This is a genomic window from Bosea sp. BIWAKO-01 (genome assembly GCF_001748145.1).
Lineage (GTDB): Bacteria > Pseudomonadota > Alphaproteobacteria > Rhizobiales > Beijerinckiaceae > Allobosea.
The window spans coordinates 3,626,255-3,680,373 of the sequence record NZ_BCQA01000001.1 but is presented as its reverse complement, the minus strand read 5'-3'; the positions used below and the strand labels follow the sequence as shown (position 1 = coordinate 3,680,373).

The following is a 54,119-nucleotide window of genomic DNA, read 5'->3' as shown; positions in this document are numbered from 1 at the left end:
AGCTCCTCGACGACGCCGGAAAGCCGGCGAACGATCGTCTTGCCGAGCTGCCCGGCCTCGCCGCCCTTGACGCCGAAGGGGCGCACACGGCGATGCGAGGCGAGGATGGCGCAGTCCATCCTCTCGCGGAACCGGATGGTACGGCAGGTACCGTCACCGGCATTCCACTCGCCCTTGCCGCCGGAGGCGGGACGAATATGGAAATCCTCAAGCACGACGGGGAAACGCGTCTCCAGGATTTCCGGATCGGTCAGGCGCGAATTGGTCATGTGGACATGCACGCCGGAGGTTCCGTTGAAGCCCGGCCCCGCCGGCGACCCGGAGCAGATCGTCTCGTAGTACTGATACTGATCATTGCCGAAGGTCAGGTTGTTCATCGTCCCCTGCGAGGCCGACATCGCCTCGAGCGCACCAAACAGCGTATTGGTGACAGCCTGGCTGACCTCGACATTGCCGGCAACGACAGCTGCCGGATAATGCGGCGCCAGCATCGAGCCTTCCGGCACGACGATCCTGATCGGCCGCAGGCAGCCCGCATTCATCGGGATGGCGTCATCGACCATGACGCGGAAGACATAGAGCACCGCCGCACGGGTCACGGGCGCCGGCGCGTTGAAATTGTCCTCGCGCTGCGGCGAGGTGCCGGTGAAATCGACCGTCGCCTCGCGTCTCTCACGATCGATCGTGATCTTCACCTTGATCGCGCAGCCCTGATCCATCGGATAGGTGAACTCGCAATCATGCAGCTTGGCGAGCAGCCGCGCGACGCTCTCGGCGGCGTTGTCCTGGACATGGCCCATATAGGCCTGGACCACGTCGAGCCCGAAGGAGCGGATCATCTTCTTCAGCTCCGCCACGCCCTTCTCATTGGCGGCGATCTGCGCCTTGAGGTCGTTGACGTTCTGCACGACGTTGCGGACGGGATAGCGCGCGCCGGTGAGCAGCTTGACCAGCTCCTCCTCGCAGAAGCGGCCCTGATCGACGATCTTGAAATTGTCGATATAGACGCCCTCTTCCTCGATATGCGTCGCCAGCGGCGACATCGAGCCGGGCGCCACGCCACCGACATCGGCATGGTGGCCGCGGCTTGCCACCCAGAACAGGATGTTCCTGTCCTCGGCATCGAAGACCGGCGTGCAGACCGTGATGTCGGGCAGATGCGTACCGCCATTATAGGGCGCATTGAGGCAATAGACGTCGCCCGGCCGGATCACGGGATTGTTCCGGATCACCGTCTCGACCGATTTGTCCATTGAGCCGAGATGCACCGGCATATGCGGCGCGTTGGCGACGAGGCTCGCAGTCGAGTCGAAGACCGCGCAGGAGAAATCGAGCCGCTCCTTGATGTTCACGGAATAGGCGGTGTTCTGCAATGTCACGCCCATCTGCTCGGCGATCGACATGAACAGGTTGTTGAAGATCTCGAGCATGACGGGATCGGCCTTGGTGCCGATCGCGGCATTCTGCACCAGCGCCTTGCTGCGGTGCAGGACGAGATGGTCCTTGGCCGTCAGCTTCGCACTCCAGCCATCCTCGACGACGACGGTCTGGTTCGGTTCGATGATGATGGCAGGCCCCGCGACGCTCTGCCCGCGAGCCATCGCCTCGCGCCGCACGATCGCGGCCTCGTGCCACTGCCCCTTCGAGAACAGGCGTGTGCGTTCCGCGACCGCCGGTTCGCCGGCCTGCTCGCCCGCCGCCGCCTCCTCGAACCTGGCGCCCCCGCCAACGGCCTCGACCTCGACCGCCTCGACAACCAGCGCCTTGGTCTCATCCATGAAGCCGAAGCGCGCCTTATGTGCGACCTGGAAGGCCTCCTGCATCTCCGCCCGGCCGCCGGACGCAATCGCGATCGCCGTATCGGTGCCGGCATAGCGGATATGGGCTCGGATATGGATGGCGATCTCGCCATCCGGCACACCTTGCCCGATCAGTTCGGCGCGCGTCTCGGCGCCCAGCCGCCCGGCCACCTCCGCAATTGCGGCCCGGACCTCGGCATCGAGCGGCACGTCCAGCGCAGCCGTCCGCGTCGAGCGGATTTCCGCGAGCCCCATGCCATAGGCAGAGAGCAGGCCGGAGAACGGGTGCAGCAGCACGGTCTTGATGCCGAGCGCATCGGCAACGAGGCAGGCATGCTGCCCGCCCGCACCACCAAAGGAGTTCAAGGCATAGCGGGTGATGTCATAGCCGCGCTGCACCGAGATCTTCTTGATTGCCTCGGCCATGTTGGCGACAGCAATCTGGATGAAGCCGTCGGCGACCTCTTCGGCACTGCGGCCATCGCCGACCTCAGCTGCAAGCATGGCGAATTTGGCGCGCACCGCCTCTACATCCAGCGGCTGGTCATGCATCTCGCCAAAGATCGCAGGGAAATAGGCCGGGATCAGCTTGCCGACCATGACGTTCGCGTCGGTGACCGCGAGCGGGCCGCCGCGCCGATAGGCGGCCGGCCCCGGATTGGCGCCAGCGGAGTCCGGACCGACGCGGAAGCGAGCGCCGTCGAAATGCAGGATCGAGCCACCACCGGCCGCAACCGTATGGATCAGCATCATCGGCGCGCGCATCCGCACGCCGGCGACCTCGGTCTCGAAAGCGCGCTCATATTCGCCGTCGAAATGCGCGACATCGGTGGAGGTTCCGCCCATGTCGAAGCCGATCACCTTGTCGAACCCGGCCGAACGCCCGGTCTCGGCCAGGCCGACGACGCCCCCGGCGGGGCCTGACAGGATCGCATCCTTGCCCTGGAACAGCTCGGCGGCGGTGAGGCCGCCGGACGACATCATGAACATCAGACGGGCGCCTGTGCGCCCGATGTCGAGCTCTTCGGAAACCTGCGCGACATAGCGCCCGAGGATCGGCGAGAGATAGGCGTCGACCACGGTCGTATCGCCACGCCCGACCAGCTTGATCAGCGGCGAGACCTCATGGCTGACCGACACCTGCGGAAATCCGATCTCCCGGGCGACACGCGCTGCGAGCTGCTCATGTTGCGGGTAGCGATAGGCGTGCATGAAGGCGATCGCCACGGCGCGGAAACCGGCATCATACTGTGCCTGCAACGCCGTGCGGATCGCGGCCTCGTCCGGAGCCTGTTCGACCACGCCATCGGCCAGCACGCGTTCCGCGATCTCGACCACCGCCTCGTAGAGCTGCTCGGGCTTGATGATCTCCTTGGCGAAGATGTCCGGCCGCGCCTGGTAGCCGATGCGGAGCGCATCGTGGAAGCCCTTCGTGGTCACGAGCAGCGTACGGTCACCCTTGCGCTCAAGCAGGGCGTTCGTCGCAACCGTGGTGCCCATGCGCACTTCGCCGATATGCCCGGCGGGAATGAGCTCGCCGACCTTGAGGCCAAGATGGTCGCGGATGCCCTGAACGGCGGCGTCGCGATAGGCGCCCGGATTCTCCGAGAGCAGCTTCCTGGCGTGAAGCTTGCCTGCCGGATCGCGGCCGATCACGTCGGTGAAGGTGCCGCCGCGGTCGATCCAGAAATCCCAATGGCTCGCCGTCATGACACTCTCCCCAGCGTGGCGCGAAGTCGTTTGAACAATTCATCGATAAATCGTCGATGAAATATTGACAAGGCGAATTCGGCGGCTACGATCGCAATTGTGACCGGAACATGGCTGAGGGGCCGGGCCGGTCGAGGGAGGATGCGATGACAGGATCGACCCTGGCAATCGGGCTCGGCATGCGCCGTCAGCCCCGCACGGCAAAGCTGCTATCCGGCCGTGCGCGGCGGAGCGCCAGATGATCCGCGCAGTCCTCGACAAGCTCTATCTCTTCGCCGGCTATGCCGCCGGTTTCTTCCTCGTCGCCATCTTCGTCCTGATGATGGGCCTCTCCATCGGACGTGAAATCGGCTTCAACATTCCCGCGGGCGATGATTTCGCGTCATGGAGCATGGCAGCACTCGCTTTTCTCGGCCTCGCCCATACATTCAAATCTGGCGAGATGATCCGGGTCGGCTTGCTGATCGATCGTTTCAAGGGCCGCACGCGCTGGGCCTTCGAGGCCTTCTCGCTGGTGCTCGGCCTCGGCTTCACCGGCTTCTTCGCCTGGCACGCTGTGGTGATGACCTGGCAATCCTATGAATTCAACGACGTTGCCGGCGGTGTCGTGCCGATGCCGCTCTGGATTCCGCAACTCGGCTTCTCCGGCGGATTGGTCATCCTCTTCATCGCATTCCTCGACGAGTTCGTTCATGTCGTCCTGCGCGGCAATGAACCTCGCTATGAGAAGCCGCCCCCGCAGAGCGACGACGAAGTCGTCGAGCGCGCCATGCAGAGCGGGGTCTGAACCATGGCGATGATCGAAATCTCCGGACTGCTGCTCATCCTGCTGGCCGTCTTCCTCGCCGGCGGCGTCTGGATCGCCATCTCGCTGATGGCCTGCGGCTGGGTCGCGATGCAATTCGTCGGCGGCGGCATCCCTGCCGGGTCGGTGCTGGCAACGACGATCTGGGGCAACAGCGCCTCCTGGACGCTAGCCGCCTTGCCGCTCTTCATTTGGATGGGCGAGATCCTCTACCGCACGAAACTCTCGGAGGAGATGTTCCGCGGCCTCGCCCCCTGGCTCAACTGGCTCCCCGGCCGGCTGATGCATGTCAACGTGCTGGCCTGCGGCATCTTCGGCTCGGTCTCCGGCTCCTCGGCTGCGACCTGCGCCACCGTGGCCAAGATCGCCCTGCCGGAGTTGAAGAAGCGCGGCTATGACGAGACGGTCAGCCTCGGCTCTCTCGCCGGTGCCGGCACGCTGGGCATCCTGATTCCGCCCTCGATCACCATGGTCGTCTACGCCGTCGCGGCCAATGTCTCGATCATCCAGGTCTTCCTCGCCGGCTTCCTGCCGGGCCTGCTCGTGATGGCGCTGTACTCCGGCTACATCATCGTCTGGCACATGCTGAACCCGGACAAGGCGCCGCCGCCGGAGCCGAGCATGCCGCTGCGCGAGAAGCTGCGGGAATCCGCCAATCTCATCCCCTGCATGCTGCTGATCGCGCTCGTCTTCGTCTCGCTGTTGATGGGTTGGGCGACAGCGACCGAATGTGCGGCCTGGGGCGTTCTCGGCTCCTTCGGCGTCGCCTGGTGGTCGGGCTCCCTGACCCGCGAAGCCTTCTGGGCCAGCGTGATGGGCACCACCCGGATCACCTGCATGATCATGCTGATCCTGGCCGGCGCCTCCTTCATGTCGACCTCGATGGCCTATACCGGCATCCCCGCCGCCCTCGCGGAATGGGTCGACAGCCTGCACCTCTCGCCCTACGCGCTGATCGCAGCGTTGACGGTGATGTATATCGTGCTTGGCGCGGCGCTCGACGGCATCTCGATGATCGTCCTGACCACGGCCATCGTCATCCCGATGATCAAGCAGGCCGGTTTCGACCTGGTCTGGTTCGGCATCTTCCTCGTGCTGATCGTCGAGATGGCGGAGGTCTCGCCTCCGGTCGGCTTTAACCTCTTCGTGCTCCAGACCATGTCGGGCAAGGATTCCAATACGGTGGCGCTCGCCGCCCTACCCTTCTTTTTTCTACTGGTCGTGGCGGTCGCGATCATTACGATCTTCCCGCAAATCGTGATGATCCTGCCGCAACTGGCCTTTCCGGGATGATGCAGCGTCAACAATAAGGGAACGGAGACACCATCATGAAACGCAGCGACTTCATTAAGGGCTTTCTTGCGGTCAGCGTTGCGGCCGGCGCGCTGGCGCTAGGCGCGACAGCGGTCTCGGCACAGACCAAATGGAACCTCCCGAACGCCTACCCGACAGACAACCCGCACACCGAAAATCTCGTCGCCTTCGCCAAGGATGTCGAGACAGCGACCGGCGGCAAGCTCACGATCACGGTTCATGCCAATGCCGCGCTGTTCAAGGCGCCCGAGATCAAACGCGCCGTCCAGACCGGCCAGGCCCAGATGGGCGAAGTGCTGATGTCGATCCACGAGAACGAGGATCCGATCTTCGGCATCGACGTCGTACCGTTCCTGGCGACCAGCTTCCCAGAGTCGAAAAAGCTCTATGCCGCATCGAAACCGGCAATCGAGAAGAAGCTCGCGAGCCAGGGCATCAAGCTGCTCTTCATGGTCCCTTGGGCGCCGCAGGGCGTCTACGCCAAGAAGGACCTGAACTCGACCGACGACATGAAGGGGCTGAAATGGCGCTCCTACAATGTCGGTACGGCGCGTCTGGGCGAAATGCTCGGCATGCAGTCAGTGACGATCCAGGCGGCGGAACTGCCGCAGGCGCTGGCCACCGGCGTGGTCAACTCCTTCATGTCGTCGGGCGGCACGGGCTTCGACTCCAAGGTCTGGGAATCGCTAACGCATTTCTATGATGTGCAGGCCTGGATCCCGAAGGATGCGACCTTCGTCAACAAGGCGGCCTTCGACGCCCTCGACAAGCCGACGCAGGATGCGTTGCTCAAGGCCTCTGCTGCAGCCGAGGAGCGCGGCTGGAAGGCCTGGGAGGCCAAGACCGGCTGGTATCTTGACCAGCTCAAGACCAAAGGCATGAAGGTGCAGGCGCCGAGCACGGAACTCGCTTCAGGCTTCAAGAAGGCCGGCGAAACCCTGACCGCCGACTGGCTGAAGAAAGCCGGTGCCGACGGCCAGGCCGTGATCGACGCCTACAAGAAGATGTAAGCCTGACCGGCCCGATCCCTCACGAACGGCCGCTTCGTGCGGCCGTTCGCACGTCCGGCGCCACGACGGCTGCCTTGCATGAGAGCGCCAGAGACGATGTCCACATCAGCTCCCCCGCCCCCGAAACCACCGGCCGAACTCGCTGAACTGCTCGGCCCGATCGTCTCGTCAGGCCATCTTGCCTCGGGCGCGATGCCCGCACTCTCCGAGTTCGAATTCGCGCTCAGCATGACGGTTCACGCCTTCCAGCGCTGGATGCTCCGCGCCATGACCTCGGCCGGCATTCCGGACCTCACGCCGGTGGACGTGCTGGTGCTGCACAACGTCAATCACCGCGGCAAACCGAAGCGCCTCGCCGATATCTGCCTCGTCCTCAATATCGAGGACACCTATGTGGTGAACTACGCGCTCAAGAAACTCGAACGGCTGAAGCTGATCAAGAGCGGCCGCAAGGGTAAGGAAAAGACCGTCGCAATTACCTCGGCGGGCGAGGATGCCTGCCGCCGCTACGCTCAGATCCGCGAGCAGCTCCTGGTCAAATCCGTGCTGGCGCTCGGCATGGATCCGGCACGGCTCTCGGAAATCGCGGCGACCATGCGCTCGCTCTCAGGTCATTACGACCAGGCCGCGCGGGCCGCGGCGAGCTTGTAAGGGCGCGCACGCCGGGAAACAGCCGCCAGCGCTGGGCTGGAATCCATCGCTAGGCGGCGGCTTGCTGCGCCGTCCTGGCCGCGAAGCGGTGCCGGTAGTCGCCGGGCGACAGTCCGACGATACGATGGAACAGCTTACGAAAGGCGGCAGCGTCCTCATACCCGACCGCCCAGGCGATCTGATCGATCGAGCGCCTGGTGAATTCGAGCAGTTCGCGCGCCTTGCCGACACGCAGATGCTGCGCATATTCGATCGGCTTCAACCCCGTCGCGGCCTTGAAGCGGCGCAGGAACGTCCGCTCCTCCATCGCGCTGACCTTCGCCATCTCCGATACGCTCACCGCGCGCGCCTCGCGGGCCTGCAGCCAGTGCTGCACCTTGAGGATTGCTTCGTCGCCATGGGTGAGGCGCGGCGAGAAACTTGAGTAATGCCGCTGCTCGCGGCCCGCGGGGTCGATTAGCAGAAAGCGCCCTGTCTCGATCATGACCGTCGGTCCGAACAGCCGGTCGACAAGGCGCAGGCCGAGATCGGTCCAGGCCATCAGCCCTCCCGCCGTGATGATGTCGCCATCCTCGATCACGATCTTGTCCGGATCCAGCCGGACATCGGGAAAGCGATCGCGGAAGGCATTGGCGAACAGCCAATGCGTCGTCGCGGGCCGGCCGGCGAGCAGGCCTGTTGCCGCCAGCACGAAGGCGCCGCCACAATTTGAGGCAAGCGTCGCGCCGTCGGCGTGCCGGTCGAGCAGCCAGCGTGCATAGGGCGTCGCCTCCTCCGCTTCCATCGGCCCCGACAGGCGGCCGGGAATGAGCAGGATTGCCGGCGTGTTCCTGGTGCCAAGCTCGGGATGCGTATCGAAGCAGCGCGCGAAGCCGCCATCGTCCTGCAGCCGCCAATGGCTGACCCGCGCAACCGGGCCGCCATGCTTGCCGGAGAACGTGCCGGCGATATCGAGCAGGTCCGTCATGCCATGGACCATAGCCATCTGGCAGCCGGAGTAGAGCATCAGGCCCACCTCGGCCTTTGGTGCCTGCGTCGCTCTCTGGTCCATGACAGCGCCTCTTTGTCGGTTTCAACCCGGTTAATGTCAGATCCGCCAATCCCGCTCATTCCGCAAGCGGGCTAATCCTTCAACCACGGGGCGCGGACGCCCCGCACACATTCGAGACACCGCTCGCACCCGTTGAAGGAATAGGAAAATGGCCACGATCACCACCACGGATGGCACTCGCATTTTCTACAAGGACTGGGGCACCAAGGACGCGCAGCCGATCGTTTTCTCGCATGGCTGGCCGCTTTCGGCCGATGCCTGGGACGCTCAGATGGTCTTCTTTGCCAGCAAGGGCTTTCGCGTCATCGCCCATGATCGGCGCAGCCACGGCCGCTCGGACCAGGTCTGGGACAACAACACCATGGATCAGTATGCCGACGATCTCGCCGAACTGATCGAAGCACTCGATCTGCGCGGAGCGATCTTGGTCGGCCATTCGACCGGCGGCGGCGAGGTGACCCGTTATGTCGGCCGGCACGGCACGGCGCGGATAGCCAAGGTCGCACTGATCGGCGCGGTCCCGCCGCTGATGCTCAAGACCGAGGCCAACCCCGGCGGGCTGCCGATCGATGTGTTCGACGGCATCCGCAAGGGCACCTATGATAACCGCTCGCAGTTCTTCAAGGATCTGGTGGTGCCGTTCTACGGCTATAACCGGCCGGGCAAGGTACTCTCGGACGGCATCCGCGACAGCTTCTGGCTGCAAGGCATGATGGGCGGCCTCAAGGGCCAACTCGACAGCATCCGTGCCTTCTCGGAAAGCGACTTCAACGCGGACCTCAGGAAGTTCGACAAGCCGACGCTCGTCCTCCACGGCGACGACGATCAGATCGTGCCGATCGACGCCTCGGCGCACTCGACCGTGAAGATCGTCAAGCATGCCGTCCTGAAAGTCTATGAAGGCGCCGATCACGGTCTGACACAGACCCATCAGGATCGCTTCAACGCCGACCTCCTCGACTTCATCAAGGGCTGATCGGAGCAGGCGGGGCGACACCCCGCCACCCTCCGTCCTATCCTCTCGGGAGACATGACATGACCAAGGGAACCATTCTCGTCACCGGCGCATCGAACGGCATCGGCGCCGTCTATGCCGACCGGCTTGCAAAGCGCGGCCACGACCTGATCCTGGTCGCCCGCAGCGGCGACAAGCTCCAGGCACTGGCCGAGCGTCTTCGCAAACAGGCAGGCGTCGCGGTCGAGGTGCTTGCCGCCGATCTCGGGGACTCCGCCGATCTCGCCAAAGTCGAGGCCCGGCTGCGCGACGACAGCGCAATCACCGGCCTCGTCAACAATGCTGGTATCGCCGGCGAGGGGACGATCGTCGGCGCCGACCCGGCTTATCTCAGCAGCATGATCAACCTGAATATCGTCGCGGTGACGCGGCTTGCCGCCGCCATTGCGCCGCGCCTCGCCGCTCGCGGCGAGGGCACGATCATCAACATGACCTCGGTCACTGCCCTGATGCCGGACGGTTTCACCGCCGTCTATCCGGCGACCAAGGCCTTCGTACTCGCCTTCTCCGAGGCGCTGCAGGCGGAACTCGGGTCGAAGGGCGTGCGCGTTCAGGCCGTGCTGCCCGGCATCACCCGCACAGCGATCTGGGAGGAGGAGCGGATTGCTCAGATCCCGTCAGAAATGGTGATGGACGTCCATGACATGGTCGATGCGGCCCTTGCCGGGTTTGATCTCGGGGAGACGATCACGATCCCATCATTGCCCGACCCGGCCGATCTCGAGGTCTTCCTCACTGCGCGCGCTTCGCTGCGCCCCAACCTGTCCCACCGCAAGCCCGCCGCGCGCTATACCGCGTGACGCTGCGCAGACAGGGATCGGCCGGCGAGCCATTAGTCGGCCGGAAAGCGAACGGTCCTAGCCTCTGGAAACATGCATAATCGGTACTTCTCGCGATGCTGGTCAGGCCGGCATCGCGGGGAGCTACTGCTTGCTGGAGGCAAGCACCTGCAGCGCCAGAACCAATGACCGCCTGTTCATGCGAAGGCCCTCCGTTGATGAGAGCCAAAATTCGCAGGGAATCACGGCGACGGCGTGAGCTGATGTCCTGGTGCGAGGTTTCTCGATATTCGCCGCACGTGCAGGCGGCAGACGCGGGGCTAAAGCGGAAGAACCGAAGGCACCGCGTCCTCAGATGGTTTGGGTTCCCAGAGGGACGCTCAGGTTCCACGGCGGTGCGTGATGCCCGTCATGCGGCCACCTGCCGCGAGGAAGGCCGGTGGGCCTTGAAAAGAGTGCGACCGATTGCCCGCGCCGTCTCCAGATGTTCAGCCGGAGCGTCCTGCCCGGAACCGAGCAGGAGCTCGGACGTCACGACAGGGGCGCCGCAATAATCGAAGATTCCGTGGTCGATCTGCGTCTTCATCGCCCCGAAATAGCCGTGTCGGGCATAGGTTCGCAGGCTGGCGCCACCGATGGCGACCAGATGGACCGGGAGATGGCCGAGCTTCTTTAGCATCGGTGTATCCGGGCCTTCGTCATAGGCCCATCCATTGGCGAAGACGCGATCGATCCAGCCCTTGAGAAGCGCCGGCATCGACCACCAATAAACGGGATAGACCAGGACAAGGGCATCGGCGCGATCGATCCGCACCTGTTCGGCGGCAATGTCGGCCGGCGGCAGCACCTCGCGACGGTGAACTGCGAGATCGGCCTCGGTAAAGCGTGGGTCGAAACCTTCGGCCGCGAGATCAGCTATTTCGAAGGAATTGCCCGGCCCGGACAGGGACACTCCCTCCCCGACATGCGCAGCGACGCCATGACTGAGCGACGCGCGATCAGGATGGGCGACGACAATGAGCGCGTGCATTTAAAGAACTCCGGCTGAGTGATTGCGGGGGGGACTTGAGTGATATATACTTTTAGTAAGTTACTTTTGGTATATAAACATGTCAAGTGCCGGACCGAACGATCACCCACCAGCTCTGCCGCCGCGTCGGCGACTGGCGAGGGAAGACCGCTATCGCCAGCTTCTGGATGTCGCGTGGCGACTGATCCGGGAGGAGGGAACCGAAGCGCTCACGCTGGGTCGGCTAGCCGAGCGGTCAGGGGTGACAAAACCCGTCGTCTACGACCATTTCGGCACACGCAGCGGGCTGCTGGCAGCGCTTTACCAGGAGTTCGACGCGCGCCAGACGGCACTCATGGATGCCGCGCTCGACGCCAGCGAGCCGACCCTGGCAGGCAGGGCAGCGGTCATCGCGTCATCCTATGTCGACTGCGTACTCCTCCAGGGCCGTGAGATCCCTGGCGTGATCGCGGCACTTGCCGGCGCGCCCGAGCTCGCAAAGCTCAAGCGTGATTACGAAGCGATCTTCATGGAGAAGTGCCGAGCCGCGCTCGCGCCCTTCGCCGGCTCCAGTACGATTGCTCCAGCGGGCCTCTGGGCGCTGCTCGGTTCAGCCGAGGCCCTGTCTTCTGCCGCCGCGGCGGGAGACATCACGGCCGCGCAGGCTCAGGACGAGCTCTTCGAGACGATCGTCGCAATCGTTGCCAGAAGCGCGCGCGGCGGTTCTCCGTCGGGCGCCGGAGGCATGTGAAACCACACGACGATCCCCCGCTGCGTCTCAGAAACTCAGCCTGAGCTGGAGCTGGCCGCCAAGGCGGTTTTTTGGAGGGAGATAGGCTGAGATTGCCGGCAATCGTCGATCTGACTGGCATCGTCGAGCGGCAGGCAGCCCCCCTTTGCGACGAGTACCGTCGCTCGATCAAGCTCGCAATGTACGCCGACACACGCCGCAAAGCGGATCGGGCGCGGCCAGCGTCCTTGCCTGACGCGGGCCGCGCCGCCTCGAGAGCGGCCCGTGCCCGGCACGCGGGCGGCATGAGGCCCCGCCCTACTCGGGCAGGTTCGCAAAGAGTGCGGCGTACTCACTCTCGAGCTTCGCCTGCCGGGACCAGAAACCACGCGGCGTCTGCCCCGCAAGCTGGTCCTCGAGCAGGCCGAGATGCATGTGCCAACCGCCGGAGACATTCGTCATCGCAGCCTTGTCGGCGAGCTTGCGATGGGTCAGCACCAGCAGCACCTTGCCATCCCTTGGACTGAGCTCGAAGGTCACCTCCGAGAGGGGATTGCCGTCCCCGTCCCAGGTGAAGGCAAGCGCATGTGGCGGCTCGCAGCGGGTGATCGTCCCGGTCGCGAGAAATCCTTTGTCATTCACCTCGCGATAGCGCTCGGGCGGCGGCTCATCGGTGATCTCCGAATGCTTGAACAGAAGCTTCGTCTCACCGCCGACGCGCAAGTCGAAATCACCAGAGGCCAGCCAGGTGCCGCGCTTGCCGGACTCCGCCAGGTAGGCCCAGACGCGTTCGACTGGCCCCGGCAGGAGCCGCTCGAACCGCACCGCGCCACTTTCAAGAACAGTGCCGTACTCACTCATCCGTCTCTCCCTCATGCATCCTTCTCTCCCTCATGACTGTCGGCTTGCGCCAGTTTCTGCCCCAATATGTCGAGGCGCGAGCCCCAGAAGCCGCGGACCTTTTTCACCCAGAGATCGAATGCATCGAGCCCGTCAGGATCGAGCCGGTAGATGCGACGCTGGCCGCTGACTTCGACCCTGACGAGACCAGCCTCCTTCAGCACCTTCAGATGTTGGGAGATCGCCGGTGCGCTGATGCTGAACCGCGCCGTGATCTCACCGGCGGCCAGGGCACCTTCACCGAGCATCTCGATGATGCGGCGGCGCGTCGGGTCAGCGAGAGCGATGAAGCGGTCCATGGATCATTGATTAGCCGATCGCTTAATTAAGTCAATGATTAAATAAAATTCCCCCTGCCCTGGGCGCACAACCCCTGCGCGCGGCACCGCTTGCCTCGCAGAGCGCGAAAGGCGACAGGAGACGCCCACGCGATAGGTATTCCTGCAGACCACCATGCCCACGAAAAGCGCCACCCTGACCGGCATCACCATGATGCTGCTCGGCATCCTGCTGTTCTCCGTGAATGACGTGCTGGGGAAATGGCTGGTCGCAACCTATACGGTCGGCCAGGTGGTGCTGCTGCGGAGCGTCGCAGCGCTGATCGTGATCGCCCCGTTCGTGGTGAAGCAGGGCATTGGTCGCACATTGCGCCCGGAGCGGCCGTGGCTGCAGGTGCTGCGCGTGACGCTTGGCTCCTGCGAAGTTGCGCTGTTCTACTGGGCGGTATCCTACCTGCCTTTGGCCGACACCATGACGCTCTGGCTCGCCGCTCCGGTCTGGGCGGTGATCCTGGCTGCGCTGCTGCTCGGAGAACGCGTCGATGCCGGGCGCTGGCTGGCCGTCGTCGTCGGCTTCATCGGCGTCGCCGTTGCGCTGAATCCGTCCGGCCAGAGCCTGACCCTTCCCGCCATCATCGCTCTTGTCGGCAGCGTCTCCTTCGCGGCCATGATGATCATGGCCCGCCAATTGCGCGGCACGCCGGATGTGACGCTCGTCGCCTGGCAAACGCTGGGCGCCTTTGTCATGGGGCTGATCCTGCTGCCCTTCGGCTGGACGACGCCGAGCCTCGCCCATATCGGCCTGCTCGGCCTGCTCGGCATCGTCGCCATGGCCGCGCATCTCTGCGTCACACGTTCGCTCAAGCTGGCGGAGGCCTCTGTCGTCGTGCCCTATCAGTATACGCTGATCGTCTGGGCCCTGATCTTCGGCTGGTTCATCTTTGGCGACTGGCCGTCGCTCTCGATGCTGATCGGCTCAGGCCTTATCGTTGTTGCCGGCCTCGCCCTGCTCGTACTTGAGCGGCGGGCGGGAAAGACCACCGAGATGCTCGACCCGCCCTGAGGCGCGACGCGCTCCCGCCGACGAGGCAGGTCCCGGAAATTCTCATGCATTCGCCTCGCCCTCCCCGCGCGGACGCGGCAGTCGACGCCCGTCGGTGGCCATGCCACACCAAGGGTTCATCTCAATGAGGCCGAGCCGCTAGACGAGACGAGGCCACCCCGTGAGGACGCCCATGGCCCTGATCACCTATCTCACCACGACCCGGTTCGGCTTCGGCGAGGTCGCCGGCATCGATGCCGATCTCACCGCGCTGGGTATGCGCAAGCCGCTGATCATTGCGGACAGGGGCGTCGTCGCTGTCGGTCTCGTCGGCACGCTTCGGGCGCATTCTCCAGCCTTGCAGGCCGCCCCGATCTTCGATGCCACGCCGACCAACCCGACAGAGGAGGCTGTGCTCGCAGCACTGGCGCTCTATCGCGAAGGCCGATGCGACGGGCTTGTCGCCATTGGCGGCGGCTCGCCAATCGATCTGGCCAAGGGCGTGGCGCTGCTCGCAGGTCATGATGGACCACTCGAAACCTATGCGGCGATCCTCGGCGGCATTCCGAAAGTGACCGCGGCCGTCGCGCCGGTGATCGCGATCCCCACCACCTCGGGCACCGGCAGCGAAGTCGGGCGCGCCGCGCTGATCACCCTGAAGGATGGACGCAAGCTCGGCTTCATCTCGCCACATCTGATTCCAAGGCTCGCGATCTGCGACCCCGAGCTCACGCTTGCCCTGCCTGCCTGGCTTACCGCCGCAACCGGCATGGATGCGATCACCCATTGCATCGAGACCTATCTCAGCCCGCGCGAGAACCCGCCCGCCGAGGCGATCGCACTCGACGGGCTGAAGCGCGCAGTCGCACATATCGAGCGTGCCGTGACGGATGGATCCGATCGCGAAGCCCGCAAGGAGATGATGATGGCGGCACTTCAGGGCGGCCTGACCTTCCAGAAGGGCCTCGGCGCAGTGCATGCGCTCTCCCACCCGCTTGGCGGCCTCAAGGACATTTCGCTTCACCACGGCACGCTGAACGCCGTATTGCTGCCGGCGGTGCTGCGCTTCAACGAGCCGGAATGCGGCCTGAAATACATGGAGATCCGCCGCGCGCTCGATCTCGCCCCCGACACTGACCTCGCCAACTGGATCGCCGACGTGAGCCAGCGCCTCGGCATGCCGGCCTCGCTCACGCAAATGGGCGTCCCGCGCAGCGTCGTCCCGGCCATCGCCGAAGCTGCGGTCAAGGATCACTCGACGGCAAGCAACCCGCGCGCGGCGGCTGCCACCGATTATGTCGCGATGCTGGAGGCCTCCTTCTGAGCAGCGGATCACCCGCCGCAGCCGGATCGAAAATGACACAGTCTCGGTCCGGCTGCCCTTCACTGGCGCCAATCACCTTGACCCTCCCCCGTCCGAACGTCATCGTGCGGCATCAGATTCACCCAGCCTGCACGAGGCTTGCCCCATGCGCCGCGCCCTGCTGAAGATCACCCTCGTTGCAGCGACTTGCCTTGCTGCGACCATCAGCGTCGAGGCCACGAGCCGTCGCTATGTCGACCCGGCAGATCGGGCGGAGGCACGGATCATTCCGATGTACGGCAACCTGCCAGCCTGTGAGGACCCCGCCGTCCTCAGCGAGATCACAAGCTGGTTCAACTCGCGTGAGGCCAAATTCTGGGGGCCGCTGCAGGCGGTCGCCTATGATCGCATCCGGCCCATCGGCTTCCGGCCTTGGGGCGACGATTTCATCCCGCGCCGCTTCTGCACTGGGCGGATCGCGTTGAATGACGGCTCTCTGCACCGCATCGACTATTCCGTCCGCGAGAACCTGGGCCTCTTCGGCTACACCTGGAACGTCAATTGGTGCGTCAATGGCCTCGATCGGGGCCTTTCCTACGCGCCCAATTGCCAGATGGCCCGGCCCGGCCCCGAAAGGTAGCATCGAGCCGTGAGACTCGTGCGCGCCTGGCTCTCGATGCTGGCGCTGTTAGGCCTTATGGCTCCGGGCGCACAAGCGCAGGGGCAATATGGCCGTGGCGGCGTTCCCGGTGATTTCGACTTCTACGTTCTCGCCCTGTCATGGTCGCCAGGCTTCTGCGAACTGGACGGCGGACGCGGGCGCGCCCGCGAGCAATGCGAGAGCGGCTCCAATCTCGGCTTCGTCGTGCATGGCCTCTGGCCGCAGAACGAGCGCGGCTACCCCACCGATTGCGGACCGACCGGCCGCACGCCTTCTCGCATCGCTCTCGACCAGGCCGACGGCCTGTTCCCGTCCGAGGGGCTTGCCCGCTACGAATGGCGCAAGCACGGCACCTGTTCGGGCTCGAGCCCGAACGACTATTTTTCGGATGTCCGGCGCGCCCGCCAGAAGGTGACGATCCCCCCGCCGCTGCAGAAGGCGGATCGCGATCAGAACTGGAGCGCGATCGACCTCGAGCGCGCCTTCGCCGCCGCGAATCCAGGCCTGCGCAGCGACATGATGTCGATCGCCTGCAAACGCGGCGTGCTGCAGGAGGTGAGGATCTGCTTCAGCAAGGACCTGCGCAATTTCCGCACCTGCCAGGAGGTCGACCGCTCCGGCTGCCGCACGCGCGACATCACCGTGAAGGCTCAACGCTGACAGAGCGCTGCGAGGCGGCTAAGACCGCTTCATGAATTACCATCACAGCTTCCACGCCGGAAATTTCGCCGACATCCTCAAGCATGTCGTGCTGATGCGCATCCTGACCCATCTCGGCGCCAAGGATACGCCCTATCGCGTCATCGACACTCATGCCGGTGCCGGCCGTTACGATCTCGGCTCGGAGGAAGCGCTGCGCACACATGAATGGAAGGACGGCGTCGCCCGGCTCGACCAGTCGCCGCTCGCCTCCAGCGTGGAGACGTTGCTGGCACCGTGGCGCGAAGCTGTCGCGACCGCCCGGGAACGCCATGGCACCGGCAGCTATCCCGGCTCGCCCTGGCTCTGTCGACACGCCATGCGGGCGGAGGATCGGCTTATCGCCGCCGAACTCCATCCAACCACTTACAAGAAGCTCACTGCCGCGCTCGGTCGCGATTCGCGTTGCAAGACGCTTGCGATCGATGGCTGGACGGCGCTGCGCGCCAATGTCCCGCCGAAGGAACGGCGCGGGCTTGTGCTGATCGACCCGCCCTTCGAGGAGAAGGACGAATTCACGACGATGGCGACCGAGTTCATCGCCGCGCACCGGAAATGGCCGACTGGCATCTATGCGCTCTGGTATCCGGTCAAGGAGCGCCGGGCCGCCGACGGCCTCGTGAATTCGATCGAGGATGCCGGCATCGGCCGCCTGCTCAGGCTCGAGATCGATGTCGATCGCCCCGAAGCTGCAGGCGGCCTCGGAGCCACCGGCCTGCTTGTGGTCAATCCGCCCTGGAAACTGGCAGAGGAGGCCCTCCTCCTGTTGCCGGCATTATGCGAACGCCTCGCGCAAGGCCCGCGGCCGCGCTACCTTTGCGAGCCGATCCGCCCGGACGGCTGAGATCTCCAGAACTGACCGGAATATGACCGATGCTGACCTTGCGCACCTCCCCCGCCTCTCCCTTCGGCCGCAAGGTCAAAATCGCGGCCTGTGAACTCGATCTCTTGGATCGCATCGAGATCGTTGCCGCGGACACGACCGATCCCAAGGACACGTTGCGCGCCCAGAACCCGCTCGGAAAGATTCCGGCGCTGGTGCTCGAGGACGGATCGACACTCTTCGATTCCCGCGTCATTGCCGAGTACCTCGATCATCTCGCCGGTGGCGGCCTGATCCCGCCAGGTGAAGCGCGCTTTGCGCAGTTGCGCCTGCAGGCGCTGGCGGACGGTATCTGCGATGCGGCGCTGCTTCAGGTCTATGAGGGCCGGTTCAGGACGCCCGAGATGCGGAATGCGGCCTGGGTTGAGAATCAGGCCGGCAAGGTCGCGCGGGCGCTCGCCACACTTGAGGCAGCGCCGCCAGCCTGGTCTGGCAAACCCCGCATCGGTGAAATCGCACTGGCCTGTGCGCTAGGCTATCTCGATCTGCGCTTCGACGGAACGTGGCGGGCGGCTCACCCCAAGCTGGTCGCCTGGCTCGACGATTTCGCGGCGAGGGTACCCTCCTTCGAAACCACCCGCTTCAAGGGCTGACCGGCTCCGAGCTTGTCTCGCACAACAAAAAACCCGGTGGCCGAAGCCACCGGGTTCATTCTGAGCCCCGCGAGGGGATCGGACTAGAACTTGTAGTTCAGGCCAGCGCGGACGACCGAGAACTTGGTCTCAACCTTCGAGGTGAAGGTGCCGCCGGGAACGTTGAACGACTCCTTGTCGAGGTCGACGTAGAGATACTCGAGCTTCGCCGTCAGGTTGTTGGTGAAGGCGTACTCAAGACCACCACCGACGGTCCAGCCGTACTGGGTGTTGTCGTTGCTGCCAGCGAACACGCCGTTGGAGATCTGGTTCTTCACGTTGCCGTAAGCGAAACCGCCGGTGAGGTACGGCAGGAACCGGTCGAAGGAGTAACCGACGCGGGCACGAACGGTGCCGAACCAGTTGATCTCGCTCGAGGCGCGGAGGTTGTTGACCGTGTTGAAGGAGGTCGACTTCAGATCAGCGCCCTGGAAATCGGCTTCAGCGCCGAGGACCCACTGGCCGATCTGATAGTTGTAGCCGATCTGCGCGCCACCGGTGAAACCATCGGGATCGCTGAAGTTGCCGAGGTTGTTGACGAAAGCGCCCGTGGTCGAGTCGATCTGACCCCAAGCATAACCGGCGTTGGCACCGACGTAGAAGCCGGTCCAGGTGAACACCGGCGGCAGATAGATCGGGGCGGCAACCGGACCCTTGCGGGACGGCAGGTCGGCAGCGGAGGCGGCGCCGGCAACGACGAGGCCGAGGGCCGCGACGCTCGTAAGCAGGTACTTCTTCATTTTTGACTCCTTTAGTCGTCGCTGGTGCCGGCGTGGCCCGGCGGTGATGTCGATGACGCCTTTATAGCCCGCAATGGCGTCGATGTCTGTTGCGGCTAAAGCACAGGTACATTGCAGACCGCGGCAAAAATGCGGCACGAATGGGGATGACTAAGACCAATTGTTCAACGCGCGTTAATTATTATTAAGCCACTGTGAATGGTAAACCGAATACTAACAACGTGTTGACCATATAGTGGAAGCAAGCAGGGAACGCGCGACTTATCCTAAGGTTCCAGACAAAATGCGGCCACAATCTGGCACTGCCCTTCGCTTGCTCGTTCTGAGCTTGCGTGCTTAAGCCTTGCAGCCCAATCACGGAATGGACCAGATCGGTGCCGCCGCTTTCTATATTCATAATTGCTCGGGATGAAGCCGACAGAATCGGTCGTACCATCGCGGCCGTGCGAGAGCTGAGCGATGACATCGTCGTGATCGATTCAGGGTCGACCGATGGTACGCAGACAATCGCCGAGCAATGCGGCGCCCGCGTGATCTTCAATGCCTGGCCGGGTTACGGTCAGCAAAAGCGCTTCGGGGAAGACCAGTGCCGCTATACTTGGCTTCTGAACCTGGACGCGGACGAAGTCGTGCCCAGGGAGATGGCCGTCGAGATTGCAGCGCTCTTTGCTCATGGCGATCCACCGGCGGATGCCTACCGGACCCGCATCGCCGAGATTTTCCCTGGCGAGCGCGCGCCGCATCGTTTCACCTATGCCTTGTCGCCGGTACGGCTCTACCGGAAGGATAAGGGACGCTACTCGCCGTCGCCGGTCCACGACCGCGTCGATCTCTCCCCGGATGCCCGCATCGGCAGGCTGAAGGGCACGGTGCATCATTACTCCGTGCGTTCGCTTGGCGAGCAGATGGCGAAATTGAATAACTACAGCGACGCTCAGGCCGACGATCTCGACAAGCGCGGCGAGACCCTTTCGGTATTCCGGCTGGTCGCCGAGTTCCCGGCCAATTTCGTCAAGGCCTATATCGGCCGGCGTCACGCCCTGCGCGGTGTCTATGGCTTCATGACAGCGATGAACTACGCATTCTACCGCTACTTGCGCGCAGCGAAACATTGGGAACGGCGCCTCAAGCGTCACTCCGATAGAGATGCACGCAATGGCTGAGGTCGCGCTCGTCACCGGTGGAGCCCGCCGGATTGGACGCGCCATCGTCGAGCACCTTGCGGATGCGGGCTACGCGGTTGCGATCCACTACCGCACATCGCAGGTCGAGGCCGAAGCGCTCGCAGCGGACGTGCGCGGTCGGGGCGGTCAGGCAATCGCCATCGCTGCCGACCTGGCCGATCCCGCGGCCGTCGACACCATCATTCCGGCGGCCGAAGCAGCACTTGGCCCGGTGACCCTGCTGGTCAACAGCGCCTCCAGTTTTCTGGTCGACGACATCCGCACGATCGACGTGCCGACCTGGAACCGGCAGTTCTCGACCAATCTGCGCGCGCCCTCGGTGCTCGCCGGCGCGATGGCCAACCATCTTCCGGCGGATCGCGAAGGCTGCATCGTCAACATCATCGACCAGCGGGTCTGGAAGCCGACGCCGCAATATTACTCCTATACCTTGACCAAGTCGGCGCTTCTCACGGCAACGACCACCATGGCGCAGGCGCTGGCGCCGCGGATTCGCGTGAACGCCGTCGGACCAGGGCCGACCTTTCCGAATCCGCAGGACGGCGAGGCCTTGCTCGCGCGCGAGGCCGCGGGATCGCTGCTGCAAAGGAAGGTCGACGCGGCAGATATCGCCGGGGCGGTGCTCTATCTCGCCCGCGCCCGATCGGTCACGGGGCAAATGATCGCCGTCGACAACGGCCAGCACCTGGCCTGGCGAACCCCTGATATCGTGACCTGACGCACCACCCACGTCATCTGCAAGACGATGAGCGGAAAGGCGGCCCCGCTCGTTGAACCGGCAAGCTGCCGACGCCGCGCGAGCTGCGCGACGTCGGCACTGTGAAACTCAGGCTGCGGCCTTGTTCTTGATCGCGCCGATGATGGCGGTCAGAATCGCGCCGCCGGCGCCGCCGGCGATCAGGTTCGACAGAATACCGCCTACGCTGAGATTACCGCCCGCCGCGGCCGCCGTGATGGCTGGCAACACGATGGGTACCAACTGGCCGAGAACGCCGCCGCCGACCAGACCGGCGATGGTGTTTCCGAGAGTTCCGAGATCGAAGCTGGACGAGGCTTTACCCGCAGCATTGCCACCCAGCGCGCCTGCGACGAGGTTGATCAGAAGCTGTTCCATGAGACCCCCAAAGCCATGATGCATGGCTTTGGGAGGATGACTCCGGCCGTTTCTCGAAGCAACTTGAGATTGAACCGGCCGAAAGCCGGCCTATTTCGGTCGCGTCAACGTGATCGCCGAGATCAATCGACCGTAGTCCGGCTCCTGCCGATGCGTCGTCCGGCGATAGCTGAAGAAGCGCCGCTCATCGCCATAGGTGCACAGATCGAGGTCGATAAAGCGGCCGATGCCGGCCTCCTGTGCCTTGAAAGCGATAAAGGCAGGCAGATCGAACATGGCGCGTGCAGGATGCTCTGAGGCATGGAAGAAGCGCGCATAGGTCGCATTCTCCGACTTGAAGCGCTCGATGAATTCCGGCCCAACCTCATAGGCCTTGGCGCTGATCGTTGGCCCAAGCACCGCCAGGATGCGTTCGCGACGCGCGCCCAGCTTCTCCATCGCGGTCACAGTCGCGCCGACAATCCCCGTGAATGCCCCCTTCCAGCCAGAATGGGCGGCGCCGATGACGCCCGCCTCGCTATCGGCGAAGAGGATGGGGCCACAATCAGCGGTGGAGACGCCAAGCGCCACGCCGTGGGCCGTGGTCACCATGGCATCGGCCCTCGGCTTCTCCCCAAGCCACGGGCCGGTGACGACCGCAGCATCTGCCGAATGGACCTGGTGCACGCTGACGAGATGCGTGGGCTCGACCTTGAGGTGAGCCGCCATGCGCGCCCGGTTCTCCGTGACCAGCGCCTTGTCGTCGTCCGAACCGAGGCCGCCATTGAGCGAGGCGTAGATGCCCGAGGATACACCGCCCTCGCGGGTGAAGAAGGCATGCGCAATGCCGTGTTCGGCGGAAAGATCAGGCGAAGTGATGAACATGGCGGGTTCCGGCTCAGGCGTCAGCCCTGCTCTGGCATCTGATGAAGGTCAAATCCGGGCAGCAATGGCAGTCGTGAATCCGATAATGCCAGAACCTTGAACAATTCACCCATCTCGGTCGCGCCGATGGCGGTGAGCCGTGCGAAAGCCGCTTGGATCGCCTCCGCCTGCTCCGGTCGCGCTCTGCCGCAGAGCGCCTGCGCACGTTCCGCCAGCCCCAGCGCCAACAGGAAATCACGCTGCATCGCCGGTCCATGCGCCGCAGCCCCGGCCCGCCGCGCAGCCTGCGCCATCCGTTCGAAATCGACATGAACTGTGAGGTCGCCCTCACCGGGATCGGCAAGCGGATCAACCATTCGATGCCGATGGACCGCCTGAAGCGTATCTCCGAAGCCCGAACGCCCGGAACCGTAGTCGATGAACAGCGCAGCGCCGCCCTGCTCGGTGAGATGGCCGCTCACCGTCGTCACGACATCAAGCGCTGCGGTCGGCTGTTCGAAGATGCTTCCCTCCGGAGCGGCAACGCCAAGTGCAGACTCCGGCGCATGGGAGAGCCCGAATGCCAGATCGCTTGCGGCATTGATTCCGACCAGACGTTCGCGCCAGCCATCTCCGGCGCGCACGAATTGATCGAGCGGCAACGCGTCGAGGAACTCGTTGGCGAGGAGGATCGTCGGCCCGTCCAGCGCAGTCCCGATGCTGTCGTGCCAGACCGGCTCGGCCGCGGAGGTCAAGGTCCGAGCCTGGACTTGCCGCAGCACGGGGCTCATCTCGACGAGATGCACGGAGACCGCCTCCCGAAAACCCGGAACGATCCGCGCGGCCCGCAACACATCGGCCATCAACGTGCCACGGCCCGGCCCAAGCTCGACGAGGCGCAGGCTCGCAGGCTCGCCCATCATCCGCCAGACCGCACCCGCCCACAGCCCGATCAGCTCCCCGAACATCTGACTGATCTCGGGCGCCGTCGTGAAGTCTCCCTCGGCACCGAAAGGGTCGCGGGTCATGTAGTAGCCGTGACGGGGATGGCCGAGGCAAAGCGCCATATAGCGCGATATGCTGAGCGGGCCCTCGTCCTGGATCAGGCGGATGATCTCCGCCTTGAGCGCATTCACGCGCCAGCCCGTCTGGCGCGCAGCGCCAGATAGAGCCCGGCGAGGAATAGCGGCACGGACAGCAGCATGCCCATGGTGATGCCCCCGCTCAGCGCATCGACACTTCCGCCGAACAGGAAGCCGAGCTGCGGATCCGGCTCGCGGAAAAACTCGCAGACGATGCGCGCGACCGCATAACCCATGCCGAAGACACCCGCGACGAGGCCGGGTCGCTTGAAGCCGCCGGCCCGGACGACGAGCGCGAGCAGGATGAAGAGCAGGATGCCCTCGCCCAGCGCCTCATAGAGCTGGCTCGGATGGCGCGGCAGCGGCCCGGCATTGGGGAAAACCATGGCGAAGGGCAATCCCGGTGCCGGCCGCCCCCAGAGCTCGGCATTGATGAAATTGGCGATGCGCCCGAGGAAAAGCCCGATCGGAACGACGGCGGCGGCGAGGTCGAAGACGCTCAGCGCCGGGTGCCCGCGCCGGCGCGCAAACAGGAACAGCGCCGTCGCCGCCCCCAGTAACCCGCCATGGAAGGACATGCCGCCCTGCCAGACCGCGATGATATCCTGCGGCCGGGCGAGATAGCGCTCAAGGTCGTAGAACAGCACGAAGCCGATGCGCCCGCCGAGCACCACGCCAAGCGCGACCCAGAGCAGCATGTCATCGAGTTCTTCTGCCGCGGGGTGCTTCGAGCCCCCCCACAGCGCCGGCGTCGAGACCAGCCGGCGCGCATACCACCAGCCACCAATCAGCCCCACGACATAGGCGAGGCCATACCATTTGACCGACAGCGGTCCGAGTTGCAGCGCGACCGGGTCGATCACCGGGAAAGGGATGGCGAATACGGGCATGGGCAAGGGTCCGGTGGCGGAAGTCGCGGTCTCGCTCGGGCGGTGGCGCACCGCCCGTCACACGTCATCCCGGGCGACCCAAGGGACGGCCGGGATGACTGCACGATGGAAAACCTGCCGCGACATGGCCGGGGGGAGGCAGAGTGGTCAAGCAAAAAGGGCGCTCGCGTACCCGCCTGCCCCGCTCAGACCTTGATGATGAGCTTGCCGAAATTCTTCCCGTCGAGCAGGCCGATGAACGCCTCAGGCGCCTGGGCGAGGCCCTCCACGATGTCCTCCTTGTATTTCAGGGCGCCTCCGGCGATCCAGCCGGACGCCTCCCGTTCAAAGGCCGGGCGCTGCGCGACGAACTCACGCTGGATGAAGCCCCGGATCGTCAGGCTCTTGGTCAGGACCTGGCGCATGACGATGGGCAGCCGGTCCGGGCCTTCGAAATCACCCGTGCTGTTATACTGCGCAATCAGGCCGCAAACCGGAATGCGGGCAAAGCCGTTCAGCAGCGGAAACACCGCGTCCCAGACCTTGCCGCCGACATTCTCGAAATAGACGTCAATGCCATTCGGACAGGCCGCTGCCAGTTGGTCGGCGAAATCGGGAGCGCTGTGATCGACGACGGCATCGAATTCGAAGGTCTCACGGATGAAGGCGCATTTCGTCTCGCCACCGGCGATCCCGACGGCGCGGGCGCCCTTGATCCGCGCGATCTGCCCCACGGCCGATCCCACAGGCCCGCTGGCGGCGGCCACGACCACGGTCTCTCCCGCCTTGGGCTGGCCGATCGTCAACAGACCAGCATAGGCAGTGAACCCCGGCATTCCGAGCACGCCCAGCGCCGTCGTGATCGGCGCGGCGGCCGGATCGATCTTGCGCAGATTAGCGCCGTCGGCCACCGCGTAGGACTGCCAGCCGGAATGCGAAAGCACGATATCGCCCGATTTGAAGTCGGGGTGGCGGCTCTCCAGAACCTCCGCCACGGTCCCGCCTTCCATCACCTGGCCGATCGCCACCGGAGCGGCATAGGATTTCTCATCGCTCATGCGCCCGCGCATATAGGGGTCGAGTGAGAGATAGAGGATGCGCAGAACCACCTGGCCGTCGGAAGCCTCGGGAACAGCTGCGTGCTCGAGCCTGAAATCGCTGGGGCGTGGCCGGCCGACCGGGCGAGCGGCCAGAACGATCCGGAGATTATCCTGTTGGGGCATGGGGTTTCGTCCTCCCTGGGGCGCGTCATTTGGATTGGTCAGTTCATATGGGAGCAACGCTGCTCCGGGAGCACCACCTCACCCGTGCATTTTGCGACATCGTGGAGCACGCTCCTGACATGACGAAACGCCTCGGGCATCTTACATCGGGCTCATGAATCGCCAGCGCACCGACGACCTGCCGGAAGACGAGATCGAGGACGAGGAGGATGGCCTCCCGCTCCCTGACGCAACCATCGATGCCGGCGAGACACCCCCCTCCGAACTGAAGCACGGCATCGAGGTCATCGCCGGCTTCGCCAAGCACCTGCCGAACAAGCCCGGTGTCTACCGTATGTTCGATCGGGCCGGCGAGGTGCTCTATGTCGGCAAGGCCAAGAGCCTGAAGAACCGCGTCACGGCCTATGCGCGTGGGCTAGCCCATACCAACGCCGTTGCCCGGATGATCTCCGAGACGGCGAACATGGAATTCGTCACCACGGGAACGGAAACCGAGGCGCTGCTGCTCGAATCCAACCTGATCAAGCAGCTCCGGCCGCGCTACAATGTCCTGCTCCGCGACGACAAGTCCTTTCCCTACATCCTGCTGACGGGCGATCACCCTGCCCCGCAGATCGCCAAGCATCGCGGCTCACGGCACCGTAAGGGCGATTATTTCGGGCCGTTTGCTTCGGCCCAGGCGGTGAAACGCACGATCGACGCACTGCAGAAGGCATTCCTGCTGCGCTCCTGCTCCGACAGCTATTACGAGAACCGCACGCGGCCCTGCCTGCTCTTCCAGATCAAGCGCTGTGCCGCGCCTTGCACGGGCGAAATCTCGCACGCCGATTATCAGGCACTGGCTGATCAGGCGCGCGATTTCCTGTCAGGCCGCTCCTCGACCGTGAAGCGCACGCTGTCGGAGCGCATGCAGGCGGCGGCCGAGGCGCTCGAATTCGAGCAGGCCGCGCGTTACCGCGACCGGCTGGCGGCACTCTCGGCGGTCCAGGCCGGCCAGGATATCAACACCCAGGGCGTCGAAGAGGCGGATGTCTTCGCCATCGATGAACAGGCCGGGCATTTCTGCGTCGAGATCTTCTTCTTCCGCAACCACCAGAACTGGGGCAACCGCGCCCTCTTCCCCCGTGCCGACAAGAGCCTCACGCCCGCCGAGGTGCTGGCCTCGGTCGTCACGCAGTTCTACGACGACAAGCCGCCGCCACGCCTCGTCCTGCTCTCGCATGAGGTCGAGGAGATCGAACTGATCGGCGAAGCACTCTCGGCTCGCGCCGGCCGCAAGGTCGAGATCGCGGCGCCCAAACGTGGCGAGAAATTCGATCTCGTCGCCCACGCCGGGAAGAATGCGCATGAGGCGCTCTCCCGCAAGCTCGCCGACAACGCCGGGCAGCAGAGTCTGCTTGCCGCGCTCGGCGAAGCCTTCGGGCTGCCAAAGCCGCCGCGCCGCGTCGAAGTCTACGACAACTCCCACATCATGGGGACGAATGCGGTCGGCGGCATGATCGTCGCCGGTCCCGACGGTTTCATGAAGAGCCATTACCGCACCTTCAACATCTCCTCCGACACCATTGCCGGCGACGATTTCGGCATGATGCGAGAGGTGCTGAAACGGCGGTTCTCGCGATTGGCGAAGGAGAGCGCCGCAGCGGAGGGCGGCGACGCTGCCGATATCGCTGTCGCTGAATCTCCTGCTTCTCCCCCCGAAGCTCAGGACGAAACCGCCTTTCCCTCGCGCCCCGATCTCGTCATCGTCGATGGCGGCAAGGGCCAGTTCGAGGCCGCGCGCCTGATCATGGCCGAATGCGGCGTCACCGATATTCCGCTCGTCGCCATCGCCAAGGGTGCCGACCGCAACGCCATGCGCGAGACGTTCTTCATGGCTGGCAAGGAGCCGTTCAAGCTGCCGCCGCGCGACCCCGGCCTCTATTTCATCCAGCGCTTGCGCGACGAGGCCCATCGTTTCGCCATCGGCACGCATCGTGCCAAGCGCAAGCGCGACATCACCAAGAACCCGCTCGACGAGATCGCAGGCATCGGCCCCTCGCGAAAACGGGCGCTTCTGCTGCATTTCGGCACGGTCAAGGCGATCCAGCGCGCCAAGCTCGACGACCTGATGCGCACGCCCGGCGTCAATGCCGCCACCGCCAAGGCGGTGCACGATTTCTTTCACGATGCGTAAGGCTCGTGCACGCCTCGCGGGATTGCGTGTTGACGCTGTCACAAGCGCGCTGCTTTGGTGTTCCCCGTGACGATTCTTCCAGATGCCATCAGGCGGCGGGGTCCTTGGTCCCTGCCAAATTTGCTGACCTACGGCCGGATCGCAGCGATTCCGGCGCTGGTGGCGCTGCTGTTCTGGCCGCGCGACGACTGGATGCGCTGGATCGCCCTGGCGATCTATGTCGCAGCGGCCGTGACGGACTATCTCGACGGGTGGATCGCCCGGGCCTGGAGCCAGCATTCGGCGATCGGCCGTATGCTCGATCCGATCGCCGACAAGCTTCTGGTCTGTGCGCTGCTGCTGATGCTGGTCGCAGACGGCACGATCTATGGCTGGTCGCTCTGGGCAGCCATCGTCATCCTCTGTCGCGAGATCCTGGTGTCGGGCCTGCGCGAATTCCTGGCCGAACTCCAGGTCAGCGTTCCCGTCAGCAAAGTGGCGAAATGGAAAACCACGGCGCAACTCCTGGCGCTCGGCTTCCTCGTTGCCGGCCCCGCCGGCGACAAGGTTCTGCCCTATAATACGCAGATCGGCATCGTCATGCTGTGGCTGGCGGCAATCCTGACCATCTATACCGGGTGGGATTATCTGAACTCCGGAATCCGCCATCTGGTGGACGAGGACGAACGCGCATCATGATCGACAGCTTGACCGAGACCCGAACCCTGAAGCTCGTCTATTTCGCCTGGGTCCGTGAACGCATCGGCGTTGCGGAAGAGACGGTTGAGGTGCCCCACGAGGCACGAACCGTGGCAGATCTCGTGGATTGGCTGAGAGGCCGCGACGAGGGCTACGAGATGGCCTTCGAGAACGCCGCGATCGTGCGTGCGGCGATCGACCATGTCCATGTCAAGCCGGAAACCTCCCTCGCAGGCGCCCGGGAGATCGCCTTCTTCCCGCCGATGACGGGCGGCTGAGGCAAGCCGGACCCACGCCATGACTCCGGTCGTCCGCATCCAGCGCGAGGATTTCGACCTCAACGCCGAGGTCGCTGCGCTGACCCGCGACCGAACCGATATCGGCGCGGTCGTCACCTTCGCCGGGCTTTGTCGCGATGAAGGTGGCAAACTGGCAGCGCTCGAGCTTGAGCATTATCCCGGCATGGCCGAGGCCGAGATCGGGCGCGTGACAGCGGAGGCAGTCGAGCGCTGGCCGCTCACTGGTCTGGTCGCCATCCATCGTTACGGGCTGATCAGGCCGGGGGGGCAGATCGTGCTGGTGGTCGCCGCATCACGTCATCGCCGCGCCGCCTTCGAGGCCGCCGAATTCCTGATGGACTATCTCAAAACCCGGGCTCCGTTCTGGAAGCGCGAGCACCTGAGCGACGGCACCATCGGCGGATGGGTCGAAGCCAAGGCCGACGATGATACCGCCGCAGCACGCTGGAACTGAATGAATGCCTGGCCGACCGACGACCCCGCTGATCTCCGCGATCGCCGCAACCACCCTGCTCGGCCTGGGCCACGCCCAAGCCGCCGAAACCGGCACCAGGACCTTCCGTGACTGGATCGCCGGATGCGACAATCTCAGGGGCTGCACGGCCCTGTCGCTGCCCGCGGAAGCAGCGAGCGATGTCGGCTTCCTGAAGCTTGAGCGCTCTGCCGGACCGGCCAGCGCAGCCTCGCTCTCCCTGCGTCTCAGAGGTGAGCAGCTCAAGGCCCCGCTCACCGTACAATTGCTTCTGGATGGCGCCCCCTTCCCTGCCGCAGGCAAGAGCCTGCCCGCCCGTCGCGAGGGTGAGGACAGCGCAACCCTACTGCTGTCCGACGCCGATACCGAGGCCCTTATCGCCGCAGCGCGAAAGGCCACCCGGCTGACGGCCAAGCTTGCCGGCAAGACCTATGATATCTCGCTCGCGGGGTCGGTCGCCGCCATGCTCTGGGTCGACGAGCAACAGGGCAGGCTTGGCGGCACGAGCGCACTGATCCGCAAAGGCCCGGCCACGACCGTGCCTGCGGCGCCGGCCCTGCCTGTGATCGCCGCGCGGGCGACTGCCGGGTTTCCTGCGCCTGACGCCAAGGCAACGAAGGCCATGGCGGTTGCGCTGCGCAAACACCTCAAGCAGCGCGACCCCGACCTTTGCGACGACGCGGACTCCGATTCCGACAATGTCTGGTCGCTTGACGCCTCCACGAAGCTGGTTGGCCTGCTCTGCTCGCGCGGCGCCTACAATGCCACGACCGGCTTCTGGAGCGTGACCGGCACTGATGTCGCAAAAGCCAAGAAGGTCGCGTTCCCTCAACCTGGCGCCAACAGCGACAATCTCCTGATCAATGCCAGCTTCGACCCCGCTACCGGACAGGTCGGCTTCTTCGGCAAGGCGCGCGGCATCGGGGATTGCGGCAGTGCCGGCAACTATGCCTGGACCGGCTCGGGCTTCGTTCTGACCGCCTTGAGCGAGATGCCGGAATGCCGCGGCGTGGATCCGGAGGACTGGCCGACGCTTTATCGAAGCGATGTGAAACTCGCCAAGTAGCAAAAGGCCCGGTCTCTCGACCGGGCCTTTGTTCGATCGCTCACGCTGCCTTGGAGGCTGGCCTCACCGCAGCGGAATAATCTTCCATGATCACCTTGCCCATATTGCCGGTGATGAACTTGTAGGGCCCGATTTCTGAGACCAGCGTCACCTCGGCGGCCGAGCCGGTGATGAAGCATTCCGAGAAGCCCTCGAGCTCCTCCGGGCGGATGCGCCGCTCAACCACCTCGAAACCGCGTGCCCGGCACAGATCGATCACGGACTGGCGGGTAATGCCATTCAGGAACCTGTCGGCGGTCGGGGTGTGAACCACACCATCCCTTATGAAGAAGATGTTGGCGCCGGTGCATTCGGCGACATTGCCTTCCCAGTCGAGCATCATCGCGTCGGCATAGCCGGCCCGCTCCGCCTTGTGCTTGGAGAGCGAGCAGATCATGTAGAGCCCGGCAGCCTTGGCATGGACCGGCGCGCAGGCCGGATCGGGACGGCGATAATCGGCGATGTCGAGCCGCACGCCCTTCAGCTTCTGGGCCATGTCGAACATGCTCGGCCACTCCCAGACCGCGATCGCGGTATGGATGCGGTTGTTCATGCCGGACACAGCCATCATCTCCGAGCCGCGCCAGGCGACCGGACGGAGATAGGCATCCTTGAGGCCGTTCTCCTTGAGGCAGAGATATTTGGCCGCGTCGATCTCGGCGACCGAATAGGGGATCGTGAAATCCATGATCTCGGCCGACTTGTGGAAGCGCTGCGAATGCTCGGTGCACTTGTAGATGACCCCGTCATAGGAGCGTTCGCCCTCGAAGACGCAGGAGCCGTAATGCAATCCGTGGGTCAGTACGTGCACCTTGGCGTCCTTCCACGGCACGAGCTTGCCGTCGAACCAGATCACGCCGTCGCGCTGGTCGAAAGGAATGACAGACATGGGGCAACTCCTCTGCGAGTCTTCATGCGCCGAACTGGGCCACAAGGGGCGTAGGGCGCGCAAGCACTGAACAATTACTGCGCTGCAGCAACCGAAAGCGACATAATCAATCGCCCCGGATGCTTGACCGGTAATCTTCCGTCTGAGATATGTCAACATAGCTGACGTAAAATATGGAGCGCCTCGTGACTGACACGCAAGTCCGATCGACCGATGCGCCCCGGCCCGCGCCCGCCGAGGACGTACCCTACGACCTGATCGAACTCTTCTTCTTCGCCTACCGCGATTTCGTCAGCGACCCAGACCGCATCCTGGCGGATTACGACTTCGGGCGGGCGCATCACCGCGTGCTGCATTTCGTGCAGAGGCGCCCAGGCCTGACGATCGCCGAACTGCTCGACATCCTGCAGATCACCAAGCAGAGCCTCAACCGCGTGCTGAAGGAGCTTGTCGAGACCGGCTTCGTCGAGTCCCGCATGGGCACGCAGGACAAGCGCCAGCGGAACCTCTATCCGACGGATACCGGCAAGGAGCTGGCCGTGAGGCTGGCGCGTCTCCAGGGCAAACGGATCAATGCGGCGCTCAGCGCCGTCGGCCCCGAGGCAGGCGAGCAGGTGGCGCGCTATCTCGCGGGGTTGATCGATCCCGCCGAACGCAAGAAGGTACTGGGCTTTCTCGCTACGCCGGTGTGAGCTGCGCGGCGAAGAGCATCCAAGCCGGACATGGCTCCGTCGCCAAACCGGGGGATCCTGGTCTCCCGGCAGCGGGGATCGCGCTCCGGCTACGAAGAGGACCAAGCCCGATGACCGCAGCCAAGGCCCTGAAGCCGGTCCCCGACGAGGCCCCGCATATCCTCGTGGTCGATGACGACCGCCGCCTGCGCGACCTGCTGGCGCGCTTTCTCGGCGATCACGGCTACCGTGTCACCACGGCCGCCAATGCGGCCGAGGCCGATTCGCGCCTTGCCCATCTCGTCTTCGATGCCATCGTGCTCGACATCATGATGCCCGGCGAGAACGGCTTCGATTTTGCTCGCCGCTTCCGCGGCGGTTCCAACGCCCCGATCCTGATGCTGACCGCGCGCGCCGATAGCGCCGACCGCATCAATGGGCTGGAAATCGGTGTCGATGACTATCTCACCAAGCCTTTCGAGCCGCGCGAGCTCATCCTGAGGCTTGGCAACATCCTCAAGCGAACCATCGTCGTGGATGCTCCGCAATCGGGCAGCCACCCCGATTTCGTCCGCTTCGGCCCCTTCATCTACGGTCTCGCCCGGGGCGAATTGCGCCATGGCGAGGAAACCATTCGCCTCACCGAGCGCGAGCGCGAGATCCTGACGGCCCTGGCCGAGCGCGCGGGCGAGCATGTCCCGCGCGAGCAGCTCGCGGCGCAGGGCTCGGCGGCCAATGACCGCACCATCGATGTCCAGATCAACCGGCTGCGCCGCAAGATCGAGCGCGACCCAGCCGACCCGCTCTATCTCCAGACCGTTCGGGGTGTAGGTTACCGGCTGGTCACGGATCGGGGCTGAATCGATGCAAGGCGGCGCGCGTGGCATGCGCTGGGCTCAGGCTGTCGGCCTTGGTCTTCGACGGGTCGGGACCGCGATGGAATACATGCGAGCCGGGCTCGCACGCATGCTCAGGCCCGTGCTCAAGCTCGGCGGCCGGCCGCTTCGGATGATCGGCCGCTACATGCCGAAGGGCCTCTATCCGCGCGCCCTCGTCATCGTCATTGCGCCGGTCGTGCTGCTGCAGTCGGTCATCGCCTATGTCTTCATGGAACGGCACTGGCAGACGGTGACGCAACGCCTGTCCTCGGCCGTCTCGGCCGATATCGCGGCGCTGATCGACGTCTATGAGAGCTATCCGCAGGATGCGCAGGCGAGCGTGCTCAGCCGCATCGCGCTGGAGCGGCTCGGCCTGGATGTCGACATCATCCCCGATGCCGATCTGCCGCCACCGGGCCCCCGGCCGTTCTTCTCGCTGCTCGACAGTGCACTCTCGACGGAGCTGAGCCAGCAGGTCGCACGCCCCTTCTGGCTCGATACGGTCGGCCGCTCCAGCCTGATCGAGATCAGGATCAAGCTTGGGCCGAACGTGATGCGGGTGCTGACGCGGCGCAGCCAGGCCTATGCCTCGAACAGCCATATCTTCCTGATCTGGATGATTGGTACGTCGCTGATCCTGCTGACCATCGCCGTCTTGTTCCTGCGGAACCAGATCAGGCCGATCCTGCGCCTGGCCGACGCTGCGGAGGCTTTTGGCAAGGGACGCGACTCCGATTTCCGGCCGCGCGGAGCGCGCGAGGTCCGGCGTGCCGGCAACGCCTTCATCGAAATGAAACGCCGCGTCGAACGCTCGGTCGGCGAGCGCACGACCATGCTCAACGGCGTCAGCCACGACCTGCGCACGATCCTCACTCGCTTCAAGCTTTCACTCGCACTGCTCGAACGCTCCTCGGAGATCGACGCGGTGGAGAAGGATGTGGACGAGATGAGCCGTATGCTCGAGGACTATCTCGCCTTCGCCCGCGGCGACGCCGGCGAGGCTGCGGTCGAGACCGATATTCGCGCCCTTCTGGAAGACCTGAAGGCCAATGCCGAACGGCAGGGCCATCAGACCGAGCTTGAAGTCGTCGGCGATCCCCTGGTCGTGATTCGGCCGGACGCCATTCGCCGCCTGCTGACGAATCTCGTCTCCAACGCGGCGCGCTTCGGTGATCGCATCGCCATTCGCGCCACGCACGACGCCCGCTATTTGATCGTGATGATCGACGATGACGGCCCAGGCATCCCGGCTGGGTTGCGGGAGGACGTATTTCGCCCGTTCTTCCGGTTGGATGAAGCCCGCAATGTCGACAGTGGCGGCACGGGCCTCGGCCTTGCCATTGCCCGTGACATCGCCCGCGCCCATGGCGGCGACATCATCCTGGCGGACTCGCCGCTGGGCGGCCTGCGCGCCACCGTCCGACTTCCGGTCTGATCTGCGCGACATCACGCCCCGTGAGCTCGCGGGGGAGCGCTGTCGTCTCGGCCATCTCGGGCTTCGCTGGACCTTATGACACGCCCTCGGGCCGGATCACGCCGAGGCGCTGGAAATACGCGGCCGCCTGATCAAGGAAGGCCCTTACCTTAGCCGCCAGATGCTGCCCGCTCGGAACAACGAGATGCACAGGCAGCGGGGCCGGCTCGAACTCGCGCAGTAGCCGCACCAACGTCCCCGCGGCAATGTCGTCTGCCACCTGATAGGAAAGCGGCCGTGCCAGCCCGCGACCGGCGCGGGCCGCAATCAGGCCCGATTCGATCTCGTTGACGATGAACCGAGGCGCGACTGCAACGCTCGACCCGCGCGCCGATCCGCCAAAACGCCAGAGCATGCCCTGCCCTGCTGCCACGCTGGCAATGGTGTCATGCTGCAGCAGGTCCGAGGGGCGCGCCGGCACGCCACGGCTTGCGAGATAGGATGGAGCCGCAACCAGAAGGCGCCTGACCTCGCCGACCTTTCGCACGACCAGCCGCGAATCCGGCAAGGGTCCGATCCGGACTGCGACGTCCAGCCCTTCATCGATCATGTCGAGATTACGGTCGGCCAGCACGAGTTCGACCTGCACCTCGGGATTCAGGTCCAGGAACTCCGTCACCAGCGGCGTGACATGGCGCCGGCCAAAGGCCATCGGCGCAGTGACGCGCAGCAGGCCACGAACCGGGGCCGCAGCGACACCCGACATCGACGCCTCGTAATCGGCCAGCATCCGTCTGGCGGAGGTCGCGAGTTCGCGCCCGGCATCCGTCGCAGTGAGCTGGCGTGTGGTGCGGGCGATCAGACGTGCACCGACGCGTTCCTCGAGCCCGGCAAGAGCCCGCGTCACCGCCGGACGCGAGCGCCGCAATTGCCGACCCGCACCCCCGAGACTGCCAGTATCCAGGATGGCGACGAAGATCGCCAGTTCGTCGAGGCGGTCCAATCAATGTTCCTATAATTGGAATTCTGACTTTCAAGAATGGCGTATTTTGTTCGTGAACTGAAACAAAGAGACTGTGGCCTCACCTCTGGAGGTCACCCCATGTCACAAACCGGCATCACCCTTCACAGCACGCCGCTCTCTGGCCACGGCCATCGCGTTGAGTTGCTGCTGCTGGCACTCGGACTCGATTATCGCGTCGTTTCGGCTCCGGCTGATGTGCGCAGGAGCGAAGCCTTTCTCGCGCTCAATCCGCTCGGCCAGATCCCGGTGCTTCAGGATGGGGCGCTAACGCTGGCCGACAGCAACGCGATCATGGTCTATCTGGTGAAGCGCTACGCTCCGGACAGCGCCTGGCTGCCAGGCGAGCCACTCGCCGCGGCCCAGGTCCAGCGCTGGCTCTCGATCGCAGCCGGAGAGGTCATGCACGGTCCCTCGACCGCTCGGTTGATCGCCCAGTTTGGACTGAAGGACGATCCCGCCCGCGCCGAACGGATCTCCACGCGGCTGCTCACCTTCATGGAAAGTCACCTGGAAGAGCGCGCCTTCCTCGCGGCGGAGCAGCCGACGCTGGCCGACCTTGCCTGCTATTCCTATGTGGCGCACGCTCCGGAAGGCGGCATCTCGCTTGAGCCCTACCCGGCCGTGAGAGCCTGGACCGCGCGGATCGAGGCTCTGCCCTTCTTCAAGCCGATCCCTCCCTCACCGCTCCCCGCCGAGGGATGATGCGCCATGGACGCGTCCCCCTTCCATCGAGGCGAGCGCGATGCACAGGCCCGCGCGGGACTGTTCTCGCGCGGAGCCGGCATCCGCCCCCTCATGCCGGACCAGCACAGGGCCTTCTTTCCGCTCCTACCTTATCTTTTCGTCGGCGGGCTCGATCGCGACGGCTGGCCGATCGCAACCGTGCTGTGCGGAGAAGCCGGCTTCGTGCAAAGCCCTGCGCCAACCCGCTTGCGCATCGCCGCGCTGCCCTCGGCAGCCGATCCGGCGGCCGCAGCGCTGGAAACGGACCGTCCCGTCGGCCTGCTTGGCCTCGAACTCACGACGAGGCGACGTAACCGCGCCAACGGCATCGTTGCCGCACGCGATGCCGACGGTCTATCGGTCGAGGTTTCTCAGAGCTTCGGGAACTGTGCGAAATACATCCAGACCCGCGTCCCGACAGCTATTGCCCGCTTGCCGGAGGTGGTGGAGCCACTGACCCGCTTGGATGCGGCTGCCCGGACTGTGATCGAAGCCGTAGATACCCTGTTCATCGCCAGTTCGTCGGGGCCGCAGGGCGGATCAGCCGCGGGTGTCGACATCTCGCATCGCGGTGGCCGGCCGGGCTTTGTCCGGATCGACGGTGACGTCCTGACGATCCCCGATTTCACCGGTAACAGCTACTTCAACACGTTCGGTAATCTGCTGTTGGAGCCGCGCGCCGCGCTGCTCATTCCCGATTTCGCGACGGGCGACATCATTCAGCTTCAGGGCGAAACGGAGATCGTCTGGAACGGCCCGGAGCTCCGATCCTTGATTGGCTCGCAGCGGCTCTGGCGCTTTCGCGTCGCACGCGCCTGGCGGCGCAAGCGCGCCCTGCCCTTCAACTGGTCGGCAGCAGAACCGGCGCCGACCACATTGGAAACCGGGACATGGCAGCGGGACCGTTCCGCTGCCTGAGCCCATGTCAGTAGAGCCTGCCGCCGTTCGGGACGGCGAGGCTGGGCCCAATCAATACGACTTCGCCGTTGCCGTCCGGCATGCCGAGCGTCAGGACCTCCGACATGAACTTGCCGATCTGACGCGGTGGGAAATTGACCACGGCGAGGATCTGGCGGCCCGGAAGATCCTCGCAGCGATAGTGCGTGGTGATCTGCGCCGACGATTTCTTCAGACCAATCTCCCCGCCGAAATCGATCACCAGCTTGAAGGCCGGCTTGCGTGCCTCGGGATAGGGCAGTGCCTCGACGATGGTGCCGACACGAATGTCGACCTTAAGGAAATCGTCGAAGCTGATCGTCTCTGGCGATACGGACTTCGTACTCAAAATTCCTCCCAGGCGCGATCATGTGCGCTCGGCTCGAGTTTGCGGGCGGGCGCCGCCCCGTGGTGGGCGGCAGGCTTGCGGCTGGGGGAGGCTGCGCGAGGAGCGGGCGGGACGACGCTCGCCATCTTGCGTGCCATATCCTGCAATCCGGCAACGTCTCCGCCAAGCCTGAAGCGCGCGACCTGGGCAGCCAGGCGATCGGCCTCCTGCGACAGCGCATGCGCCGCCGCCGTCGACTCCTCCGCCATGGCGGCATTCTGCTGCGTCGCCTGGTCCATCTCGTTGACGGCGTTGTTGACCTCCTGGAGCCCAGCCGCCTGCTCCTGCGCTGCCGACGCAATCTCGGCGACCAGCGCAGTGACGCGGGTGATCTCGCCAGCCATCCGCTGAAGCGCATTCCCGGTCTGGCCGACCAGCGCAACCCCCTTGTCCACCTCGACGGTCGAAGCCGTGATCAGTCCCTTGATCTCCTTGGCCGCTTCGGCAGAACGCTGCGCCAGTGCCCGGACCTCGGAAGCCACGACCGCGAAACCCTTGCCGGCATCGCCCGCGCGCGCCGCCTCGACGCTGGCATTCAAGGCCAGCAGATTGGTCTGGAAGGCGATCTCGTCGATGACACCCACGATCTGCGAGATCTCATCCGCGGACTTCTCGATGCCGCCCATGGCCGAAACGGCGTCGCGCACGATCTGGGTCGACTGCTCGGCCTCGGTCTTGACCTGAGTGGTCGCCTGGCTTGCGAGGCGCGCGCTTTCGGCGGTCTGCCGCACGGTAGCGGTGAGTTCGTCGAGCGCCGTCGCCGTCTCCTCCACCGATGAGGCCTGCTGCTCGGTCCGGCTGGCGAGGTCATCGGCCGCCTGGCTGATCTCGCCGGAACCTGCCTTCATGCTTTCGGTATTGGTCGCAATCTGGCGCATCGTCTCCTGAAGTCGGGCGATCGCGCCATTGAAGTCGTCCTTGAGCTTGACGTAGTCGGCGGCAAAGACATCCGCGATCCGGTAGGTCAGGTCGCCCTCGGCGAGGTGTTCGAGGCCCGCCCCGAGCGCACGGACAACCGTTTCCTGCTGGGCGGAACTCTGGGCTCGCTCGGATTCGTTGCGGCGACGTTCCAGGTCGGTGGCGTCGCGATGCGCGCTCGCCTGCGCCTCGACGCGCTGCTTGTCGGCCTCGACCTCCTCCTTCGCCAGAGCCGCATCGCGGAAGACGACGAGAGCACGCGCCATGCTGCCGATCTCGTCGCCACGCTCCTGATGCGCGATCGCGCTTTTCAGGTTTCCGGTCGCAAGTTCGTTCATCGTGTCCGCGAGCGAGGTCAGCATGCTCGACGAGCGGCGGCTCAGGAACACGACCAGGCCAAGCATGAGCAGCCCAAGCGGAACCAGGACCTTGGCCACGTCGAGCATCATGCCACGGAAGGCCGCGTCGACATCGTCGACATGCAGCCCGGAACCGACGACCCAGTTCCATTTCGGCACCGAGACGACATAGGAAATCTTGAGAGACGGCTCCTTGTCGCTCGTCCTCAGCCAGAAATAGTCGAGAAATCCCGTGCCCTTTGCCTTGGCGAGTTCGACCATCTCCTTGACGAAGAACTTTCCTGTCGCATCCTTCAACGGCATCATGTCCGTCGTCTCGATCTTCTTGTTGGCATGCAGAACGCTGATGCCGTCGAAGTTGACGACGAAATAGTAATTTCCGTTGTCGAAGCGCGCGGCCGAGATGGCGTCGAGCGCCATCTTCTTCGCCTCGGCATCCTTCAGCTCACCCTTTTCAGCCCGCGCCAGATAGCTGTTGACCGTCGATGCAGCCGCCTCGACTGCGTTCTTCATCTCGACGCGCTTGAGGGCGATCATCTCGTTGCGGGCCTGGACGAGCGTGAAGCTCACCCCGCCGATGGCTAGGACGGCGGAAAGAATGGCGATGAGACCGAACGAACGGCCGATAGACAAGGCAGCAAGCTTCTTCAGAAACGGCATGGATGAGCCTCGCGACGTGTGATTCTTCACACTTCGCGGGCAACAACTAAGGCCTTGTTAATTCTGCCTCGTTTTCGCCTCATTTTACGGGCGCACGGCTACGCTAGATGGCGGGGGCGAAATCCTCGTTATCCTCACCCCGGCGGCCATCCTCCCCGCGCTCCCTACGGCGGACCCGCGGACGGGCTCCGCAGAAGGCACGGGCAAGTCCGCGCAACGGAGCCGTGAGCCGATGGATGTCCTCGGCCCGCGACATCACCCAACTCGCAGTCTTCAGTTCGCGATCGAGACGCGCCATCGTCCGGGAGAGTTCCGTTTCGTCATCGTCGAGCCAGACGTCCGCGACACGCGCCATCAGCAACACCGCACCCTGCACGCGCACGCCTCCCAGCGCGTCCTCCGTCGGGATCCCCGCCGAAGCGAGCATGTAGCGCCAGGAATTGACCGCACCGCGATTGAGAGCCGCGAGTGCCAGGGGATCGCGCCGCAGCGCCGGCATCACGCGCCGCAGGCCGGTCTTGTAAGGGGCAAGAGCATCGAGGCGGCGCATGACCAGGTCGAACATCCGCTCACGATAGGATTCGTCTGCGAGGTCATCGGACTGGCCAGCGAGCACCGCATCGTCGACGATACGGGTCAGCCCGCCGAGAATGGCGAGCTTGGACGGAAACAGGTTGCGCAACGTCGCAAGCGAGACGCCGGCCTCGCCAGCGATATCGCCGAGCTCGATCTCGTCCCACGGCCGCGCGGCCGCAAGATTGAAAAGCGCGTCCACCACCGCCTTCCGCGAGTCGGCGGGCGGCGCGCCTGCAGCAGGCTTTTCAGCTTTGGTTGAAGCGGGTTTGCGGGCCATCGGACCTCTCCATTCGCAAAGCGATGACGGAAAGGTAGGTCTGGATCACGGCCGAGGAAAGGTCATTCAGCCGGAAAGCTCTTCGGCGCGACGTTTGGCGGCAGCGACCGCGCGGCGCATCAGCGGCGCAAGTCCGTTATCGGCCATCAGCACTTCGAGTGCTGCCGCTGTCGTTCCGGCAGGCGAGGTCACGTTCTGGCGCAAGGTCGCCGGCGACAGCGGCGATTGATAGAGCATCTCCCCTGCTCCTTCGATGGTGCCCCGCGCCAGGCGCTCGGCCGTCTCGACCGGAAGTCCCGCTGCGACGCCAGCCGCCGCCAGGCACTCGACGAGATGGAAGACATAGGCGGGACCGGAGCCCGAAACGGCCGTGACCGCGTCGATCAGACCTTCGGTCGCGAGCCATTCGACCTTTCCGATGCTGCCGAGCAGCGCATCCGCCATCGCCCGTTGATCAGCACTGACGCCCCGTCCGGCGGCAGCCGCAGTGACGCCGCGCTGCACGGAAGCCGGCAGGTTCGGCATCGCGCGAATGATCGCCGTGGCATTGGGCAGGCGCGCCGAGAGATCGCCGAGCGTCTTGCCGGCCAGAATGGAAATCAGCAGGGTCTGCGGCTGGATGAACGCCTGGACCGAGGGCGCTGCCGTATCGAGCATCTGCGGCTTGGTCGCGAGCACGAGAACCTCTGTCGGCGGCACCGAGCGCGTCTCGGGATTGAGCGCGATGCCCTTCTCGGCCGCCAGCGTCGCGATCTCGTCCGAGGGCTTCGGGTCGATCAGCGTGATCCCGGTCGGATCCATGCCGATGCGGAGCCAGCCCTCGAGCATGGCGCCTCCCATCTTGCCCGCACCAATGAGGACAAGGGTTTGCGGCAGGGAACGGGACATGGAGGCCTCACGAGGAACGATATGTGACGTCTTGCGCGGCCTGGAACCGGGCATCGCACGACCAGAAGCGGCAACGGATGCCCGGGTCAAGCCCGGGCATGACGAAACCAGGGTCTCAGGCTTCCCCAACTGTTTCGAGCATCGCCCCCTCGAGCCCTTCGCGCGCGCTCTTGCCGGCCCAGACCACGAAGTGGAAGGCCTGGAAATAGCGCTCGCAGGCGTCGATCGCCGATTTGATCAGCGCGGCGGCCTGCTCGTCGGTCGGCTCCGCACCGCCCGAAAGCAGGAGCGCGTGGCGGTACATCACCACGTTCTCCGAGCTCCAGAGGTCGAAATGGCCGAGCCAGAGCTGCTCGTTGACGAGGCTGACAAGCTGCAGAACCTCGCCGCGCCGGCGCTCCGGCACCTTGAGGTCGAAGGCACAGGCGATATGGAGCGCCTCCACTTCGGAGAGCCAGGTGATCGCGACGTGATAGTCAGACCAGCCTCCGGTGACGGAGACGGAGAGCTCGTCATCGCTGTCGCGGTCGAACGTCCAGTTGTTGAGTGCGGCGAGGCGCTCGATCAGGTCGAGAGGATTGGCAGGCCGTTCGGCTTCTGCGTCCAGGTCAAGGTCCATCATGCCCAGGGTCCAACTGCCAGCTCCCCGCGGGAATGCGGGTCCAGCTCGTTCGAGAACGGGAACACGGCGACGGGGAAGCGCGGGACGCAACAAGACTGCGGAAGCCGCTAGATGGCCTCCTGACCGCCAAACGCACCGCAAGCGGATGCGACCGGCGAATCACCTCTCCTTCGACGATAGCGCAGGCGCGACGACGCTCCCAACACCTGATGCAGGCTCGGCGGATTCGGGGGCTGGGCTCAATCCCTGCCGGCTGCTGTCCACAGCCGGAACACGGGCCGGCTCAGCCCTTGTCGCGCCCAGCCTCGAGTGCAGCCAGCCGTGCGGCGAGCTTGTCATTCTCTTCACGCGCCAGAACCGCCATCTCGCGCACCGCTTCGAATTCCTCGCGTGTCACCACATCCATCTCGCGCAGGAGGCGGTCGATCTGCGTGCGGGCAACCGTCTCGACCTCGCGGCGCACACCCTGGGCGGCTCCCGCGGCGTCGGTGACCATACGAGCGAGATCGTCGAGTATGCGGTTCGAGGTCGTGGCCATCATCAATCTCCAGGGCCGGATGCCGGCGCTCCATAGCACGCCTGATATGGGCGACGAAGGCCTCGCCCGCAATCGCAGCAGCACATCGTCCACCTCCTTTGAGCCCGAGCGAGCCCGGCCTAAACATGAGGCCCACGTCAGCACAGGGGATTCGCGAGCCATGGCCCTGCACTTTTCACCCGCCGAATTCGCCCGCCGGCGTGCTGTCCTGCTGGCGGCGATGCAAGCCGAGCGGCTCGATGCGCTCTTCCTGTTCCAGCAGGAATCGATGTTCTGGCTGACGGGCTATGACACTTTCGGCTTCTGCTTCTTCCAGTGCCTTGTGGTGAAGGCCGATGGCGACATGGCGTTGCTGACCCGCTCCGCCGATTTGCGCCAAGCCCAGCACACCTCGAATCTGACCGATATCCGCATCTGGAAGGATGGCCGCGACGCGAACCCCGCGCGTGACCTGCTCATGCTGGCACAGGATTTCGGCCTGACCGGCAAGCGCATCGGCGTGGAGTTTGAATCCTACGGCCTCGTCGCGGCAAACGGCCGCAAGCTGGAGGCGGCCTTCGCAGACGTCAGCGATCTCATCGATAGCTCGACGATCGTGACACGGCTGCGCGCCGTGAAATCGGCTGCAGAGATTGCCTGTGTCCGACGCGCGGCCGCTCTATCCGACGCGGCCGACAGCGCGGCGCTCGGCCTGATCCGGGCTGGCGCCGACGAGGGCGAGATCCTGGCCGCACAGCACAACGCGATCTTCGCGGGTGGCGGCGACTATCCGGCCAACGAGTTCATCATCGGCTCCGGCCGTGACGCCCTGCTCTGCCGCTACAAATCGGGCCGCCGGACGCTCGACGCGCAGGACCAGATCACGCTCGAATTCGCGGGCGTCGACAGGCACTACCATGCTGCGATCATGCGAACCGTCGTGGTCGGAGAGCCCCGCCCGCTGCATCTGCGCTATCATGAAGCCGCCAAGGCGGCTCTCCTCGCCTGCGAGGCTGAACTGAAGCCAGGGCGGACGGCAGGCGATGTCTTCGCCGCCCATGCCCGGGTTTTCGACGAACACGGTCTTTCCAGCCACCGACTCAATGCCTGCGGCTACTCGCTTGGCGCAAAGTTCACGCCGAGCTGGATGGACTGGCCGATGTTCTACGAGAGCAACGACAGGCCGATCGTTCCGGGCATGGTGATGTTCGCCCATATGATTCTGATGGATTCGGCAAGCGAGACCGCGATGTGCCTCGGCCGCACCTATCTCGTCGGCGAAACAGCAGCAGAAACCCTGAACTTACCCGATCTGGACCTTGCGATCCGTTGACCCTACAAGGGTCACGCAGGGAATCCTCAGCAAACCCGTACGCAATAAGCGGGAGGCGTCATGTTTAATCGTTCAAGTGGCCTCGTTCTGGGGCCAGCTTTCGCGCTTGCGCTCGCAGGCTGCCAGGAAACCACCAGCACGGCTGCGCGTCCGCGCGTTGACGCGCCTGGCGTCCCGGTCTCGGTCCAGAGCATCTCCGGTGCGCCCGATCAGGTCACCACGAATTTCGCCAGCCTGCTCGGCGAGGCAGCGGCGGAACGCAAGATGGAGATCGTCGCCGGCAATGCGCCCGCCCGTTTCCGGGTTCGCGGCTATCTGACCGCCCAGCCGACGGAAGACGGCCAGACCGCGCTGGCCTTCGTCTGGGACGTCTATGACGAGAGCAAGAAGCGCGCGCAGCGCGTGCAGGGCGAGAGCCTCGGCAGGCGCGGCGGCGGCGGCGACCCCTGGTCGAGCATCGACCAGACCATCGTCGCCAAGGCAGCGTCAGATTCGATGGACGCGATCGCGAGTTTCCTGGTGACCGCTCCGGTGCCGGACAAGCCTGCCGCGGACAGCGCCAAGGATAAGGACAAGGCGAAAACAAAGACGGCTGCTGCGACCAACGGCAAGCGCTCCTGAGCGGAGCATCCCGCTGAACGCAGTGGGGTGAGGTGTGATTCGCGCACTGTTTTTGCAGTGCAGCGGTCGACTCATTGTCATGGCGCTGTTATGAGCGCTGCGAATTCAGCCGGTCTCACGACTCCCGCCCAGCCAGTCCCCACGGTGCGCCACGGCATGCCCTCTTCGTTCAAAGTCGTCGCCGGAAACTCGAACCGGCCGCTCGCCGAAGCGATTTGTGCCTCCCTCGAAATCCCTCTTGCCAAGGCCCAGGTCCGGCGTTTCGCCGACATGGAGGTCTTCGTCGAGATCCAGGAGAATGTTCGCGGGCAGGACGTCTTCGTCATCCAATCGACCTCCTTCCCCACCAATGACCACCTGATGGAGCTGTTGATCATCACGGATGCCCTGCGCCGTTCGTCGGCACGGCGCATCACCGCGGTGATCCCCTATTTCGGCTATGCCCGGCAGGATCGCCGTGCCTCGGGCCGCACGCCGATCTCGGCCAAGCTCGTCGCCAATCTCATCACCCATGCCGGCGTCGACCGCGTTCTGACGCTTGATCTCCATGCCGGGCAGATCCAGGGCTTCTTCGACATCCCGACCGACAACCTGTTCGGCGCGCCATTGATGGCGCGCGATATCAAGGAACGGCTCGACTACAAGAACGCCATGGTCGTTTCACCGGATGTCGGCGGCGTGGTCCGTGCCCGGGCGCTGGCCAAGCGTATCGACGCTCCGCTCGCCATCGTCGACAAGCGCCGCGACCGGCCGGGCGAATCCGAGGTGATGAACATCATCGGCTCGGTCGAGGGCCGCTCCTGCATCCTGCTTGACGATATCGTCGATTCCGGCGGAACGCTCTGCAACGCCGCAGAAGCATTGCTCGCGGAAGGCGCCAGGGAAGTCTACGCCTACATCACCCATGGCGTGCTGTCGGGTGGCGCAGTCGCACGCATCGCCAATTCCAAGCTCAAGGAGTTGGTGATCACCGATTCGATCATGCCGACCGAGGCCGTGAAGGTGGCGCGCAACATCCGCGTCATTTCCATTGCCAACCTGATGGGCGAGGCGATCGAGCGCACCGCGAGCGAATCGAGCGTCTCCAGCCTGTTCGACTGAACGGGCTGGCATGATGACGGCAGCCACGACCGGCGAAGGCCGCGCACTCGTCCTGTTCTCGGGCGGGCAGGATTCGACCGTCACGCTCGCCTGGGCCCTTGCACGCTTCGGCTCGGTCGAGACCGTCGGCTTCGATTACGGCCAGCGGCACCGCGTCGAGATGGACTGCCGGCTCGCCATTCGCGACAGGCTGCCCACCCTGTCGTCAACCTATGCCGAACGGCTGGGGCCGGACCACATCATCGACCTCGCTGCGCTCGGCTCGATTTCCGAGACCGCGCTGACGCGGGAGAGCGAGATCGCCTTCGCCGATACCGGGTTGCCGACGACCTTCGTGCCGGGACGGAACCTGATTTTCCTGACCTTCGCCGCTGCGCTGGCGTATCGCCGAAACTGCAGGCACATCGTGCTTGGCGTCTGCGAGACCGATTATTCCGGCTATCCCGATTGCCGTGACGACACCATCAAGGCGATGCAGGTCGCGCTCAATCTCGGGCTCGATCGCCGATTGGTGCTGCACACGCCGCTGATGTGGCGCGACAAGGCGCAAACCTTCGTACTGGCCCGCGAGCTTGGCGGCGAGACGTTGCTCGATCTGGTGGTCGAGGACAGCCATAGCTGCTATCTCGGCAACCGGACGACACGCCATTCCTGGGGCTATGGTTGCGGAACCTGCCCTGCCTGCGAGCTGCGGGCGAAGGGCTATGCCGGCTTTCTCTGTTCACCGGACGACACTGGACCATCCTATGAATCCTGATCAGCAGCGCTGGACCGAAGGGCTGGTCGCCCTCGTCCTTTTCACGCTCACCATCCCCGCCGCGAACTGGATGCTCGGCAATGTCGGCACGGTCTGCGTGCCGAACGGTCCTTGCCTCGTGCCGGTCGCGCCGGGCATCAAGGCGCCGAGCGGCGTGCTGATGATCGGCCTTGCCCTCGTGCTGCGCGACATCGTCCAGCGCCGCCTCGGTGCCAAGGTCGGACTCGGTGCGATCTTCGTCGGCGCCGCGATCTCCGGCTTCCTGGCACCGCCGGCGATCGTCGTCGCCTCGGTCGCGGCCTTCCTGCTCTCGGAGCTCGCGGACTTCGCCGTCTACACGCCGCTGCAGCGCCGCCGCTTCGTCACGGCCGTGATCGCATCCAGCCTGGTCGGCCTCGTCATCGACAGCATCGTCTTCCTCTGGCTCGCCTTCGGCAGCCTCGACTTCCTGGCGGGCCAGATCATCGGCAAGGCCTGGATGGTGCTGCTGGCGCTGCCGCTGATGCACCTGCTGCGCCGGCGCGACGAGCGCCTGGGACTGGTCGCCGCCTGAGCGGAACCACCCTTCCCCGGGTTGAGCTTTCCCGCATTTTCGCCTATGAGCCTCCTCGCGCCCGACTGACACCCTTGGAGGCACGGGCGCGAGACCAAGACGGCCGCCATCGGGCGGCCGTGTCTTTATCAAGAAAACGAGGACCATCATCATGACCGCCGTGAAGCAAATCGAGGCTTCGGCGCGCACCCAGGTCGGCAAGGGGGCCGCCCGGGCAGTTCGTCGTCAAGGCCAGACTCCTGCTGTGATCTATGGTGCGGGCGAAGCCCCGCAGGCGATCGCGCTCAACGCCAACCAGACCCGCCTGCTGATCTATGGCGGCCACTTCCTGACCACGATCTTCGAGGTCAATGTCGGCGGCAAGAAGACGCGCGTCATTCCGCGCGACTACCAGCTCGACCCGGTCAAGGATTTCCCGATTCACGTCGACTTCCTGCGCGTCGCCGCCGGCCAGACCATCAAGGTCATGGTTCCGGTCCACGTCGTCGATCAGGAGGCCTGCCCCGGCCTGAAGTCCGGCGGCACCCTGCAGATCGTCGAGCACAACGTTGAAATCGACGTCGCGCCTGAGAACATCCCCGAAGCCCTCGACGTCTCCGTCGCTGGCCTGGGCGTTGGCACCTCCGTCCATGTCAACGACATCAAGCTGCCGGCAGGCGTCAGCCTGACCACCCGCGAGAACCTGACGCTGGTCACGATCGTGGCGCCGTCGGTGATCGAGGATGCTGCTGCCGAGGGCGCAGCCGAAGGCACCGAGGCCGCCAAGGCCTGAGGATGCCGCGCTTCGGCGCTGCCTTCGCGAGACCACTTGGACGGCCGGGTTTCCCGGCCGTCTTGCTTTGGAGGGAGGCACAGCACCGCCAGCCCCTCCCGACTGCCGGAGTGACCTGCCATGCTGATCTTTGCCGGTCTCGGCAATCCTGGCGCGCGCTATGCCCGCAACCGCCACAATATCGGCTTCATGGCGGTCGAGACGATTGCCCGGACATACCGGGCCTCCCCCTGGCGCTCGCGCTTCCAGGGCGAGGCTTGCGAGGCGACGATCGGTAGCGAGAAGGTCATCCTGCTCAAGCCGCAGACCTATATGAACGAATCCGGCCGCGCGGTCGGCGAGGCGGCTCGCTTCTTCAAGATCGCCCCCGCCGACGTGATCGCTTTCCATGACGAACTCGATCTCGCTCCGGCCAAGCTGCGCGTGAAGCTTGGAGGCGGCAATGCCGGCCATAACGGGCTGCGCTCGATGACGGCCGCGATCGGCAACGACTACCGCCGCGTCCGCATGGGCATCGGCCATCCCGGCGACAAGGCCCTCGTCCATGCCTATGTGCTGAACGATTTCGGCAAGGCTGAGCAGCCCTGGGTCGAGGATCTCTGCACGGCCTGCGCCGATTACGCCACTCTGCTCGCCGCCGGCGACGATGCTGGCTTCCAGAACAAGGTGCATCTCTTCATGGACGCGCGCGGCCACGCCGCGGTGAAGCGCCTCGGCGAGAAGGCCGAGGACTAAGAGGCTCGTTCATCGGACCGGATCTCGTATCGGGTGAGACGAACGAGCCTTTCCGTGTTTGCATCGGCTTTCCCGAAAACTGCAATCCACTTTTCGGGCGATGGATCAGAGCGGCAACTGGGCGCCCTGTTTCGCGATCGTGACTCGGTTGGCAAGAAGACCGCCGCCAGCCTGGCGCGTCGCCGTGAACGCGACCTGCGCCCCCGGCGACAGCTCGGACGCTTCGGCGGGGGCGGCCATGATGATATTGGCCTCAGGCGTGATCGTTACCTTTTGCTCGCCACCGGGATAGGTCAGGACGAGATTGGCGCCGTCGACGCGCGAAACCGTCTCTGCCACGGTCGCATTGGTCATGGTGCTATCTGGCAGGACTCCCCAGGCCCTGTGCCCTTCGCCCGTCCCGCGCATCGCCTCGGGAAAGATCAGGACCTGGACGGCGAGAAGCGTGCCGTCAGCCTGCGGCCGCGCACCGACGCCCACGAAGCTGCCCTTCTTGATGTCGTTTGTGCTGGCCTTGACCACCCCTCCAACCGAGTAGCCGGGGGCCAGGGCGACCACGACGTCCTCGCCGCTCGGCGTCTTCACGATCAGCGCCGAGCCTTCGAGTTTCTCGACCGTGCCGCGCACCCGTGTCGCGGGCGCCTGAGCCTGCACGATACTGCTGGTCAGGACGAGAGCTGCCGCGAAGAGACTGGCAGAGAGCGCGCGCATGGAAGAGCTCCGTCGAATGGGCCGGCGCAGACAGATCGCCGTCTCGCGAAGTCCTGCGCTCCCGCGCGGTGCCTCGCCATGCACGTTCGCGTGAGCCGTCCCTGGCCCCTGCCATCTTGTCTTTTGCCGCCCGGACCCCAATAAGGCCCTGGACATTCCAATCATCATCTCGCGACCGCCCCCTTGCGGCGGCGACGCAACGGACCAGCCATCATGGGTTTCAAATGCGGTATCGTCGGCCTGCCGAATGTCGGCAAGTCGACCCTGTTCAACGCTCTGACGCAGACGGCTGCGGCACAAGCGGCGAACTATCCCTTCTGCACGATCGAGCCGAATGTCGGCGACGTCGCAGTCCCCGATGACCGGCTCGAGAAGCTGGCCGCCATCGCCGGTTCGAAGGAGATCATCCCGACGCGTCTGACCTTCGTCGATATCGCCGGGCTCGTGCGCGGCGCCTCCAAGGGCGAAGGCCTCGGCAACCAGTTCCTCGCCAATATCCGGGAATGCGACGCCATCGCTCATGTCGTGCGCTGCTTCGAGGACGGCGACATCACCCATGTCGAGGGCAAGATCTCGCCGATCGACGATATCGAGACCATCGAGACCGAGCTGATGCTCGCCGATCTCGAGAGCCTCGAAAAGCGCGTGCAGCCGCTGGAGAAGAAGGCGAAGTCGGGCGACAAGGAAGCCAAGGAACTGGCCGACCTGATGAACCGCTGCCTCGTTCTGCTTCGCGACGGCAAGCCCGCGCGCCTCGTCCAGGTCGCCGCCGAGGAACGCAAGGCCTTCGAGATGCTCGGCCTGCTTTCGTCCAAGCCGGTGCTCTATGTCTGCAATGTCGAGGAAGCCAGCGCCGACAAGGGCAACGGTTTCTCCGAGAAGGTGAAGGTCCGCGCCGCCGAGGAAGGCGCAGTCGCCGTCGTCGTCTCGGCCAAGATCGAGAGCGAGATCGCCGTCCTGCCGGCCGAAGAGCAGAAGGATTATCTCGACGCCGTCGGCCTCGCCGAGCCGGGTCTCAACCGCGTCATCCGCGCCGGCTATGCGCTCCTGAACCTCGTCACCTATTTCACCGTGGGCCCGAAGGAAGCCCGCGCCTGGACGATCGAGAACGGCACCAAGGGCCCCGCCGCCGCCGGCGTGATCCATACCGATTTCGAGAAGGGCTATATCCGGGCCGAAACCATCGCCTATGACGACTACATCGCCCACAAGGGGGAGAGTGGTGCGCGCGAAGCCGGCAAGTTCCGGCTCGAAGGCAAGGAATATGTCGTCGCCGATGGCGACGTGCTGCATTTCCGCTTCGCCAACTGAGCCGGACTGCGAGCGACCCATGCGCTATTTCGAAGACTTCGTCGTCGGAGAAGTGAAGCAGAGCGGCCGGGTCGCCGTCTCGCAGGACGACATCATCGCCTATGCCTCGCGCTACGATGCGCAGGATTTCCACACCGATCCGGCGGCCGCGAGGCAGAGCTTCGTCGGCCAGCTCATCGCGTCCGGCTGGCATAGCTGCTCGCTGCTGATGCGGCTGCTCGCCGAGGACTTCGTCCTCGACGCCGCCTCGATGGGCGCCCCCGGCATCGAAGAGGTCAAATGGCTCCGGCCGGTGCTGCCGGGCGATGTCCTCAGCGCACGGCGCAGCGTGGTTGAAACCAAGGAATCGCGCTCACGCCCCGAAATGGGTCTGGTGAAGTTCCGGTTCGAGCTCCTGAACCAGCGCGGCGAGCCGGTTCTCGAGCAGACCAACTGGATCATGTTCGGTCGCAAGGGTTCCAGCTTCGCCTTGGCCAAGGGCGACTGGCTGGCCCACCCGCCCCGCTATGTGCAGCCGGCAGCGCTGAGCCCGCTCGGGATTCCCGCAGGTGAGACGCAGCCGGCGCGCTTCTTCGAGGAGATCGAGATCGGCGAGAGCCATGAGCTCGGCAGCTTCGTCTTCACCACCGAGGAAATCGTCGCCTTCGCCCGCGCCTTCGATCCGCAGCCCTTCCACATGGACGATGCTGCGGCGCGCAGCAGCTCCTTCGGGCGTCTCGCCGCTTCGGGCTGGCATACGGCATCGGTCTGGATGGCGACGATGGTCGCTCACCGCAAACGCCAGCTTGCCGCCACGCCCGGCAAGACGCCACGCCTTGGACCCTCCCCCGGCTTCAAGAATCTGCGCTGGTCCAAACCCGTCTTTGTCGGCGACAGGATCACCTATAGCTCGACCGTCATTCAAACCCGCGCCAGCGCCAGCCGCCCGCAATGGGGCCTGTTCTTCCATCGCAATGCCGGCGTGAACCAGCATGGCGACGAGGTCTTCAGCTTCGAGGGCTGCGTCTTTGTCGAGCGCCAGAGCTGATCAGCCGGCGATACACAACGGCGCCCCCGGCAGACTCGAGATTTCAATGCGGTCGCGGCCGTTGCGCTTGGCGACATAGAGCGCCTCGTCGGCACGGGCATGCAGGTTCGTGCCGTCCAGCGGCCCCTCTCCTCCGCAGAGACCGATCGACACGGTCACTCCGCTCAGATCCGCATGGAGCGTATGCCACGGCATCAGCGCCAGCGAACGGCGGATCGCGATCGCCATATCGTGGGCGGTTTCGAGCCGCATCCCGCCGAGCACGATACCGAACTCCTCACCTCCGATTCGCGCCACGAGCGCCGACGCCGGCCTGACCTGGCCCGCAACGACCTCGGCGATAGCCCTGAGGCAGGCATCGCCCACCAGATGGCCAAAGCGGTCATTGATCGTCTTGAAGTGATCGACATCGATCATCATCAGCGAAAGCGGCTGCGGCAGGGCGACCGCCTCCGCGAGACCCGCAACGAACCGGCGGCGGTTGGCGAGCCCCGTCAGCCCGTCGGTCTCGGCAAGTTCCGCCAGCGCCGCATTGGCCCGACGAAGCGCCTCCTGGGCCTCCAGCAATTCCATCTGTTGGCGCTTGGCGACCGTGATGTCGGCATGGGTGAAGAAGCTGAGACCGCCGGTGCTGTGCCGCGCGATCAACCTGAGCCAGCGCTGGCCAGGCAACTCGACTTCAAAGGGAACCCCGTCATAGCGCAAGCCGTTGCTGATCGCCGCGCGCCAGGCCCCCGCGGGCGAGGCTCCACGCCAGCACCATGCAATGATCTCGTTCAGCGTACGGCCGACGACCGGACTGCCGCGGGGCAGATCGTATAGCCGCCGGAAGGCATCGTTCGCCGCCAGCACGCTCTCCCTCGCATCCAGGATCGTGGCCCCGTCGGGAATGAAGGGAAGCGCGTCGATGAGCGGCAACACGAGTTCAGGGGCCGTCTCCGCATGGCTCTCGACGTCGAGCCGCTGCCACATGCGCACGCGGCCGCCATCGGGCGCGCGTAGCGAAGACGCGCGGAGCCTGCGGCCGTGATGGATGAACTCGAAGGGCTGCGTCTGGTTCTCGTGGCGTGCCACGCCCTCTGCGACATGTCGCTCGATGTCAGGCAGCTCTTCGGGCGCCAGGCGGCCGTGGTAAAAGCGCAGCAGGTTGTCCCCATAGGGCTCGCCGACGTAGATCACGCCTTCGTCCTCGGGGAAAAATTGCAGGAAGGTGCTGTTCCAGCCCACAGCCCGCATATCGGCATCGTATTCGCAGGCGCCGATACCGAGCGCGTCGAGCGAATCGTGCAGATAGCGCGAGAGCTTCATCCCCCGTCATTAGCCGGGAGGCGTTAACAAGCGGTAAGACGCGTCCTTGGGTCAGCCGACCTTGCCGTAGCCGGCGAACTTCGCGGAAACGCGCGCCATCTCGGCCTCGCCAAGTATGACCGGCTCCAATCCGGAGGCGAGCAGGTCGAGATATTGCCCCGCGAGATTCTCGACCTCGGCGACGATCGTGTGTGCGCCCGCGAGCGTCTGTCCAAGCGCGATGACACCGTGATTGGCAAGCAGCACCGCTTTGCGCCCCTGCAGCGCCTTCACGGCGTTCTCGGCGAGTTCAGGCGTGCCAAAGGTCGCGTAATCCGCGCAACGCACGTCGGACCCACCGCACAGCGCAATCATGTAATGGAAGGCCGGAATGCCGCGCCTTGCTGACGACAATGCGGTGGCGCGCGGCGAATGCGTGTGCACGATCGCCTGGGCGTCCGGCCGCGCCTTGTAGATCTCGACATGGAACGGCCATTCGGACGAAGGCTTGCGCGCACCATTCAGGATGGTGCCGTCCTGCGAGAGATGGATCAGATCCTCCGGCCTGGTCTGGGCATAGGGCAGGCCGGAGGGGGTGATCAGCAATCCGCCTTCGAATCGGGCCGAGACATTGCCGGATTTCGATGGGCAGAACCCGGCCTTGTCGATCGCCTGGGCAACAGCGACGATTTCTGCGCGAAGCGCCATTTCACTCATGTCGCAGCTCCGCGCGCCAGATCAGGAAAGAGACGGGCAAGCCCCTCGGAGCTCGCGGGGGCGACGCCGCGCTCCGTGATGAGGCCTGTGACAAGACGCGCCGGGGTGACGTCGAAGGCAGGATTGGCGGCAGGACTGCCAGGCGCCACCACCCGGAACTGGCCGACCTCGCCATCCTCGCCCAGGCCTGCGAGATGAGTGACCTCGCGGGCCGAACGCTCCTCGATCGGAATCTCGCCGAGCCCATCCGACAGCCGCCAGTCGATCGTCGGGGACGGCAACGCGACATAGAAAGGCACGCCGTTGTCATGCGCCGCCAGCGCTTTCAGATAGGTGCCGATCTTGTTGGCGACATCGCCGGTCGCGGTCGTCCGGTCGGTTCCGACGATGACCATGTCGACCTGCCCGCGCTGCATCAGATGCCCGCCGGCATTGTCGCTGACCACGGTATGCGGCACGCCATGGGCGCCGAGCTCATAGGCCGTCAGCGCCGCGCCCTGGTTACGCGGCCGCGTCTCGTCGACCCAGACATGGATGGGCAGGCCGGCATCATGCGCCAGATAGATCGGCGCCAGCGCCGTGCCCCAATCGACCGTGGCAAGCCAGCCGGCATTGCAATGGGTCAGGATATTGAGGCGCTCGCCTGGAGCCTTGCCCGCTGCCAGGCTGCGGATCACGCCAAAGCCGTGCTCGCCGATCGCGCGGCAGAGCGCGACATCCTCGTCGCAGATCGCAGCGGCCTCGTCATAGGCCGCCGCGAGGCGCGAAGCTGGATCCAGGCCTGCCAGCCTGGCGCTCACCCGCTCCAGCGCCCAGTGCAGGTTCACCGCCGTTGGGCGGGTCGCACCTAGCAAGGCGACCGCCGCCTCCAGCGCCTGGTCGGACGGATCCGCGCGCATGGCCAGGGCGACGCCATAGGCCGCTGTCGCGCCGATCAGCGGTGCTCCCCGCACCACCATGCTGCGGATCGCCTCGGCAGCCTGCTCGGCACTCCCAAGCGCGACGGTCTCAAACCGGAAGGGCAACTTGGTCTGATCAATCACACTGACGCGCCAGCCATCCTGCGCGAGCCAGATCGTCCGATAGGCCTTGCCGCCGATCTTCATGAGCTCAGTGTCCGCTGAAGGAGACGAGTGTGCGCACGGGAACGCCGAGGCGGCGGACCCGATCCGCACCGCCGAGATCCGGCAGATCGATGATGAAGCAGGCCGCCACGACCTCTGCGCCAAGCGAGGACAGCAGATTGACCGCCCCTTCTGCGGTGCCCCCGGTCGCGATCAGATCGTCGACCAGCAGCACGCGCTCGCCCCGCGAGACCGCATCCTTGTGGACCTCGATCTCGTCCGTGCCGTATTCCAGGGAATAGCTGATGCTGACCGTCTCGTGCGGCAGCTTGCC

Annotated in this window: 58 protein-coding genes (2 of these 58 running past the window's edge); 34 read left to right on the top strand and 24 right to left on the bottom strand. The window is 64.9% G+C overall.

What is annotated here, in order from left to right:
* On the bottom strand, window positions 1-3,509 hold the 5' portion of the coding sequence (locus BIWAKO_RS17060) for a hydantoinase B/oxoprolinase family protein (RefSeq protein ID WP_069879667.1). It extends 91 nt beyond the left edge of the window; the window shows 3,509 of its 3,600 coding nt (coding positions 1-3,509); its start codon is at window positions 3,507-3,509; its stop codon lies off the left edge, out of view.
* A 238-nt stretch (window positions 3,510-3,747) separates the two neighbouring features.
* On the opposite strand from BIWAKO_RS17060, the gene BIWAKO_RS17055 reads away from it, so the two are divergent.
* The 4 genes from BIWAKO_RS17055 (at window position 3,748) to BIWAKO_RS17040 (ending at window position 7,289) form a co-directional block, all read left to right on the top strand.
* On the top strand, window positions 3,748-4,296 hold the full coding sequence (locus BIWAKO_RS17055) for a TRAP transporter small permease (RefSeq protein WP_069879666.1): 549 nt from the start codon (window positions 3,748-3,750) through the stop codon (window positions 4,294-4,296).
* A gap of 3 nt (window positions 4,297-4,299) precedes the next feature.
* Window positions 4,300-5,607 carry a TRAP transporter large permease gene (locus tag BIWAKO_RS17050; RefSeq protein ID WP_069879665.1) on the top strand — a complete coding sequence of 436 codons (1,308 nt, stop codon included), beginning with the start codon at window positions 4,300-4,302 and terminating at the stop codon, window positions 5,605-5,607.
* A gap of 35 nt (window positions 5,608-5,642) precedes the next feature.
* Entirely contained in the window at window positions 5,643-6,638 is a 996-nt protein-coding gene (locus BIWAKO_RS17045; protein ID WP_069879664.1) for a TRAP transporter substrate-binding protein, read from the top strand.
* A 96-nt stretch (window positions 6,639-6,734) separates the two neighbouring features.
* Window positions 6,735-7,289: a winged helix DNA-binding protein gene (locus BIWAKO_RS17040; RefSeq protein WP_074471570.1), complete on the top strand. Its 555-nt coding sequence runs from the start codon at window positions 6,735-6,737 to the stop codon at window positions 7,287-7,289.
* Between the two features lie 49 nt (window positions 7,290-7,338).
* Here BIWAKO_RS17040 and BIWAKO_RS17035 read toward each other — a convergent pair whose 3' ends face one another.
* Entirely contained in the window at window positions 7,339-8,340 is a 1,002-nt protein-coding gene (locus tag BIWAKO_RS17035; RefSeq protein ID WP_069879662.1) for a GlxA family transcriptional regulator, read from the bottom strand.
* Between the two features lie 148 nt (window positions 8,341-8,488).
* Between BIWAKO_RS17035 and BIWAKO_RS17030 the strand changes: the two genes are divergently transcribed.
* Window positions 8,489-9,316 carry an alpha/beta fold hydrolase gene (locus BIWAKO_RS17030; protein ID WP_069879661.1) on the top strand — a complete coding sequence of 276 codons (828 nt, stop codon included), beginning with the start codon at window positions 8,489-8,491 and terminating at the stop codon, window positions 9,314-9,316.
* 59 nt (window positions 9,317-9,375) lie between these two features.
* The gene (locus tag BIWAKO_RS17025) at window positions 9,376-10,155 is read left to right on the top strand and encodes an SDR family NAD(P)-dependent oxidoreductase (protein ID WP_069879660.1); all 780 of its coding nucleotides are present in this window, start codon (window positions 9,376-9,378) and stop codon (window positions 10,153-10,155) included.
* 388 nt (window positions 10,156-10,543) lie between these two features.
* Here BIWAKO_RS17025 and BIWAKO_RS17020 read toward each other — a convergent pair whose 3' ends face one another.
* Window positions 10,544-11,164: an NAD(P)H-dependent oxidoreductase gene (locus tag BIWAKO_RS17020; protein ID WP_069879659.1), complete on the bottom strand. Its 621-nt coding sequence runs from the start codon at window positions 11,162-11,164 to the stop codon at window positions 10,544-10,546.
* A 79-nt stretch (window positions 11,165-11,243) separates the two neighbouring features.
* Here BIWAKO_RS17020 and BIWAKO_RS17015 point away from each other — a divergent pair, with 79 nt between their 5' ends.
* Window positions 11,244-11,894: a TetR/AcrR family transcriptional regulator gene (locus BIWAKO_RS17015; RefSeq protein ID WP_069879658.1), complete on the top strand. Its 651-nt coding sequence runs from the start codon at window positions 11,244-11,246 to the stop codon at window positions 11,892-11,894.
* Between the two features lie 297 nt (window positions 11,895-12,191).
* Here the strand turns inward: BIWAKO_RS17015 and BIWAKO_RS17010 are convergent, their stop codons facing one another.
* Window positions 12,192-12,734, bottom strand: coding sequence for an SRPBCC family protein (locus BIWAKO_RS17010; protein ID WP_069879657.1), 543 nt, complete (start codon window positions 12,732-12,734; stop codon window positions 12,192-12,194).
* 11 nt (window positions 12,735-12,745) lie between these two features.
* Complete coding sequence (locus BIWAKO_RS17005; RefSeq protein WP_069879656.1) at window positions 12,746-13,072, bottom strand: ArsR/SmtB family transcription factor; 327 nt, start codon at window positions 13,070-13,072, stop codon at window positions 12,746-12,748.
* A 154-nt stretch (window positions 13,073-13,226) separates the two neighbouring features.
* On the opposite strand from BIWAKO_RS17005, the gene BIWAKO_RS17000 reads away from it, so the two are divergent.
* From BIWAKO_RS17000 to BIWAKO_RS16975, 6 genes are all read left to right on the top strand, one after another.
* Complete coding sequence (locus BIWAKO_RS17000; RefSeq protein WP_069879655.1) at window positions 13,227-14,114, top strand: DMT family transporter; 888 nt, start codon at window positions 13,227-13,229, stop codon at window positions 14,112-14,114.
* Between the two features lie 172 nt (window positions 14,115-14,286).
* Window positions 14,287-15,417, top strand: coding sequence for an iron-containing alcohol dehydrogenase (locus tag BIWAKO_RS16995; protein WP_069879654.1), 1,131 nt, complete (start codon window positions 14,287-14,289; stop codon window positions 15,415-15,417).
* Between the two features lie 145 nt (window positions 15,418-15,562).
* Window positions 15,563-16,036: a hypothetical protein gene (locus BIWAKO_RS16990; RefSeq protein ID WP_069879653.1), complete on the top strand. Its 474-nt coding sequence runs from the start codon at window positions 15,563-15,565 to the stop codon at window positions 16,034-16,036.
* Window positions 16,037-16,093: 57 nt separating this feature from the next.
* The gene (locus BIWAKO_RS16985; RefSeq protein ID WP_244523654.1) at window positions 16,094-16,717 is read left to right on the top strand and encodes a ribonuclease T2 family protein; all 624 of its coding nucleotides are present in this window, start codon (window positions 16,094-16,096) and stop codon (window positions 16,715-16,717) included.
* A gap of 31 nt (window positions 16,718-16,748) precedes the next feature.
* Window positions 16,749-17,600 (top strand): 23S rRNA (adenine(2030)-N(6))-methyltransferase RlmJ, encoded by an 852-nt coding sequence (locus BIWAKO_RS16980; RefSeq protein WP_069879651.1) that lies wholly within the window; start codon window positions 16,749-16,751, stop codon window positions 17,598-17,600.
* 29 nt (window positions 17,601-17,629) lie between these two features.
* Entirely contained in the window at window positions 17,630-18,232 is a 603-nt protein-coding gene (locus BIWAKO_RS16975) for a glutathione S-transferase (protein ID WP_176733342.1), read from the top strand.
* Between the two features lie 83 nt (window positions 18,233-18,315).
* On the opposite strand, the gene BIWAKO_RS16970 is transcribed toward BIWAKO_RS16975, so the two are convergent.
* Complete coding sequence (locus BIWAKO_RS16970) at window positions 18,316-19,011, bottom strand: outer membrane protein (protein ID WP_069879650.1); 696 nt, start codon at window positions 19,009-19,011, stop codon at window positions 18,316-18,318.
* Between the two features lie 332 nt (window positions 19,012-19,343).
* On the opposite strand from BIWAKO_RS16970, the gene BIWAKO_RS16965 reads away from it, so the two are divergent.
* Both BIWAKO_RS16965 and BIWAKO_RS16960 read left to right on the top strand, forming a co-directional pair.
* Window positions 19,344-20,174, top strand: coding sequence for a glycosyltransferase family 2 protein (locus tag BIWAKO_RS16965; RefSeq protein WP_244523468.1), 831 nt, complete (start codon window positions 19,344-19,346; stop codon window positions 20,172-20,174).
* The gene (locus BIWAKO_RS16960) at window positions 20,167-20,913 is read left to right on the top strand and encodes an SDR family oxidoreductase (RefSeq protein WP_084651494.1); all 747 of its coding nucleotides are present in this window, start codon (window positions 20,167-20,169) and stop codon (window positions 20,911-20,913) included. The genes BIWAKO_RS16965 and BIWAKO_RS16960 overlap by 8 nt, the downstream gene beginning before the upstream one ends.
* A 108-nt stretch (window positions 20,914-21,021) precedes the next feature.
* Here BIWAKO_RS16960 and BIWAKO_RS16955 read toward each other — a convergent pair whose 3' ends face one another.
* From BIWAKO_RS16955 to BIWAKO_RS16935, 5 genes are all read right to left on the bottom strand, one after another.
* Window positions 21,022-21,309, bottom strand: a complete 288-nt coding sequence (locus BIWAKO_RS16955) for a hypothetical protein (RefSeq protein ID WP_069879647.1) — start codon at window positions 21,307-21,309, stop codon at window positions 21,022-21,024.
* A 90-nt stretch (window positions 21,310-21,399) separates the two neighbouring features.
* On the bottom strand, window positions 21,400-22,173 hold the full coding sequence (gene pgeF, locus BIWAKO_RS16950) for a peptidoglycan editing factor PgeF (protein WP_069879646.1): 774 nt from the start codon (window positions 22,171-22,173) through the stop codon (window positions 21,400-21,402).
* A gap of 20 nt (window positions 22,174-22,193) precedes the next feature.
* Complete coding sequence (locus BIWAKO_RS16945; protein ID WP_069879645.1) at window positions 22,194-23,288, bottom strand: class I SAM-dependent methyltransferase; 1,095 nt, start codon at window positions 23,286-23,288, stop codon at window positions 22,194-22,196.
* Entirely contained in the window at window positions 23,285-24,124 is an 840-nt protein-coding gene (lgt, locus tag BIWAKO_RS16940; protein WP_176733341.1) for a prolipoprotein diacylglyceryl transferase, read from the bottom strand. Before lgt ends, BIWAKO_RS16945 begins: the two co-directional genes overlap by 4 nt.
* A gap of 185 nt (window positions 24,125-24,309) precedes the next feature.
* On the bottom strand, window positions 24,310-25,326 hold the full coding sequence (locus BIWAKO_RS16935) for an NADP-dependent oxidoreductase (RefSeq protein WP_069879644.1): 1,017 nt from the start codon (window positions 25,324-25,326) through the stop codon (window positions 24,310-24,312).
* Window positions 25,327-25,480: 154 nt separating this feature from the next.
* Here BIWAKO_RS16935 and uvrC point away from each other — a divergent pair, with 154 nt between their 5' ends.
* From uvrC to BIWAKO_RS16910, 5 genes are all read left to right on the top strand, one after another.
* The gene (uvrC, locus tag BIWAKO_RS16930) at window positions 25,481-27,502 is read left to right on the top strand and encodes an excinuclease ABC subunit UvrC (protein ID WP_069879643.1); all 2,022 of its coding nucleotides are present in this window, start codon (window positions 25,481-25,483) and stop codon (window positions 27,500-27,502) included.
* Between the two features lie 66 nt (window positions 27,503-27,568).
* A complete protein-coding gene (gene pgsA, locus BIWAKO_RS16925) occupies window positions 27,569-28,180 on the top strand; it encodes a CDP-diacylglycerol--glycerol-3-phosphate 3-phosphatidyltransferase (RefSeq protein WP_043232683.1) in 612 nt (203 codons plus the stop codon).
* Window positions 28,181-28,206: 26 nt separating this feature from the next.
* Window positions 28,207-28,458: a molybdopterin converting factor subunit 1 gene (gene moaD / locus BIWAKO_RS16920; protein ID WP_069882566.1), complete on the top strand. Its 252-nt coding sequence runs from the start codon at window positions 28,207-28,209 to the stop codon at window positions 28,456-28,458.
* A gap of 19 nt (window positions 28,459-28,477) precedes the next feature.
* The gene (locus tag BIWAKO_RS16915; protein WP_069879642.1) at window positions 28,478-28,933 is read left to right on the top strand and encodes a molybdenum cofactor biosynthesis protein MoaE; all 456 of its coding nucleotides are present in this window, start codon (window positions 28,478-28,480) and stop codon (window positions 28,931-28,933) included.
* A gap of 4 nt (window positions 28,934-28,937) precedes the next feature.
* The gene (locus tag BIWAKO_RS16910) at window positions 28,938-30,017 is read left to right on the top strand and encodes a DUF1176 domain-containing protein (protein WP_069879641.1); all 1,080 of its coding nucleotides are present in this window, start codon (window positions 28,938-28,940) and stop codon (window positions 30,015-30,017) included.
* Window positions 30,018-30,057: 40 nt separating this feature from the next.
* Here BIWAKO_RS16910 and BIWAKO_RS16905 read toward each other — a convergent pair whose 3' ends face one another.
* Entirely contained in the window at window positions 30,058-30,945 is an 888-nt protein-coding gene (locus tag BIWAKO_RS16905) for a branched-chain amino acid aminotransferase (protein WP_069879640.1), read from the bottom strand.
* 173 nt (window positions 30,946-31,118) lie between these two features.
* Here BIWAKO_RS16905 and BIWAKO_RS16900 point away from each other — a divergent pair, with 173 nt between their 5' ends.
* The 3 genes from BIWAKO_RS16900 to BIWAKO_RS16890 all read left to right on the top strand — a co-directional run bounded on the left by BIWAKO_RS16900 (window position 31,119) and on the right by BIWAKO_RS16890 (window position 33,929).
* Window positions 31,119-31,637 carry a MarR family winged helix-turn-helix transcriptional regulator gene (locus BIWAKO_RS16900; RefSeq protein ID WP_069879639.1) on the top strand — a complete coding sequence of 173 codons (519 nt, stop codon included), beginning with the start codon at window positions 31,119-31,121 and terminating at the stop codon, window positions 31,635-31,637.
* 110 nt (window positions 31,638-31,747) lie between these two features.
* Window positions 31,748-32,476: a response regulator gene (locus BIWAKO_RS16895; protein WP_069879638.1), complete on the top strand. Its 729-nt coding sequence runs from the start codon at window positions 31,748-31,750 to the stop codon at window positions 32,474-32,476.
* Between the two features lie 85 nt (window positions 32,477-32,561).
* A complete protein-coding gene (locus BIWAKO_RS16890) occupies window positions 32,562-33,929 on the top strand; it encodes an ATP-binding protein (RefSeq protein ID WP_371332189.1) in 1,368 nt (455 codons plus the stop codon).
* Between the two features lie 73 nt (window positions 33,930-34,002).
* Here the strand turns inward: BIWAKO_RS16890 and BIWAKO_RS16885 are convergent, their stop codons facing one another.
* Entirely contained in the window at window positions 34,003-34,911 is a 909-nt protein-coding gene (locus BIWAKO_RS16885; RefSeq protein WP_069879637.1) for a LysR family transcriptional regulator, read from the bottom strand.
* A gap of 99 nt (window positions 34,912-35,010) precedes the next feature.
* Between BIWAKO_RS16885 and BIWAKO_RS16880 the strand changes: the two genes are divergently transcribed.
* Entirely contained in the window at window positions 35,011-35,634 is a 624-nt protein-coding gene (locus BIWAKO_RS16880) for a glutathione S-transferase (protein WP_069879636.1), read from the top strand.
* Window positions 35,635-35,640: 6 nt separating this feature from the next.
* On the top strand, window positions 35,641-36,573 hold the full coding sequence (locus tag BIWAKO_RS16875) for a pyridoxamine 5'-phosphate oxidase family protein (RefSeq protein WP_069879635.1): 933 nt from the start codon (window positions 35,641-35,643) through the stop codon (window positions 36,571-36,573).
* 7 nt (window positions 36,574-36,580) lie between these two features.
* Here the strand turns inward: BIWAKO_RS16875 and BIWAKO_RS16870 are convergent, their stop codons facing one another.
* From BIWAKO_RS16870 to BIWAKO_RS16845, 6 genes are all read right to left on the bottom strand, one after another.
* A complete protein-coding gene (locus tag BIWAKO_RS16870; RefSeq protein ID WP_069879634.1) occupies window positions 36,581-36,940 on the bottom strand; it encodes a tRNA-binding protein in 360 nt (119 codons plus the stop codon).
* A complete protein-coding gene (locus BIWAKO_RS16865) occupies window positions 36,937-38,916 on the bottom strand; it encodes a methyl-accepting chemotaxis protein (RefSeq protein WP_069879633.1) in 1,980 nt (659 codons plus the stop codon). Before BIWAKO_RS16865 ends, BIWAKO_RS16870 begins: the two co-directional genes overlap by 4 nt.
* Before the next feature lie 103 nt (window positions 38,917-39,019).
* Window positions 39,020-39,691 carry a TetR/AcrR family transcriptional regulator gene (locus BIWAKO_RS16860; RefSeq protein WP_244523467.1) on the bottom strand — a complete coding sequence of 224 codons (672 nt, stop codon included), beginning with the start codon at window positions 39,689-39,691 and terminating at the stop codon, window positions 39,020-39,022.
* 144 nt (window positions 39,692-39,835) lie between these two features.
* Window positions 39,836-40,657, bottom strand: a complete 822-nt coding sequence (gene proC, locus BIWAKO_RS16855; protein ID WP_069879631.1) for a pyrroline-5-carboxylate reductase — start codon at window positions 40,655-40,657, stop codon at window positions 39,836-39,838.
* 115 nt (window positions 40,658-40,772) lie between these two features.
* The gene (locus BIWAKO_RS16850; protein WP_043232643.1) at window positions 40,773-41,279 is read right to left on the bottom strand and encodes a type III secretion system chaperone family protein; all 507 of its coding nucleotides are present in this window, start codon (window positions 41,277-41,279) and stop codon (window positions 40,773-40,775) included.
* Between the two features lie 283 nt (window positions 41,280-41,562).
* On the bottom strand, window positions 41,563-41,817 hold the full coding sequence (locus BIWAKO_RS16845) for an accessory factor UbiK family protein (protein ID WP_069882564.1): 255 nt from the start codon (window positions 41,815-41,817) through the stop codon (window positions 41,563-41,565).
* 160 nt (window positions 41,818-41,977) lie between these two features.
* On the opposite strand from BIWAKO_RS16845, the gene BIWAKO_RS16840 reads away from it, so the two are divergent.
* The 7 genes from BIWAKO_RS16840 (at window position 41,978) to pth (ending at window position 47,668) form a co-directional block, all read left to right on the top strand.
* Window positions 41,978-43,129 carry a M24 family metallopeptidase gene (locus BIWAKO_RS16840; RefSeq protein ID WP_069879630.1) on the top strand — a complete coding sequence of 384 codons (1,152 nt, stop codon included), beginning with the start codon at window positions 41,978-41,980 and terminating at the stop codon, window positions 43,127-43,129.
* Between the two features lie 60 nt (window positions 43,130-43,189).
* Window positions 43,190-43,750 (top strand): hypothetical protein, encoded by a 561-nt coding sequence (locus BIWAKO_RS16835; protein WP_069879629.1) that lies wholly within the window; start codon window positions 43,190-43,192, stop codon window positions 43,748-43,750.
* Between the two features lie 156 nt (window positions 43,751-43,906).
* On the top strand, window positions 43,907-44,851 hold the full coding sequence (locus tag BIWAKO_RS16830; RefSeq protein ID WP_069882563.1) for a ribose-phosphate pyrophosphokinase: 945 nt from the start codon (window positions 43,907-43,909) through the stop codon (window positions 44,849-44,851).
* Between the two features lie 10 nt (window positions 44,852-44,861).
* Window positions 44,862-45,608 (top strand): 7-cyano-7-deazaguanine synthase QueC, encoded by a 747-nt coding sequence (gene queC, locus BIWAKO_RS16825; protein ID WP_069879628.1) that lies wholly within the window; start codon window positions 44,862-44,864, stop codon window positions 45,606-45,608.
* A complete protein-coding gene (locus tag BIWAKO_RS16820; protein ID WP_069879627.1) occupies window positions 45,598-46,161 on the top strand; it encodes a VUT family protein in 564 nt (187 codons plus the stop codon). Before queC ends, BIWAKO_RS16820 begins: the two co-directional genes overlap by 11 nt.
* A 151-nt stretch (window positions 46,162-46,312) precedes the next feature.
* A complete protein-coding gene (locus BIWAKO_RS16815) occupies window positions 46,313-46,933 on the top strand; it encodes a 50S ribosomal protein L25/general stress protein Ctc (RefSeq protein ID WP_069879626.1) in 621 nt (206 codons plus the stop codon).
* Window positions 46,934-47,053: 120 nt separating this feature from the next.
* Window positions 47,054-47,668, top strand: a complete 615-nt coding sequence (gene pth, locus BIWAKO_RS16810; protein ID WP_069879625.1) for an aminoacyl-tRNA hydrolase — start codon at window positions 47,054-47,056, stop codon at window positions 47,666-47,668.
* A gap of 105 nt (window positions 47,669-47,773) precedes the next feature.
* On the opposite strand, the gene BIWAKO_RS16805 is transcribed toward pth, so the two are convergent.
* Window positions 47,774-48,379, bottom strand: coding sequence for a hypothetical protein (locus tag BIWAKO_RS16805; protein WP_069879624.1), 606 nt, complete (start codon window positions 48,377-48,379; stop codon window positions 47,774-47,776).
* Window positions 48,380-48,592: 213 nt separating this feature from the next.
* On the opposite strand from BIWAKO_RS16805, the gene ychF reads away from it, so the two are divergent.
* Together ychF and BIWAKO_RS16795 are read left to right on the top strand one after the other, a co-directional pair.
* A complete protein-coding gene (ychF, locus tag BIWAKO_RS16800; RefSeq protein ID WP_069879623.1) occupies window positions 48,593-49,690 on the top strand; it encodes a redox-regulated ATPase YchF in 1,098 nt (365 codons plus the stop codon).
* 19 nt (window positions 49,691-49,709) lie between these two features.
* Window positions 49,710-50,717, top strand: coding sequence for a MaoC family dehydratase (locus BIWAKO_RS16795; protein ID WP_069879622.1), 1,008 nt, complete (start codon window positions 49,710-49,712; stop codon window positions 50,715-50,717).
* Here the strand turns inward: BIWAKO_RS16795 and BIWAKO_RS16790 are convergent, their stop codons facing one another.
* The 4 genes in view from BIWAKO_RS16790 to BIWAKO_RS16775 are tightly spaced (at most 51 nt apart) and all read right to left on the bottom strand, a layout consistent with a single transcriptional unit that may run on beyond the window.
* Window positions 50,718-52,025 (bottom strand): GGDEF domain-containing protein, encoded by a 1,308-nt coding sequence (locus BIWAKO_RS16790; protein ID WP_069879621.1) that lies wholly within the window; start codon window positions 52,023-52,025, stop codon window positions 50,718-50,720.
* A 51-nt stretch (window positions 52,026-52,076) separates the two neighbouring features.
* A complete protein-coding gene (locus tag BIWAKO_RS16785) occupies window positions 52,077-52,721 on the bottom strand; it encodes a class II aldolase/adducin family protein (RefSeq protein WP_069879620.1) in 645 nt (214 codons plus the stop codon).
* Window positions 52,718-53,827, bottom strand: coding sequence for an S-methyl-5-thioribose-1-phosphate isomerase (gene mtnA, locus BIWAKO_RS16780; protein WP_069879619.1), 1,110 nt, complete (start codon window positions 53,825-53,827; stop codon window positions 52,718-52,720). The genes BIWAKO_RS16785 and mtnA overlap by 4 nt, the downstream gene beginning before the upstream one ends.
* Before the next feature lie 4 nt (window positions 53,828-53,831).
* Window positions 53,832-54,119 carry the 3' portion of an adenine phosphoribosyltransferase gene (locus BIWAKO_RS16775; RefSeq protein WP_069879618.1) on the bottom strand. 258 nt of this gene lie beyond the right edge of the window, so only the last 288 of its 546 coding nucleotides appear in the window; the start codon falls outside the window, past its right edge; it ends in the stop codon at window positions 53,832-53,834.

Excerpts from the sequence above, each read along its gene's own strand:
- BIWAKO_RS17055 (WP_069879666.1), top strand. The coding sequence starts at position 3,748 with ATGATCCGCGCAGTCCTCGACAAGCTCTATCTCTTCGCCGGCTATGCC.
- BIWAKO_RS17050 (WP_069879665.1), top strand. The coding sequence starts at position 4,300 with ATGGCGATGATCGAAATCTCCGGACTGCTGCTCATCCTGCTGGCCGTC.
- BIWAKO_RS17045 (WP_069879664.1), top strand. The coding sequence starts at position 5,643 with ATGAAACGCAGCGACTTCATTAAGGGCTTTCTTGCGGTCAGCGTTGCG.
- BIWAKO_RS17040 (WP_074471570.1), top strand. The coding sequence starts at position 6,735 with ATGTCCACATCAGCTCCCCCGCCCCCGAAACCACCGGCCGAACTCGCT.
- BIWAKO_RS17035 (WP_069879662.1), bottom strand. The coding sequence starts at position 8,340 with ATGGACCAGAGAGCGACGCAGGCACCAAAGGCCGAGGTGGGCCTGATG.
- BIWAKO_RS17030 (WP_069879661.1), top strand. The coding sequence starts at position 8,489 with ATGGCCACGATCACCACCACGGATGGCACTCGCATTTTCTACAAGGAC.
- BIWAKO_RS17025 (WP_069879660.1), top strand. The coding sequence starts at position 9,376 with ATGACCAAGGGAACCATTCTCGTCACCGGCGCATCGAACGGCATCGGC.
- BIWAKO_RS17020 (WP_069879659.1), bottom strand. The coding sequence starts at position 11,164 with ATGCACGCGCTCATTGTCGTCGCCCATCCTGATCGCGCGTCGCTCAGT.
- BIWAKO_RS17015 (WP_069879658.1), top strand. The coding sequence starts at position 11,244 with ATGTCAAGTGCCGGACCGAACGATCACCCACCAGCTCTGCCGCCGCGT.
- BIWAKO_RS17010 (WP_069879657.1), bottom strand. The coding sequence starts at position 12,734 with ATGAGTGAGTACGGCACTGTTCTTGAAAGTGGCGCGGTGCGGTTCGAG.
- BIWAKO_RS17005 (WP_069879656.1), bottom strand. The coding sequence starts at position 13,072 with ATGGACCGCTTCATCGCTCTCGCTGACCCGACGCGCCGCCGCATCATC.
- BIWAKO_RS17000 (WP_069879655.1), top strand. The coding sequence starts at position 13,227 with ATGCCCACGAAAAGCGCCACCCTGACCGGCATCACCATGATGCTGCTC.
- BIWAKO_RS16995 (WP_069879654.1), top strand. The coding sequence starts at position 14,287 with ATGGCCCTGATCACCTATCTCACCACGACCCGGTTCGGCTTCGGCGAG.
- BIWAKO_RS16990 (WP_069879653.1), top strand. The coding sequence starts at position 15,563 with ATGCGCCGCGCCCTGCTGAAGATCACCCTCGTTGCAGCGACTTGCCTT.
- BIWAKO_RS16985 (WP_244523654.1), top strand. The coding sequence starts at position 16,094 with ATGGCTCCGGGCGCACAAGCGCAGGGGCAATATGGCCGTGGCGGCGTT.
- BIWAKO_RS16980 (WP_069879651.1), top strand. The coding sequence starts at position 16,749 with ATGAATTACCATCACAGCTTCCACGCCGGAAATTTCGCCGACATCCTC.
- BIWAKO_RS16975 (WP_176733342.1), top strand. The coding sequence starts at position 17,630 with ATGCTGACCTTGCGCACCTCCCCCGCCTCTCCCTTCGGCCGCAAGGTC.
- BIWAKO_RS16970 (WP_069879650.1), bottom strand. The coding sequence starts at position 19,011 with ATGAAGAAGTACCTGCTTACGAGCGTCGCGGCCCTCGGCCTCGTCGTT.
- BIWAKO_RS16960 (WP_084651494.1), top strand. The coding sequence starts at position 20,167 with ATGGCTGAGGTCGCGCTCGTCACCGGTGGAGCCCGCCGGATTGGACGC.
- BIWAKO_RS16955 (WP_069879647.1), bottom strand. The coding sequence starts at position 21,309 with ATGGAACAGCTTCTGATCAACCTCGTCGCAGGCGCGCTGGGTGGCAAT.
- pgeF (WP_069879646.1), bottom strand. The coding sequence starts at position 22,173 with ATGTTCATCACTTCGCCTGATCTTTCCGCCGAACACGGCATTGCGCAT.
- lgt (WP_176733341.1), bottom strand. The coding sequence starts at position 24,124 with ATGCCCGTATTCGCCATCCCTTTCCCGGTGATCGACCCGGTCGCGCTG.
- BIWAKO_RS16935 (WP_069879644.1), bottom strand. The coding sequence starts at position 25,326 with ATGCCCCAACAGGATAATCTCCGGATCGTTCTGGCCGCTCGCCCGGTC.
- uvrC (WP_069879643.1), top strand. The coding sequence starts at position 25,481 with ATGAATCGCCAGCGCACCGACGACCTGCCGGAAGACGAGATCGAGGAC.
- BIWAKO_RS16915 (WP_069879642.1), top strand. The coding sequence starts at position 28,478 with ATGACTCCGGTCGTCCGCATCCAGCGCGAGGATTTCGACCTCAACGCC.
- BIWAKO_RS16910 (WP_069879641.1), top strand. The coding sequence starts at position 28,938 with ATGCCTGGCCGACCGACGACCCCGCTGATCTCCGCGATCGCCGCAACC.
- BIWAKO_RS16905 (WP_069879640.1), bottom strand. The coding sequence starts at position 30,945 with ATGTCTGTCATTCCTTTCGACCAGCGCGACGGCGTGATCTGGTTCGAC.
- BIWAKO_RS16900 (WP_069879639.1), top strand. The coding sequence starts at position 31,119 with ATGGAGCGCCTCGTGACTGACACGCAAGTCCGATCGACCGATGCGCCC.
- BIWAKO_RS16895 (WP_069879638.1), top strand. The coding sequence starts at position 31,748 with ATGACCGCAGCCAAGGCCCTGAAGCCGGTCCCCGACGAGGCCCCGCAT.
- BIWAKO_RS16890 (WP_371332189.1), top strand. The coding sequence starts at position 32,562 with ATGCGAGCCGGGCTCGCACGCATGCTCAGGCCCGTGCTCAAGCTCGGC.
- BIWAKO_RS16880 (WP_069879636.1), top strand. The coding sequence starts at position 35,011 with ATGTCACAAACCGGCATCACCCTTCACAGCACGCCGCTCTCTGGCCAC.
- BIWAKO_RS16875 (WP_069879635.1), top strand. The coding sequence starts at position 35,641 with ATGGACGCGTCCCCCTTCCATCGAGGCGAGCGCGATGCACAGGCCCGC.
- BIWAKO_RS16865 (WP_069879633.1), bottom strand. The coding sequence starts at position 38,916 with ATGCCGTTTCTGAAGAAGCTTGCTGCCTTGTCTATCGGCCGTTCGTTC.
- proC (WP_069879631.1), bottom strand. The coding sequence starts at position 40,657 with ATGTCCCGTTCCCTGCCGCAAACCCTTGTCCTCATTGGTGCGGGCAAG.
- BIWAKO_RS16850 (WP_043232643.1), bottom strand. The coding sequence starts at position 41,279 with ATGATGGACCTTGACCTGGACGCAGAAGCCGAACGGCCTGCCAATCCT.
- BIWAKO_RS16845 (WP_069882564.1), bottom strand. The coding sequence starts at position 41,817 with ATGGCCACGACCTCGAACCGCATACTCGACGATCTCGCTCGTATGGTC.
- BIWAKO_RS16840 (WP_069879630.1), top strand. The coding sequence starts at position 41,978 with ATGGCCCTGCACTTTTCACCCGCCGAATTCGCCCGCCGGCGTGCTGTC.
- BIWAKO_RS16835 (WP_069879629.1), top strand. The coding sequence starts at position 43,190 with ATGTTTAATCGTTCAAGTGGCCTCGTTCTGGGGCCAGCTTTCGCGCTT.
- BIWAKO_RS16830 (WP_069882563.1), top strand. The coding sequence starts at position 43,907 with ATGCCCTCTTCGTTCAAAGTCGTCGCCGGAAACTCGAACCGGCCGCTC.
- queC (WP_069879628.1), top strand. The coding sequence starts at position 44,862 with ATGATGACGGCAGCCACGACCGGCGAAGGCCGCGCACTCGTCCTGTTC.
- BIWAKO_RS16820 (WP_069879627.1), top strand. The coding sequence starts at position 45,598 with ATGAATCCTGATCAGCAGCGCTGGACCGAAGGGCTGGTCGCCCTCGTC.
- BIWAKO_RS16815 (WP_069879626.1), top strand. The coding sequence starts at position 46,313 with ATGACCGCCGTGAAGCAAATCGAGGCTTCGGCGCGCACCCAGGTCGGC.
- pth (WP_069879625.1), top strand. The coding sequence starts at position 47,054 with ATGCTGATCTTTGCCGGTCTCGGCAATCCTGGCGCGCGCTATGCCCGC.
- BIWAKO_RS16805 (WP_069879624.1), bottom strand. The coding sequence starts at position 48,379 with ATGCGCGCGCTCTCTGCCAGTCTCTTCGCGGCAGCTCTCGTCCTGACC.
- ychF (WP_069879623.1), top strand. The coding sequence starts at position 48,593 with ATGGGTTTCAAATGCGGTATCGTCGGCCTGCCGAATGTCGGCAAGTCG.
- BIWAKO_RS16795 (WP_069879622.1), top strand. The coding sequence starts at position 49,710 with ATGCGCTATTTCGAAGACTTCGTCGTCGGAGAAGTGAAGCAGAGCGGC.
- BIWAKO_RS16790 (WP_069879621.1), bottom strand. The coding sequence starts at position 52,025 with ATGAAGCTCTCGCGCTATCTGCACGATTCGCTCGACGCGCTCGGTATC.
- BIWAKO_RS16785 (WP_069879620.1), bottom strand. The coding sequence starts at position 52,721 with ATGAGTGAAATGGCGCTTCGCGCAGAAATCGTCGCTGTTGCCCAGGCG.
- mtnA (WP_069879619.1), bottom strand. The coding sequence starts at position 53,827 with ATGAAGATCGGCGGCAAGGCCTATCGGACGATCTGGCTCGCGCAGGAT.